The organism is Embleya sp. NPDC059237 (assembly GCF_042754105.1).
Taxonomy (GTDB): Bacteria; Actinomycetota; Actinomycetes; order Streptomycetales; family Streptomycetaceae; genus Embleya.
Genome location: NZ_JBHZAE010000001.1, coordinates 1,559,553 through 1,617,223 on the forward strand (window position 1 = coordinate 1,559,553; position 57,671 = coordinate 1,617,223).

Genomic DNA, 57,671 nt, shown 5'->3' on the forward strand with positions numbered 1-57,671 from the left:
CGCGTACTGGGCGACCAACCTGCGCGAGACCGTGCGCTTCGAGGAAGCGGTGCGCGGGCTGGCCGAATCCGGACACGGCGTGTTCGTCGAGGCGAGTCCACACCCCGTGCTGACCGCCGCAATCGAGGCCACGTTGGAGGAGACCGGTCCGGAACACGCCGTGGTGGTCGGCACGTTGCGCCGCGACCAGGGCGGCGCGCAGCGCCTGTACACCTCGCTTGCCGAAGCCTTCGTGCGGGGAGTCCAGGTGGACTGGACCACCGCCTTCGCCGAACACCAGCCCCGGCGTGTGGCGTTGCCCACCTACGCGTTCCAGCGTCGGCGGTACTGGCGCGAGACACTGAACCGCCCCGCCGCCGGTGCGTCGTCGTTGGGCCTGCGGTCGGTGCGGCATCCGTTGCTCGGGGCCTCGGTGGGCACCGGCGACGGGGACGATGTCCTGCTGACCGGACGGCTGTCGCTTCGTACACATCCGTGGCTGGCCGATCACGCGGTCCGCGACACGGTGTTGTTGCCCGCGTCGGCCTTCCTGGAGCTGGCCGTGCGCGCCGGTGACGAGGTCGGTCTCGGCATGGTGGACGAACTCGTGATCGAGGCGCCGCTGATCCTTGCCCATGAGGGCGACGACGCCGAAGTCGCCGACTCCGACGCCGGCGTGCACATCCAGGTCGCGGTGGGCTCGGTGGGCGAGGACGGGCGGCGGCGGTTCGCGATCTTCTCCCGGGACGAGGCGGCGGGGGACGGCGCGGAGTGGGCGCGACATGCCGGCGGCTTCCTCGCACCGGAGTCCGCCGAGGACGACGTCCTTCCGGATGTGGGAAGTTGGCCGCCCGCCGACGGGGTGTCGGTGCCGGTCGAGGACGCGTACGAGGTGCTGGCCGCGGCCGGGATCGACTACGGGCCGGTGTTCCAGGGGCTGCGGGCCGCGTGGCGGACCGGCGAGGCGTTGTTCGCCGAGGTCGGGGCGTCGGGGGAAGGGAAGGATCAGGCCGCGGAGTTCGGGTTGCATCCGGCGCTGTTGGATGCCGCGCTGCATGTGGCGGTGGTCGATGCGTTGCGGCGCGCCGAGGCGGCCGGCGAGGAGGTCGGGACGAGCCTGGCCTACGCGTGGAACGCGGTACGGCTGCATGCGGCCGGGGCCGCCCGGCTGCGGATTCGGCTCACCCCCGCCGGGCCGGACACGGTGGCGGTGGCGGCCTGGGACGAGACCGGCGCGCCGGTGCTTTCCGTCGGGTCGCTGACGTCGCGTCCGGTGCCCACCGGGCGGCTCGCGGACGGGACCGGTTCGCGTGCCCGGTCGGGCGACGCCGGTGCCGGGCGGCGCAAGCGGCGCGTGGCGCGTACCGCCCCGGCGGTTGCCGAATCGGGCCTCGGTCGGCGGCTCGCGGCGGCCGGCGCGGGGGAGCGGGACGAGATCCTGGTGGACCTGGTCCGCACCGAATTGGGCGTGGTCCTCGGCCATGCCGCCGACGAATCGGTGGACGCGGAACAGGCGTTCCTGGAGGTCGGCCTGGACTCGCTGACCGCCGTCGAACTGCGCAACCGGCTCGCCACGGCGACGGGCCTGCGGTTGCCGGCGACGGTGACCATCGCGCATCCGACCCCACGAGCCCTCGCCCGGCATCTGGGCACCGCGCTCACGGAGCAGGGCACGTCGCGCGACGAACAGCCGAGTTCGACGCCGACGGGGTCCGACCGGGTCAAGGGCGCGCTCGCATCGTTCTACGTGCAACTGTGCGCGGCCGAGAAGTACACCACGGCCGCCGAGGTGATCATGGCCTCGGCGGGGCTGCGGCCCTCCTTCGCGGAGTCCGAACGGGATCGGCACGTCAAGCCGGTGTTGCGGTTGGCGACCGGTGTGGCCGGGCCGAAGATCGTCTGCTTCCCGTCGCTCAGCGCGATCTCCGGACCGCACGAATACGCCCGGTTCGGGCAGGTGTTCCAGGGCGAGCGGGACGTGTTCGTGATCCAGACGCCGGGGTTCGTGGCCGACGAGTCATTGCCGGATCACGCGGACGCGCTGCTGCGGATGCACGTGGAGACCGTACGCGCCGCGGTGGGGGACGAGCCGTTCGTCGTCGTCGGCCGCTCGATGGGCGGATGCATCGCGCACGAGGTGACCCGACGTCTGGAGGCCGAGGGGGTGTACCCGGTCGGGCTCGGCCTGGTCGACACCTTCCCGATCGACACCGCCCTGGTGCCGGGCATGGACTGGTGGCTGCCCGCGATGATCGAGGGGATGCTCGGGCGCGTCGCCCAGTACGACATGACACTCGACGACACCAACCTCAGCACGATGGGGCTCTACCAGAGGTTGTTCGCGGACTGGAAGCCTCGGCCGATCGCCACCCCGACGCTGGTCGCGCAGGCGGATACGCCGGTGGCGGGCACCGTGATCGACCCCGAGGGCCGGTGGGACTGGCGGGCGTACTGGCCGCTGCCGCACGACCTGATCGAGATCACCGGCGACCACTTCACCGTCCTGGAGGACCACGCCGACCTGACCGCGGCGACCATCGTCGACTGGGCCGCCGGGTTGGCCGGATGAGCCCGCCCCCATCACCCCCACTGCCACCGCCACTGCGATACGACATCACTTCGAGGCTGGGACATTCATGACGAAGGTATTGACCCCGGTGGACCTCGCCGAGATCCACCGCACGCTCGCGCTGTTCGCGCACGTCTTCGACAACGGTGACGTGGACGGACTCGACCTCGTGTTCACCGAGGACGTCGTGGTCGAGATCGGCACCGGGCCCAAGCGAGCCTTCCACGGCATCGCCGAGTTTGCCGAATACACCCGGAGCAAGAGCGCGGCGACGCCCGACCACCACACGGTCAACACGACCGTCGAGATGGACGAGCACGGCCAGGTCCAGACGCGCAGCCGCTACATCGGGATCAACCCGGCCGGTCGGATCACCGGCGGCGAATTCCTGGACATCCTCCGGAAGACCCCCGCCGGCTGGCGGATCGCCTATCGGCTGAGCCTGCCGCGCGCCCCCCGCGAGGCCGGGGCGGGCGTGAGCAGGGTCGGCTTCCCGCTCGCGGTCCGGCTCGCCGAGGTGGTCGCGCCGTGACCGGCGGCCCCGCGCTGAGCGCGGCGGACGTCGCGGAGATCCACGACACCCTCGCGCAGTTCGCGCATGTCTTCGACAACGACGAAGTCGGGGACCTGCACCGGGTGTTCACGGACAACGCGGTGATCGAGAACACGATCGGCGCCGGCTACACCATCGAAGGCATCGCCTCGGCACGGCAGTTCACCGGCCGACGCAGTCCGGACACCCCCGACCACCAGACGCTCGACACCGTGCTCCTGGTGGACGCGGGCGGTACGGTCCGGGCCCGCAGCCGCTACATCGCGACACTGATCGACGGCGAGGTACACGGCGGCGACTACTACGACATCCTCGAACACACGCCACGCGGCTGGCGGATCCGGTATCGGGTCTCGGTACCGAGGCATCCGATCCTGGACGCCGTGGAGCTGCCGGCGGAATTCGCCGAGGCGTGGCGGCCCACGGCGGAGAATCTGGTGCGGTTCACCCGGAGCTGACGGCGATACCGACGCCGACGGGCGGACCGGGGCGGGGCCGACGGCGGCCCCGCCCCGAGCGCATCAGTCGCCGTGCCGCACCACGATCGCCGTCACCGCGATGCCCAGATCCACCTGCCACCGTCCCGCGAACCCGTCCAGCGGTCGATCCTCGATCAGCAGCCGGGCGTCGAACGTGCCCGCCGGGTCGAATTCGAGTTCGGCCTCGGCGAAGTCCAACCAGCGCGAGGTGAGCGGGAACCACGCCTTGTAGACGGACTCCTTGGCGCTGAACAGGAGCCGGTCCCACGCGATCTCCGGCCGATCGGCGGCCAGTGCGCGCAGGTGTTTACGCTCGGTCTCGGACGTGACCACCTCGAGGACGCCGTCGGGCAGCGGCCCCGCCGGCTCCGCGTCGATGCCCAGGGTCAGCACCGCGCCGGCATCCGCGACCACCGCGGCCCGATACCCGTCGCAGTGCGTCATGCTGCCGACCACACCGGTCGGCCAACCGGGCGCACCGCGCAGCCCCGGCAACAACGGCGCGGCCGGCACGCCCATTCGGGCCAACGCACGCCGCGCGCACCGTCGGACGGTGGTGAACTCGCGGCGCCGCTTGTCCACGGCGTTCGCGAGCAGCGCCTCCTCGGCCGGGTACAGCGGCGGCCCGTCGGGGTCGTCGAAGCACTCCTCGGCGAACACCCCGGGCGGCAGGATGCGGTCGATCATCGTCATCGGGCACCCGCCGATTGCCCCGAACGGCCGGCTCCGGCGGTCCCGGCGACCTCGGCCGGCAGGATCCGGCGCGGAATCGGCCTGCGCAGCCCGTTCTTGCGCTCGCGCGGATAGCCGAGCGAGACCTCCTCGAACCGCACCCCGTCGTACCAGGTGGTGCGCGGGATGTGCAGGTGGCCGTACACCACGGCGGCGGTCGGGAAACGCCGATGCCAGTCGGCGGTCAGGTCGGTGCCGCACCACTGGGCGAACTCCGGGTACCACAGCACGTCCGTGGGCTGCCGGACCAGCGGGAAGTGGTTGACCATCAGGAACGGCGCCGCCGGATCGGCCGCCGCCACGAGCCGGTCCTCGGTGTACGCCACCCGAGCCCGGCACCAGTCGCCGCGGGTCGGATACGGATCCGGGTGCAGCATGAACTCGTCGCTGCACACCACACCGGCCTCGTACGCGGCGTCCAACGCCTGCTGCTGCGTCGACGCGCCCGGCGGCCACCACGTGTAGTCGTAGAGCACGAACATCGGTGCCACGGTGACGGTTTCGCCCGGGCCGTCCCAGACCGGGAACGGGTCCTCGGGGGTCAGCACCCCCAACTCCCCGCACATCGCCACGAGATGCCGGTAGCGCTCCTCGCCGCGCAGTTGCACCGGGTCGTCGTTGGTGGACCACAACTCGTGGTTGCCCGGCACCCAGATCACCCGGGCGAAGCGCTCGGCGAGCAGGCGCAGGGTCGAGGCGGTCTCCTCGACGTGCTCGGCCACGTCGCCTCCGACCAGGATCCAGTCCTCGTCGTGCCCCGGCCGGATGCCCTCGACGAGTCTGCGGTTGGACGGAATGGCGGAATGCAGGTCGCTGACGGCGTACAGGGCGCGCTCGGGCGAACGGGCAGTGCTCATCGATCGACCATAGGCGGATCCGGGCCGCCGAGGGAAGGCCGACGCGGCCGCGCGGGGGGTCTGCGCAAGCCCGGCGCAAGGCGGCGTAGGGGTTGGTCAGGGGTACGCCATACGCCCGTCATATGTCACCGTCGTGAGAGAGCAGGACCGGACGCCACAGGCAGCGCCACAGAGAGGGAAGAGCCGTTGCGGTACGAGATTCTCGGCCCCGTGCGGATCGTCGACGGCGCAACGCCGCGCACGATCGCGGCGCCCAAGCCGGAAACGCTCCTCTCCGCCCTGCTCGCGCGGCGGGACCAACTGCTGACGGTCGACCAGATCGTCGCGGAGATCTGGACCGACGCCGGGCCGCAGCGGGCGAAGTCGACGGTGCACGTGTACGTTTCCCGGCTGCGGGCGATGCTCGGCGCGCCGGGACCGGCCCGCACCGGCCCATTGGCCACCTGCGCCGGCGGCTACGTGCTGCACACCGGTCCGGACCGCCTCGACGCCGACACCTTCCACCGCCTGGTCGAACGTGGTCGCGCGGGCGCGCGGGCCGGGCGGTACCACGAGGCGGCCGAGGTGTACACGAGCGCGCTCGACCTGTGGCGCGGACCGGCCTACGCGGGGGTGAGCCTCGGGCCGATCGTTCGGGCACACGCCGCGCGGTTGGAGGCGTCCCGGCTGGAGTGCCTGGAGTTGCTGGTGGAGGCGAACCTCGCGCTCGGCCGGCACCGGGAGACGGTGGCCCGGCTGTACGCGCTGACCGGTGAGTATCCGCTGCACGAGAACTTCGCCCGGCACCTGATGGTCGCGCTGTACCACTGCGGCCGGCGCGGCGACGCGCTCGCGGTGTACCGCGACACCCGCACCGCGCTGCGCGAACTGCTGGGCCTGGAACCGTCCCGGGCGCTGCGTGAGATCCAGCACGCGGTGCTCACCGGGGCCGAACCACTGGGCGCGCGCAAGGACTCGATGGCAGGCTGACGGTCACGCAGCACGATCATTCGGTGACGATCAGAAGGGCCCTGCCATGAGTACCGCCTCCTCCGTATCGGACACCTGGATCCGCCGGTTCCATCCGGCCGCCGATCGGGTGCCACGCCTGGTCGCGCTGCCGCACGCGGGCGGCTCGGCGAGTTTCTGGTTCCCGCTGTCGGCGGCGCTCAAGGAGCGCGTCGAGGTGCTGGGCGTGCAGTACCCGGGGCGTCAGGACCGGCGCGCCGAACCGCTCATCGAAGACATCGAGACCCTGGCCGAGCGCATCACCGAGGCCCTGGATCCCTGGCTGGACGAGCAACTTCCGCTGATCCTGTTCGGGCACAGCATGGGCGCGGTCCTCGGCTTCGAGGTGGCCCGGCGGTTGCGGATCCCGCCCGCCGCGCTGATCGCCTCCGGGCGCCGGGCCCCGGACCGACAGCGTGACGAGCGGGTGCACCTGCTCGACGACGCGGGGCTCGCCGCCGAACTGCGCTCGATGAGTGGCACGGACGCGAGCCTGCTGGCCAACGACGAGGTGCTGCGGATGGTGCTGCCCGCGCTGCGGGCCGACTACCGCGCGATCGAGACGTACCGGTGCACCCCCGGCGCGCCGCTGGAGTGCCCGATCACCGTGCTGATCGGCGACCGGGATCCGAAGGTCACCCTGGATGAGGCCACGGCCTGGCGCGACCACACGAACGGCACGTTCGCGCTGCACACCTTCACCGGTGGCCACTTCTATCTGACCGACCACCAGGCCGCGGTCACCGCGCGCATCGCGGACGCGATCGACGCGGCGACCGGACGGGGATAGCGGGGTCCGAGGGGCGCGACCGTCGGGCGCTCGCTCGAATGGGTTCCGCGCGGGCCCGGGTTCGAGGGGCGTCGGGCGGTCCGGAACGCGCGGGTCGGCGGGTGACCGGCCGGATGTATCGGCCATTCGGGTGTATCGGGGCGCGGCGGCTCGGCCGGCGGCGGTGTCGGGGCCCGTCGATGATCGAGGCATGGCCGGTCACGATCATGTTCATGCCGTGTTGCCCGAGATTCCGCCGATGCTGGCCACCGCGGCGCCGCTGCCCGGGGAGGAGTACCAGTTCGACTGGGGCTTCGAGGTCAAGTGGGACGGGGCCCGTACGGTGGCGTACTGCGCGGGGGACAGGGGGCTGCGCCTGCTGGCGCGCGACGGGGCGGACGTGACCCGGGTGTACCCGGAACTGGCCGGCCTGGGCGAGCAGCACGGACAGCGCCAGGCCGTTTTGGACGGCGAGATCGTGGTCCTGGACGACCGGGGGCGCCCCGACCACGCGCAGCTGCGCCGGCGCATGGGTGTGGTCAACCCGCGCAAGGTGGCCCGGCTGACCATCGACGCGCCGGTGCACCTGATGTTGTTCGACCTGATGTATCTGGACGGCCGGCCGTTGCTGCACACGCCGTACCGCGAACGGCGGATGTTGCTGGCCGGCCTCGACTTGGCGGGCCCGCGCTGGTCCACTCCGGAATGGATCGAGGGCGACGCGCGGCGCGCCTGGGCGACCAGCCTGCACCAGGGCCACGAGGGCGTCGTCGCCAAGCGGCTGGCCTCCGAATACCAACCCGGACAACGCTCCCCGGACTGGATCAAGGCCAAGCACGTGGAGACCCACGACGTGGTCATCGGCGGCTGGATCGAGGGCCGGGGCGAGCTGCGGGGCCTGCCGGGGGCGTTGCTGGTCGGCGTCGCCGCACCCGACGGCCTGCGCTACGTCGGCACGGTCGAGGACGGCCCGACCCTGGCCGAGCGCGGCGAACTGGGCGAATACCTGGGCGCGCTGGCGCGCGCGGACTCGCCGTTCGCGGGGATGGTGGACGTGCCCGGCGCCCAGTGGGTCGACCCCCGCTTGGTCGCCGAGGTCACCGCCTGGGGCTGGACACCGGAGGGCCGCCTGCGCCACCCCACGTGGCAACGCCTGCGCCCGGACCTGCCGGGCAGGTAGCGGACCCCCTCACGAGGGGCGCACACGGGGACGATGACGCACCGGCGCACGCCGACTACCGTCCGCTGCCCCACGGATGGCATCCTGACCGACATGGACGAGCAGAACGCCGACCCACGCCGGCCCCGGCACATCATCGGCGTCGGCGGGACCCACCACGCCACACCGGCCGAGATTCGAGCGGAGCTTCCCGCCGAACTCCGCGAGGAGTTCGAGGCCGAGTACGGCAAGGCCCTCGACGCCGCCCGCGACGGTGACCTCATCCCGCTTGCCGAAATGCTCGGGCCCTGGCAGGCCGAGGTTCGCATGCGCCGCAGCCCCGACTGGCCGGAGACCGAGGAAACCATCCGACGGCTCAACGCCGGCCTGCCCGTGGACACGGTGCCCGCTCACACGGACGAATGGGAGAGCCCCCCATGAGCTACACCGTCGAGTCCACCTACACCGTGCAGCGGTGGCTGAAGGGCGCGCCCTCGCATGCGATCGGTGCCTACAACGACATGGTCTCCCGACTCGCCTCCGACCCATGGCGAGTAGGCTCGCCGACCAGGTCCGCGAACATGCGCGAGTACGCGTTCTGCGTGGAGGGCACCGCGACTTTCGTCATTGAGGATCGATGCGTGACGGTCACGATCGTGCAGATCAGCTGATCGTTCGGCTGGCCCGTACGCGCCGCCGGCGGTCCGCGGACCGACCCGCCGGCTACTTTTCCGGGTGGGTGAAGCCGCGGGCGATGACCATGCGTTGGATCTGGTTGGTGCCCTCGAAGATCTGCATGATCTTCGCTTCGCGCATGTAGCGCTCGACCGGGAACTCCCGTGTGTAGCCCGCGCCGCCGAAGACCTGGACCGCGTCCGTGGTGACCTTCATTGCCGCGTCGGTGGCGATCAGCTTGGCCACGCTGGCCTGGCGGCTGTACGGGCGACCCAGATCGCGGCGGCGGGCCGCGTCGAGGTAGGTCGCGCGGGCCGAGTCGACGGCGGCGGCCATGTCGGCCAGGAGGAAGCCCAGGCCCTGGTGGTCGACGATGCGGCGGCCGAACGTGGTGCGCTCGTTGGCGTATTCGACCGCGGCGTCCAGGGCGGCCTGAGCCAGACCCGTCGCGCAGGCCGCGATGCCCAGCCGGCCCGAGTCCAGGGCGCTGAGCGCGATCGCCAGCCCCTGACCCTCCGCGCCGATCAGCCGATCCCGGTCCAGGACCGCGCCGTCCCAGAACGCGCTGGTCGTCGGGACCGCGTTCAGGCCCATCTTCGCCTCGGGCCGACCGAAGGCCAGCCCCTCCGCCTCGCCCGGCGCCAGGAAGCACGAGATGCCCCGGCCGCCCTCGCCGGTACGCGCGAACAGGGCGTAGAAGTCGGCCTTTCCGCCGTGCGTGATCCACGCCTTGGTGCCGGTGATCCGGTATCCGTCGGCGATCGGCCGCGCCTTGCACACGATCGCGGCCGCGTCGGAGCCCGCGTGCGGCTCGGACAGGCTGTAGCCGCCGACCAGGCGGCCCTCCAGCATGTCGGGCAACCAGCGCTCCCGCTGCGCGGCCGAGCCGTAGGTGGCCACCGGGAAGCAGGCCAGCGTATGCACGCTCGTGGCCACCGCGACCGCCGCCCAGCGCGCGGCCAACTCCTCCAGCACCTGGAGGTAGACCTCGTACGGCTGACCGCCGCCGCCCTCCTCCTCCGGGTAGGGCAGCCCGAGCAGGCCGACCTCGCCCAGGACGGCGAACAACCCTTCCGGGTACGACTCCTCGCGCTCGTGCCGGGCGGCCACGGGCGCCAGTTCGCGGTCGGCGACGGTACGGGTGAGGTCGAGCAGATCCTCGGCGTCCCGGGTGGGCAGGAGGCGGTCGACGGTCACGGCTGCTCCGGAGGTCGGGGAGGTCGGGGGTGGGGGATGGAGCGGGGGCGGGCCGCGGTCAGTTCGCCGGGACCAGCGGCGGGCCGGCCGGGGCGGCGACCGAGGCGGGCGCGGTGAGTTCGGCCAGGGCGGCGCGCGCGGCGGCGCGATACTCGGCGACCCGGGCGAGCTTGATGTCCTCGTAGCCCCGGATCGTCTCGGGCAGCGCCACCAGGGCGATCACCGCGTCGACGTTGTCGGCGGTCAGCTCGCGCAGCGCCGTCCGGACCAACGTACGGTATTCGGCGACCAGTTCGCGCTCGACCCGACGCACCTCGGCGTAGCCGAACACATCCCAGCGGGTGCCGCGCAGGCCGCGCGCCGCGCGCAGTGCCTTGAAGGCCGGCACCGCCGTGCGCCGCAGCCGGATCTTGCGCTTCATCCCGAGGTAGCGCAGCACCGGCGGGTGCAGCAGCACCGAGACCGCCGCGTCTGGGCCGAACTCGGCGTCGCGCCGGGCCTGTTCGACCGGGTCGAGGTGCAGGCGGGCCACCTCGTACTCGTCCTTGTAGGCCATCAGGTGGTGCAGCGCCCTCGCATAGGCCACCGCGACCCGCTCGCCGCCCTCGGCCCCCGCGCGTTCGACGGCCAGGGTCCGGATCGTGCGCACGTCGTCGGCGTAGCGGTGGGCGTAGGCCGCGTCCTGGTACCCCGTCAGATTGGCGATCCGGGTGCCGAGCACCTCGCGCAGCGCCGCTTCGCCGCCGGAGCGGTCGGCCAGGGCCACCGAGGCCGCGTCCACCGGGACCACCGCGAGCGGCGGCGCGGCGACCGCGGCGGCCAGTACCGCGGCCGGGTCCACGGCCAGCGCCCGACCCCACCGGAACGCCGCCAGGTTCTTGTCCACCGCCGCGCCGTTGAGCGTGATCGCCTGCTCGATCGCCGCCGCGCTCAGCGGCAGGCAACCGTGCTGGAACGCGGCGCCGACCAGGATCATGTTGGCCGGCATGTGGTCGGCGAACAGCGCCTCGGACAACCCGAGCGCGTCCACGAACAGGTTGTCGGCCCGCCGGGTCGCGGTGTCGATCCGCTCCAGCGTCTCGGTCGGCGAACCGGGCAGCGCGATCTGGTTGGTGACCATCGCGGCGGTGGGCACGATCGCGGTGTTGACCACGGCGACGGTGCGCTCCGGGTCGGCGGTGGCCAGGTTGCTCTCCGCCGCCGCGCCGAGCAGGTCGAAGCCGATCAGCACGTCGGCGCCGGAGCGCGAGGCGCGCAGCGCGCCGTTGATCGGCCGGGTGGAAAGGCGCAGGTCGGACACCACCGGTCCGCCCTTCTGGGCCAGGCCGGTCTGCTCCAGGCCGGCCGCGTAGAGCCCGTCCATGTGCGCGGCCATCTGCAGGATCGAGGAGACGGTGACCACGCCGGTGCCGCCGATGCCGGGCATCCGCACCAGCAGGTCGTCCGCGCCGAACCGGCGCTCGGGCAGGGCGGGTTCGAGCGGCAGGTCGGGTATGGCCCGGGCCTTGCGGGTGCCCGGCTCGACCAGCAGGAAGGACGGGCAGTCGCCGTTCAGGCAGCTGAAGTCGGAGTTGCACGAACCCTGGTGGATGTGCGTCTTGCGGCCGAACTCGGTGTCCACGGGCTGCACCGACAGGCACGACGACTTGTCGCCGCAGTCGCCGCAACCCTCACACACGCGCTCGTTGATCACGACCTTCTCGGCCGGGGTCGGCAACTGCCCACGCTTGCGCAGTCGACGCTCCTCGGCCGCGCACCGATCGTCGTGGATCAGCACGGTGACCCCGTCGAGCGCGGACAACTCGCGCTCCACGTCCTGGAGTTCGTCGCGGTGCCTAACGCTCGCGATCGGGTCGAGCCGAACTCCCCGGTAGCCGCGCGGGTCGTCGGTGGTGACCACCACGCGGCGCACCCCCTCGACCGCGAGCAGTCGGGTCAACGCCGGTACGTCCAACCGGCCCTCGGCCTTTTGGCCACCCGTCATCGCGACCGCGTCGTTGTACAGCAACTTGTAGGTCATCTTGGTGCCGGCCGCGACGGTGGCGCGGATGGCCAGCGAGCCCGAGTGGTGGAAGGTGCCGTCGCCGAGGTTCTGCACGAAGTGCTTGTCGTCGGTGAACGGCGCCAGGCCGATCCACTGCGCGCCCTCGCCGCCCATCTGGGTCAGCCCGAGCTGGTGCCCGCGGCCCTTGCCGTCGAGCGCGATCATCACGTGGCAGCCGATGCCGACGCCGACCAGGGTGTCGTCGGCGGTGCGGGTGGAGGCGTTGTGCGGACAGCCGGAACAGAAGTACGGGGTGCGCGAGGCCAGCATCGGCAGCGCGATCCGGGCGCGGCGCTTGGGGGCGAGCGTGGCGAGGTAGGCGCCGGCGGACTCGGGCAGCCGGTCCGCGCCGAGCCGGGCGGCGATCGCGCGGGCCACGTCGTCGGCGCCGAGCGTGCCGCGCGCGGTGAGCAGCGGGCGGCCGGTGTCGTCGCGCCGACCGACGATGCGGGGCGCGTTCGGGCGCCGGTACAGCGCCTCCTTGAGCCGGGCCTCCAGGAACGGCACCTTGTCCTCGACCACCAGGACCTCGTCCAGGCCGTCGGTCAGCTCGGCGAGTTCCGCGTCGTCCAGCGGGAACGGCATGCCGATGCGGATCAGCCGGATGTCCGGGGCCGCGTCGTCGGTCAGACCGAGGTCGGTCAGCGCGCGGCGGACCACCGAGAACGACACGCCGGCGGCGAGGATGCCCAGCCGGGCGTCGGGGGTGTCGTGCACGACCTTGTTCAGGCCGTGCTCGCGGGCGTACGCGCGGGCCAGGTCGAGCCGGCGGGTGATCAGGTCGTGCTCGGCGTCGAGCGCGGCCGGACCGACCAGGGTCGGCAGCGTGCCGCGCTTGGTCGCGGCCGGGACCGGGATGTCCTTGCCCCACCCGGACACGTCCACCGTGGTCGACGCGTCGGCGATGTCGGCGACGATCTTCAGGCCGGTCCACAGGCCGCAGGCGCGCGACATGGCCACCGCGTGCAGCCCGAACTCGACGATCTCGCCGACCGTGCCGGGGGCGAGCAGCGGCATCGACAGGCTTTCCATCATCGGCTCGCACGAGCTGGGCACCGTCGACGACTTGCTGCCCGGGTCGTCGCCGATCCACGCGACGGCACCGCCGAGGGGTGCGGTGCCGGCCATCGTGGCGTGCCGAATCGCGTCGGCGGCGCGGTCCAGGCCCGGGTTCTTGCCGTACCAAAAGCCGGTCACCCCGGCGTACCGGGCGCCCGGCGTCTGGTCCACCAGCTGGGTCCCGGCCACGGCGGTCGCGGCCAGCTCCTCGTTGAGTCCGGCCTGGAACACCACCCCGGCCGGGTCCAGGAACCGCTTGGCGCGCCCCATCTCCAGGTCGACACCGCCCAGCGGCGAGCCCTGATAGCCGCTGACGAAGACCCGGGTGTCCAGTCCGCGCTCGGTGTCGAGGCGACGCTGTTCCAGGGTCAGGCGGATGAGCGCCTGTACGCCCGAGATCAGCACGCGGCCCTGGCCGGCGGCGTACTTGTCGTCCAACGAAACCGACGGAGAAGCCTGATCTGCGCGCACGGGAGCCTCCGTCGAAACCGGATGGTGGGGTGGGGTGCGGTAAGCACACCAACGGCTCGCCCTCGACGCAAGTACCTTGCGGGATTTACCTTGAAAGACGCAAAGATATTGCTGTCGAGGTGTTCTGGGGCGCAGTGCTTTGCGTGTGAAGCACGTCACCGGAGGGGTGGTCCGGGCCGGGCGCCCGACGGCCGATGGGGTGACGGGCTCCGTTCGGCGGACGCGGGGTCGGGGTAGCCCATGACCGCGACGCCGATGGTCGGCGGGCGAAGGGCGGCGGCGGGATGGGCGATCCGGTGGTGCGCGAGCTGCACGAACTCGACGAGTTCCGGGAGGTCGAGCGGCTGTACGACGAGATCTGGCCGCACGTCGCGGGGCAGGGCCGGGTGCTGACCGTCGAGCTGATGCGGGCGCTGGACCATGCCGGCAACTACGTGGCCGGGGCGTATCGGGGCGGCCGGCTCGTCGGCGCGTCCGTGGCCTTCTTCGGCGCGCCGATCGGCGAGACGCTGCACTCGCATGCGACCGGGGCCGTGGCCGGGAGCGGGGTGGGCTTCGCGCTCAAGCGGCACCAGCGGGAATGGGCGCTCGCGCGCGGGCTGAGCCGGATCACCTGGACGTTCGACCCGCTGGTTCGCCGGAACGCCTACTTCAACCTGGTCAAACTGGGTGCGCGGCCGGAGGAGTACCTGCCGAACTTCTACGGCGACGACATGGTGGACACGGTCAACAGCGGGGATCGCAGCGACCGGGTGCTGGCCGTGTGGCGGTTGCACGACGCTCGAGTGCGGGCGGCCGTGGGGGACGCGGCGGTGTCGGATGCGGTGGTGCGGGCCGAGCCGGCCCTGGTGGAGCGCGACGGCCGGCCGGTGTTGCTGCGGACCGACGCCGAGGTGGTACGGGTCGCGGTGCCCGCCGACATCGAGGCGATGCGCCGGACCGACCCTGAGGCGGCCGGGGCCTGGCGGTCGGCGCTGCGCGAGGTACTGGGCGGGCTGCTCGACGCCGGGGCGCGGGTGGTCGACTTCGACCGGGAGGCCGGCTACCTGGTGGCGCGCCGGGGGTGACGACGCGCGTCCGGGGCGACCTGGGGCCGCCCCGGACGGTGTCGCGTACCGGTTCTCGTGCCGGCTCTCGTGCCGGTTCTAGTGCGCGCGCACGCCCACCACGGCCTGGAGCGCGGGCAGGTAGCCCTGGCTCTGGCCGGAAGTCGTGGGGTGGTACGACTCGTCGATCGGGAGGGTGACGCCGTTGACCCAGGCGTTGGACGCACAGACCCCGTGTCCGGCGAACCGCGAGCGTACGTCGGCGAAATCGGCGTTGGCGGCGCTCGCGCGCTGGTGGGTGACCTCGTCCAGGGTGTCGGCGGCCTGGTTGATCACGGTGCGTTTGGCCTGGCTCAAGCCCAGGAAGCACGAACCGAGTTCGAACAGGCGCGGGTAACCGAGCACGACGAGGCGGGCGTTGGGGGCCTTGGCCCGGATCTGGGCGTAGGTGGCGTCGAGATCGCCGGGCAGGGTGGTGGTTGCGTACGTCTTGGCCTTGTTCACGGCGGCGGCGCACTCGCTGTCCGAACTGAGCACGCAGGTGGTGATGGTGCTGACGAATCCGGCGTCGTTGCCGCCGACGCTGATGGTCACCAACTGCGTGGCGCTGTTCAGGACGGACAGTTGGCCGGAGCGTACGTCGGCGGTCTTGGCACCGGAACAGGCGGCGAACGCGAAGGTGCCGCCCGGGTGGGCCTGATTCCACAGGGCGGGGTAGGACTTGGCGCTGCGCTTGCACGAGCCGCTGTCGGGAAGGTAGGAGCCGGTACCGACTCCGGAACTGTACGAGTCGCCCAGGGCGGCGTAGTTCGTGGCGTAGCTCGCCGCGGGCGCGGCCTGGGCGCTCGGTGCGACGACGCCGATGGCGGCCGCGGCCACGGCGGCGGCCACCGCGGCGATGGTGCGAGGCATGGGAAGCACGGGCGGGTCTCCTCGGAAGACGTGGGGACGCCGCGTCCCACGTTGGGATGCCCGAGCCGGAACGGCCTTGCCTCGTCCGCCTCTACCGCAGTCGTCACCCTTGACACTCGGCTTTGCGCACACATAGTCCCGCCCCGATCTCCCCCGTGCCTAGGCGGATTTCGGCCGGTTGACACGTGTAGAACAGGCCCCGGAAAACCGATGCCGCGGCCAGTCAGTGGGCCGCCGCGGGTATTCCGGTGTCAGCTCGGGGTGAACGGGGTGGCGGCGGCGATGTGGGTGAGCTTGGCGGGGTTGCGGACGAAGTAGATGCCGGTGACGAGCCCCTTCTCGACCCGGATCGTCATCACGCTGTCGATCTCGCCGTCGACGCGCAGGAGCAGCGCCGGATCGCCGTTGACGGTGGTGGGCTCGCCGGTGAGCGCGCCCTCCTTGTCGCCGAGGCCGACGAGGAGGAGGCGGACCACCTTCTCGACGCCCGTGACGGGTCGCAGCGCGGCGCTTCGTACGCCGCCGCCGTCGCTGATCAGGACGACGTCGGGGGCGAGTACGTCGAGCACACCCTGCAGGTCGCCGGTCTCGACGGCGTGTTGGAACGACGCGAGCGCGGCCCGGGCCTGGCGCGGGGAGACCACTTCGCGGGGACGCCGGGCGTCGACGTGCTTGCGGGAGCGGTGGGCGATCTGGCGGACCGCGGCCGGGGTCTTGCCGACCGCCTCCGCGATCTCGTCGTAGCCGACGTCGAAGACCTCGCGCAGGACGAACACGGCCCGCTCGGTCGGCGAGAGGGTTTCCAGGACGAGCATCACGGCCATGGACAGGCTCTCGGCCAGTTCGGCGTGCTCGGCGACGTCCGGCGAGGTGAGCAGCGGCTCGGGCAGCCAGGGGCCGACGTAGGTCTCCTTGCTGCGGCGCAGGGCCCGCAGCCGGTCGAGCGCGCGCCGGGTCGTGACGCGCACGAGGAACGCGCGCCGGTCGCGGACCTGGGCCAGGTCGACCTCGGCCCAGCGCAGCCAGGTCTCCTGCAGGACGTCCTCGGCGTCGGCCGCCGAGCCGAGGATCTCGTAGGCAACCGTGAAGAGCAGGTTGCGGTGGGCGACGAACGCCTCGGTCGCCGGGTCCGCGGCATGGTCGCGCATTCTCGAATCCTTCCATTGCGGTCATATCCCGGGAGGGCCGGGGCATGGACGGGGGAGCGGGCGGCGTGTGGGCCGCCCGCTCGGGGAGTCGCTACGACACGTGCGCGGGCCGGCTCGCGTCCGCGGCGGCCCGGACACGCTGCTGCCGTGCGTCGTCCCTGGCCTTCAGCACGCGGGCGCCGGGCTTGTGCGCCTCGTCGGCGAGTTGCTTGATGGTGTGCGAGACGACGAACTCCTTCAGCCGCGCGCCCGCGCGACCGCCGACGTGGAACCGGATGGCGGTGTCGTCCTTGCGCGCGAACTGGAAGATGCCGGCACCGCGGCCGAGGCTGACGCACAGCCCGGCGAAGGCGACGCCGACGGCCTCCGGCCGCTCGCCCTCGATGCGACGCAGTACGGTGTCGGCGGCGTGTGGGCCGAGTTGTACGGCGGACTGGCAGCCCATCCGGTAGGCGAGGCCCGAGGGCGAGGCCGCGTCGCCGGCCGCGACGATGCGGTCGTCGTCGATGCTGGTCAGGGTCTCGTCGGTGCGGAGGCGACCCGTTTCGTCGGTGCTCAGGCCGCTGCGGGCGGCCAGGTCGGGGACGCCGAAGCCGGCGGCCCAGATGGTCACGTGGCCGCGCACCTCGCGGCCGTCGGCGAGGTGTACGGCGTCGGCCGTCACGGACGCAGCCTTGGTGTCGGGGCCTTCGAGGACGGTCACGCCGAGGGCCGCCAGCCGCTTGGCGACGAAGCGGCGGCCGTTCGGGTGGAGGTAGGGGCCGAGTCGCCCACCGCAGACGAGGGTGACGGCACGGCCCGTCTCGGCGAGTTCGGCCGCGGTCTCGATGCCGGTGGCGCCGCCGCCGACGACCGTCAACGCCGCGTCGGCGGGTGCCGCGGCCACCGCCTCGCGCAGCCGCTCGGCCTCCTCCAGCGTGGCGATCGGGTAGGCGTACCGGTCCGCGCCGGGCACCTTCGGCACGCCGCTCCGGCTGCCCACGGCGTAGATCAGGTGGTCGTACGCGACCGTACCGCCGCCGGCCGGGGCCACGGTGCGCGCCTCCCGGTCGATCGCGGTCGCGGAATCGACCACGAGTTCGACGCGCGCGCTCAGCACGTCCCGGTAGTCGACGACCGCGTCGTCCGACCCCGCCACCAACTGGTGCAGCCGCAGTCGCTCGACGAAGGTCGCGCGAGGGTTGATCAGGGTCACGGCCACGTCCTCGCGGCGGGTCAGCCGGTTGGCCGCGAGAACTCCGGCGTATCCGCCGCCGATCACGATGACTGCCGTGCGCCCACCGGTGTGCTGTGTCATGGTCCCTGCTCCGTTCGCTCGGGTTACGCACACAAGGCGTCGCCCGAACCGAACTTGTGACACGGTGTGGCCCGGATCACATCGACCAGGCCCGCGTCAGTCGTCGGCCGCTCGTGCGCGGTGGCGGGCGAGTTCGGCTTGCCACGTCGCGAGGGTGTCGGCCAACGGTTGCAGGGTGCCGTTGGCGTTGGCCTCGGCCAGGGCGTCCTGATACGCCTCCTCGAAGTCCATGCGCAGGTCGTCGGGGAGTTCGGCGCGGAGTTCGGCGGGAGTCGGGTGGGTCGGGCCGCCGATGTGGATGGTGCGGTGGGGTGTCCGGTCGTTCATGGGGACAGGGTGGCGCATGGCGGGGGCGTCGGCGATTCAGTCGGCGTCCGCAGCGTCTGCGGCGTCCGCGCCGTTCGGGGCCTCCGGGGCCTCCGGGGCACCCAGGGCTTCCGCGGCTTCCGGGGCGTCCGGGTCGAGGGCGGCGAGGCGGCGGGCTCGGGCGGTCAGGGCCTCGTAGCCGGCGCGGTCCTTGCAGGTGACGGCCATGCGTTGGATCTCGGTGAGGGTGTCGGCGGCTGCGGCGAGATGGACAGCGAAGTCGTCGTAGCGGTGGGCGTCCCAGGCCGCGGCGGCGGCCTTCAGGCCCTGGCTGACCGCGCGTTCGTAGTCGGCGCGGAGATCGTCGTCGACGACGGCGAGGGCCTGATCGGTGATCCGCGCGTTCAGGCCGGTACCGGTCACGACGAGGTGGATGTCGGGTGCACGATCCATCCCCCCAGCGTGGCACCGCGACACCCCACCCCGACACCCGGCGCGCGGAGCAGGACACACCCCACTTCCGCGCGCTCCCACGACCGGAGTGCGCTACGCGGACGGCCGGACAGGTGCGCGAGGGGAACATCGGCACGGGCCGTGGACCCGTCCACGGCCCACACCGCGACCGCCGACCCGGCCGCGTGGCCTCGGATCTGCCCGAATTCGGGCAGATTCTTGCCGTAGGGGCGGCATGGGGCCAGGATCGGGGGGTGGCTGACGGCGAATTGGTGGAGCGCATCGTGGCGACGACCGGCCTCGCACCCGGCGAGGTGGCGCGGATCGTCGACGACGTGCTGGCCTGGTATCGCGAACCGGTCGAGGACTATGTGCGGCGCCGGCACCGCCATCACAAGGTCTACGGTCGGCGCAACGCGCAGATCTATCGCCTGATCGCCGACGAACTGGGCGAACGCCTCGTCGCGCCACCGGAGTTGACCGAACGTCAACTGCGCCGCGTGATCTACGGCTGAACCGACCGGGCGCGACGGTCGCGACCGCGACCGCCGTCGCGTCGCCCGCAGGCCCCGTGCACACCATCCACCCCCGACCGCCCCGCCGGTCGGTCCGTCGACCTGCCGAGGAGCGCAGCAGTATGTGTGGAATTGTCGGATACATCGGCGCCCAGCAGGCCGCCCCCATCCTGCTCGAAGGCCTGGGACGACTGGAGTACCGCGGCTATGACTCGGCCGGCATCGCCGTGCTCGGCGCGCGTGGCACGGTCAAGGTGGTCCGCCGGGTGGGCCGCGTACACGCGCTCGCCGCCGCCGTGCCGGCCAAAACCGCCGGGCGGGTCGGCATCGGGCACACCCGCTGGGCCACCCACGGCGCGCCCTCGGAGGCGAACGCCCACCCGCAGCCGTCCGCCGACGGCCGGATCCAGGTCGTCCACAACGGCATCATCGACAACGCGGCCGAACTGCGCGCCCGCCTCGCGGCCGAGGGCATCGACCTTGCCTCGGACACCGACACCGAGGTCCTGGCCCACCTGATCGCCGGCGCGACGCGGACGCAGGACACCCTGGAAACCGCCGTCCTGGCCGCGCTCGCGCAGGTGACCGGGACGTACGCGATCGCCGTCGTGGACACCGCGACGCCGGACCGGATCGTGGTGGCCCGCAACGGCTCGCCGCTCGTGATCGGGGTCGGCGAGCGCGAGATGTTCGTGGCCAGCGACGTGTCCGCCCTGGTCCGGCACACCAGTTCGGTCGTACATCTGGAAGACGGCGAACTGGCCAGTGTGACCGCCACCGGCTTCCGGACCTTCACCCGCGAGCGGGACGATGTCGCCAAGACGCCCACCACGGTCGAACTCACCGTCGAGGAACTCGAACTCGCGGGCCACGACCACTTCATGCACAAGGAGATTCACGAACAGCCCTCCTCCGTCGAGCGCATGCTCGGCGGCCGGCTCGACGACCGGTTCGGCTCGGCCCGCCTCGACGGCCTGCGGATGGAGCTGCGCGAGTTGCGCGGCTTCCGCCGGGTCAAGGTGCTCGGCTGCGGATCGGCGTACTACGTGGGCCAGTTGGGCGCGACGCTGATCGAGGACCTGGCCCGGGTGCCCGCCGACGCCGAGCCCGCCTCGGAGTTCCGCTACCGCAATCCGGTGATCGAGCCGGACACGCTGTACGTCGCGGTCAGCCAGTCCGGCGAGACCGCCGACACGCTCTTCGCGGTCCGCGAGATCCAGCGCAAGGGCGGCCGGGTGGTCGGGTTGGTCAACGTGGTCGGCTCGTCGATCGCGCGCCAGTGCGACGGGGGGATCTATCTGCATGCCGGGCCCGAGGTCTCGGTCGCCTCGACCAAGGCACTGACCCACATGGCGGTCGGCTTCGCGCTGCTCGCGCTCGCCCTCGGTCGAGTACACGACCTCTCGCACGCGGACGGCGCGCGGATCCTGGCCGGCCTCCAGGCACTGCCCGGCCAGATCGCCGAGATCCTGGCGGACGAGGAGACCATCGCCCAGGCGGGCCGACGGCTCGCGGACGCGCGCAGCCTGTTCTTCATCGGCCGGGTCCGGGGGTATCCGGTGGCGCGCGAGGCGGCGCAGAAGTTCAAGGAGATCACCTACCGGCACGCCGAGGCGTACCCCAGCAGCGAACTCAAGCACGGGCCGCTCGCGCTGATCGACGCCGATCTGCCGACCGTGGCCGTCATCCCGGACGACGACCTGGTCGAACGCAACCTCGCCGCAGCGCACGAGATCCGCGCGCGCGGCGGTCGGCTGACCGTGATCACCCACCCGGGGGTGGACCTCGGCGACCTGGAGGCCGACCGGATCACCGTGCCGCGCAACGAGCGCGAACTCGACCCGATCCTGCTCACCATCCCCACCCAGCTGCTCGCGTACCACGCGGCGCGAGCCCTCGGCGAGGACATCGACCGCCCCCGCAACCTGGCCAAGTCGGTCACGGTCGAATAGCTCGGCGTCGGCGCCGCTCGGCTCACCCGAAAGGTCCAAGCGCGGTGGTACGAGCCCCCGAGTGGGGGACTCTCGCGACCATGCCCCGCCAATCCCGCCGCTCCCGCCAACCCCGCCCACCTCGGCACCCCGGTGTCCCGGCCTCGGCCCGGACGCCGCCCGCCGGGGTGGGCGTTTGTGTGCCCGGTACCCGTCGACACCCGTTTCCCGCAGCGGTGTCGCCGAAGGAAATATATCGCGCAACATTGACTGTCGTCATAATTGATAGATACTGGCTCCGCGACTCCCGCTGACACCAGGATGAGGTGCGCGCACATGGAGCTGTCCCGTTCCGCTCACGTCGACACGTTCTGTCGTGATCGATTGCCACCTGCCGAACAGTGGCCCGAACTGCTCTTCGAACTACCGGAATTGCGCTACCCGACCCGGCTGAACTGCGCCCGGGTCCTGCTCGACGACACCATCGATCGGCTCGGTGCCGAGCGACGGTGTCTAGTCACCCTGGACGAGCAGTGGAGCTACGGCGACCTGCGAACCAGGGCCAATCAGGTCGCCCGGGTGCTGACCGAGGACCTCGGCCTGGTGCCGGGCAACCGGGTGCTGCTGCGCGGTCCGAACAACCCGTGGCTGGTCGCCTGCTGGTTCGGCGTGCTCAAGGCGGGCGGTGTCGCGGTGACCACGATGCCGCTGCTCCGGGCGCACGAGTTGACCACGCTGTGCGAGATCGGCCGACCCACGATCGCGCTGTGCGACCACCGCTTCATGGACGAACCGACCGCCGCGGCCGTCCCCGGCCTGACCACCGTGGCCTACGGCGGCGACGCGGCCGACGACCTGACCCGGCGCTGCGCGACCAAGAGCGCCGACTTCGAGGCCGTGGACACCGCCGCCGACGACGTGGCGCTGATCGCGTTCACCTCCGGTACCACCGGTCGGCCCAAGGCCACCATGCACTTCCACCGTGACGTGTTGGCCAACTCCGACACCTTCTCCCGGCACATCCTCAAGCCCACCCCGGACGACCTGTTCGCGGGCACCCCGCCGCTCGGCTTCACCTTCGGTCTCGGCGGCCTGGTGGTCTTCCCCCTGCACGTCGGCGCGGCCACCCTGCTGCTCGAACACGCCACACCCGAGCGGCTGGCCCGGATCGTCGCCGACCGCGGCGTCACGGTGCTGTTCACCGCGCCGACCGCGTACCGGGCGGTCATGGCCGCGGGCCATGCCGATCTCCTCCGGGGCCTGCGCCGCTGCGTGTCGGCGGGCGAGACGCTGCCCGCGGAGACCTGGCACGACCTGCACGAGGCCACCGGCATCGAGCTGATCGACGGCATCGGCGCGACCGAGCTGCTGCACGTGTTCGTCTCCGCCGCCGACGAGGACATCCGGCCCGGCGCGACGGGGCGGGCCGTACCCGGCTTCGAGGCAGTCGTCCTGGACGCCGACGGCAAGCCGGTCCCCGACGGCACACCGGGACAGCTCGCGGTCAAGGGCCCGACCGGGTGCCGCTACCTGGACGACCCGCGCCAGCTCGACTACGTGCGCGACGGTTGGAACATCACCGGCGACACCTATATCCGGGACTCCGACGGCTACCTCTGGTACCAGGCGCGCAGCGACGACATGATCATCTCCTCCGGCTACAACATCGCCGGCCCCGAGGTCGAAGTGGCCCTGGCCGCACACCCCGACGTCGCCGAGTGCGGCGTGGTCGGCGCGCCGGATCCCCGCCGCGGGTTGATCGTCAAGGCGTACGTCGTGCTGCGCCAAGGGGTTGCGGCCGACGCCAACACCGCCGAGCGCATCCAGTCCTACGTCAAGAACACGATCGCGCCGTACAAGTACCCGCGCGCCGTCGAGTTCGTGGCCGCCCTGCCCCGAACCGGCAACGGCAAACTGCGCCGCGCCGAACTGCGCGCCTGGGCCGCCAACACCGGCGAACCGGCCCCGAACTCCCTTGCCCCGGAAGCCTCGTGAAAGGCGCGACGATGCCCCAAGACAGCCCGCTCGGCTCGACCGGCCCGATCCGGACCGACGTGAGCGACCCCACCGACCCGGCCGTCGACGACCCCACCGACCTGCCCTCGGTCCTGGTCGAGCGCCGCGTCGAGTGGCAGGACACCGACGCGGCCGGCCACTACCACCACTCGGCCGTACAGCGCTGGGTCGAGGCGACCGAGGCGGTGCTGCTGCGCCGACTGGGCGTGGGCGACCTGTTCGGCCGGATCCCCCGGGTGCACTTCGAGGCGGACTACCTCGAACGCCTGTGGTTCGGCGAGGCCGCGTACATCCTGTTGCGGATCGACCGGGTGGGTACCAGTTCGCTGCACTACTCGTTCGAGGTGCGGGGCGAGCACGGCGTGGCCGCCACCGGCCGGCTGTCCGTCGTGCACTGCCCGCCGGACCAAAAGGGCGCGTCGCCGTGGCCCGACGCGGTCAGGACCGCGCTGTCCCGGGGCGGCGCGCAGCGCCCGGAGTCCTACACCTGACCCGCGCGCCGCGAGGCCGGGCGGATCGAACCCTCGACCCGACCCCTCGGATATCGCGTGATGTTGACGACCGTGGAATTTATTACATACGCTCGGATAGGCCGGGAACATTGGAGGACGCTGTGCGCATAGCAGTCATCGGCGGCGGGCCGGGCGGGTTGTACTTCGCCGCCCTCGCCAAGCAGCTCTCGCCGGCGTCGGAGATCACCCTGTGGGAGCGCAACGCACCCGACGACGTGTTCGGCTTCGGCGTGGTGTTCTCCGACGAGACCCTGGACGGCATCGCCCAGGCCGACCCGGAGATCTTCGCCGCGATGTCCGAGGGCTTCGCCCGCTGGACCGACGTCGACGTGCGCTACGGCGGACGCACCCTCACCTCCGGCGGACACGGGTTCGCCGCGCTGGGCCGGGAGCGGCTGTTGCGCATCCTGCAGGAGCGCTGCGCGGCGCTCGGCATCGACCTGCGCTACCGCACCGAGGCCCCGCCCGTGGACGAACTGGCCCGCACACACGACCTGGTGGTCGCCTCCGACGGGGTGCGCTCCCACGTGCGCGAGCGCTACGCCGACGTGTTCCGGCCCGATCTGGACGAGCGCGGCTGCCGCTACATGTGGCTGGGTACGGACAAGGTCTTCGACGCGTTCACCTTCATCGTCGACAAGCACGACTTCGGCGTGGTGCAGGTGCACGCGTATCCGTTCGACGACCGGCGCAGCACGTTCATCGTGGAGCTGGCCGAAGACGCCTGGCGGCGCGGCGGGTTCGCCGAGTTCGCCGGTCGCGAGCTGCCGCGCGGGGCCAGCGACGAGGCGGGCATCGCACGCTGCGAGGCGCTGCTGGCCGAACACCTGGACGGACACCGGCTGATCCCGAACAACTCGCGGTGGATCCGGTTCACCACGGTGCGCAACGCCACCTGGCACCACGAGAACGTGGTCCTGCTCGGCGACGCCGCGCACACCGCGCACTTCTCCATCGGCTCGGGCACCAAGCTCGCCATGGAGGACGCCCTCGCGCTGGCCGCGTGCCTGAACGAACACGCCGACATCCCGGCCGCGCTCACCGCCTACGAGGCCGAGCGCAAGCCGGTGGTGGCCTCCACGCAGCGGGCCGCGCAGGCCAGCCTGGAATGGTTCGAGAACATCGACCGGGCGGTCGGCCAGGCACCCGAGCAGTTCGCCTTCAACCTGCTCACCCGCAGCCGCCGGGTCACCCACGCCAACCTGTCCGAGCGCGACCCGGCGTTCGTGGCGCAGGTGGACGCGGCGTTCACCGCCGGGCGGGCGGATCGGGTGGACGCGGCGCCGATGTTCCAGCCCTTCCGGCTCGGCGCGGTCCGGCTGCGCAACCGCGTGGTGGTGCCGCCGATGGCCACCTACGCGGCCGTCGACGGCTTCCCCGGCCCGTTCGAGGCCGCCCACCTGGGCGCGCTCGCGCTCGGCGGGGCAAGCCTGGTCTTCGCCGGGATGACCGCCGTCCTGCCCAACGGCCGGGCCACCGCCGCCTGTCCGGGCCTGTGGTCCGATGCGCAGGAGAAGGCCTGGCGCGAGGTGGTCACCCGGGTGCGCGAACAGGCTCCGAACGGGCCCCTGTTGGGTATCCAGCTCACCCACGCCGGACGCCGCGCGGCCGGTTCGGTGCCGGACGCCGACGGCACATGGGCGCCGCCGGGCCCGGACGTCCGGCCGGCCGTGGCCGCGTCGGCGATTCCCTGGGACGCCGAGGGCGACTTCCGCCCGCGCGAGGCGGACCGGGCCGATCTGGACACGATCACCGCCGCATTCGCCGCCGCCGCCGCACGCGCGGACCGGGCGGGCTTCGACGCACTGGAACTCCAGTACGGGCACGGCCATCTGCTCTCCGGCTTCCTGTCCCCGCTGACGAACCTGCGCGAGGACGAATACGGCGGCTCGCTCGCCGGCCGACTGCGCTTCCCGATCGAGGTGTTGTCCGCCGTGCGGGCGGTGTGGCCGAGCAACAAGCCGCTGGTGGTGCGGATCTCGGCGAGCGACTGGGCCGAGGGCGGCACCACCGAGGACGAGGCGGTCCGGATCGCCCGGGCGCTCGCGGCGGCCGGCGCGGACGCCATCGACGTGTCCTCGGGCGAGGTCGTGCCCCACGAGCGACCCGCCTACGGACGCGGCTACCAGACGCCGTTCGCCGACCTGATCCGCAACGCCACCGGCGTGCCCACCATCGCGGTCGGCGCGATCTCCACCTACGACGACGTCAACTCGATCCTGCTCGCGGGCCGGGCGGACCTGTGCGCGGTGGGCCGCGCGCACCTGTACGACCCGCTGTGGACGCTGCACGCCGCCGCCGAACAGGGCTACACCGGACCTGGCGCGCCCTGGCCGAGCGCCTGGCGGCCGGGCAGTCGCAAGCCGCCCGGCGCGGGTAGTGATCGGGTCCCGCCGCGGCTGCACCTGTCGCGCGCGCAGGTCGAGACCGTGCCGCGGCGGTGGCGACCGGAGACCGACCCCCGCCTGCTCGCCGCACCCGGCCGGGGGTGACCCGACACCCCGACCTCGTATCCGCCGACCGAACAGCGCACCACGAGGAGCCCGCCATGACAGGTCCCACCCCACCGATCGTGCTCACCGGCGCACAACGCGACAACCCGCCCCGGTTCAAGGCCGCCGCCGTCCAGGCCGCGCCGGTCTACCTGGACGCCGCCGCCACCGTGGCCAAGGCGGTCGCGCTGATCCGCGAGGCCGCCGGCAACGGCGCCGAACTGATCGTCTTCCCCGAGGTGTTCGTCCCCGGATACCCGTACTGGAACTGGACGATGAACCCGGTCCAGGGCTCGCCCTGGTACGAACGCCTGTACCGGTCCTCGGTGGACGTGCCGGGCCCGCACGTGGAAACGCTGCGCGCGGCGGCCCGGGCGGCCGGCGCGGTGGTGGTGATCGGCGTCAACGAGCGCGGCCCGCACAGCATGGGCGTGCTCTACAACACCATGCTGACCATCGACGCCGACGGCGAACTGATCGGGGTGCACCGCAAGTTGGTGCCCACCTGGGCGGAGAAGCTGACCTGGACCGGCGGCGACGGCAGCTCGCTGCGCGTGCACCCGACCGGGATCGGCCCGCTCGGCGTGCTCGCGTGCGGCGAGAACACCAACACGCTGGCCCGCTTCACCCTGCTCGCCCAGGGCGAACTCGTGCACGCCGCGAGCTACATCGCGCTGCCCGTGGCGCCCGCCGACTACGACATGGCCGACGCGATTGCGGTCCGCACCGCCGCGCACAGCTTCGAGGGCAAGGTCTTCTCGGTGGTCGCCTGCTCGACCATCTCGCCCGAGATCGTCGACGCCATCGCCGGCGGCGACGACGAGGTGCGCAAGCAGCTGGGCCGCGAACGCAGCGCCTATTCGGGCGTGTTCGGCCCGGACGGGCGCCCCATCGGCGAGCCGCTGATCGACGACGAGGGCATCGTCTACGCCGACATCGACCTCGCCAGGTGCATCCAGCCCAAGCAGATGCACGACATCGTCGGCCACTACAACCGCTTCGACGTCTTCGCGCTGAACGTGGACAACCGGCCCCGGTCCCCGATCACGTTCACCCACGACCCCACCGCCGCGCCGCCCCTCGCCCCCGCCGCCACCCCCGTACCCGAGGAGGAGACATGACCACTCAGGACGACAACATGCTGGGCCGGGCCCGAGTCACCGACACCCCGGAACTGAGCGCCTACTACGCCGAGTTGGCCGAACGCGAGGCCGGCGCGCTGTGGACCGTGGCGAACGAGATCGAACCCTGGTACCCGCAGCCCAAGTCGGTGCCCACCCTGTGGCGCTACGCCGAACTGCGCCCGCTGGTCCGCAAGGCGCTCGACCTGGTCAAGGCCGACGACGCCGGACGCCGGGTGGTCATGCTGGTCAACCCCGGCCGCCGGGACATCAGCGCCGCCGCGGGCCTGCTGTACACCGGCCTGCAGATCATGGGCCCCGGCGAGTCGATGACCGCACACCGCCACCAGGCCGCCGCGCTGCGGTTCGTCCTGGAGGGCACCGGCGCCTGGACGATCGTCGACGGCGAGAAACTGCGGGTCGGCGCCCGCGACTTCGCGATCACCCCGAACGGGACCTGGCACGAACACGGCAACGAGTCCGACGACACGCCGGTGATCTGGCAGGACGGCCTGGACATCCCGCTGGTCAACGCGCTCGACGCGGGCTTCTACGAGGTCCACCCGGACGTCTACCAGGTGCCCGGCAAGGTGGTGAACTCCTCCGTCCTGACCTATGGCGGCAACCTCGTGCCGTACGGCGTCGAACGGTGGACCCGGCCCTACTCGCCGCTGCTCGCCTGGCCGTGGGAACCCACCTACCAGGCGCTGCTCGACCTGGCCAAGGCGAGTGAGGGATCGCCGTACGACGGCCTGATCATGGAGTACACCAACCCCGCGACCGGCGGCTCGGTGATGCCCACGATGAGCGCGCACATCCAACTTCTGCGCGCCGGCCAGGCGACGAAGGCACACCGGCACACCGGCTCGGTCGTCTACACCGCGGCCAAGGGCCACGGCGTCTCGATCGTGGCCGGGCAGCGGTTCGAATGGCACGAGGGCGACGTGTTCGCGGTGCCCGCGTGGGCCTGGCACGAGCACGCCAACCTCGACCAGGGCGAGGACGCGGTGTTGTTCTCGTTCAACGACTTCCCCGTGATGCGCTCGCTGGGCTTCTTCCGCGAAGAGGCCTACGTCGACAACGACGGCCACCAGCCGACGCCGGCCGGCTGAGCCGGTTCATCCCGCAAACCCACCACCCGAGGCGCCGCGACCGCGCCGCCCGGACGCAAGACAGTGAGGACACCCCATGCGCCTGGTCACCTACACCGTCGGCGACTCGTCGCCCCGCCTGGGCGCCGAGGACGGCGCGCACGTGACGGACCTGGCCGCCCTGGCCGCCGCCGCGGGCGTCGAACTCCCCGGCGACCTGCTGTCGTTCGTCCGGGCGGGCGCCGACGCGCTCGACACCGCGCGCGAACTGCTCGCCGGCGCGCCCGCCGACCGCCCGGCCGGCACCGTGCACGCCGGCGGCGAGGTGCGGCTGCTCGCGCCGCTGCGCCCCGGGAAGATCATCGGCATCGGACTCAACTACGTCGAACACGTGGCCGAGTCCAGTCGCACCCTCGACACCGCGAAGGAACTCCCGGACCGTCCGGTGCTGTTCGGCAAGCCCGCCACCGCGGTCACCGGCCCCGGCGCGCCGATCCTGCACAACGCGGACCTGACCGCACAGCTCGACTGGGAATGCGAACTCGCCGTGGTGATCGGCCGAACCGCCTACAAGGTGAGCGAAGCCGACGCGTGGGACCACGTATTCGGCTACAGCATCATGAACGACATCAGCGCCCGGGACCAGCGCCGCTCCGGGCAGTGGTTCTTCTCCAAGGGTCAGGACTCCTACGCCCCGTTCGGCCCGGCCGTGGTCACCGCCGACGAGATCCCCGACGCACAGAACCTCGACCTGTCGCTGCGGGTCAACGGCGACGTCAAGCAGAAGTCCAACACCCGGCACATGTTGTTCGACATCCCCCGGCTGATCGCCGACATCTCGTCCGGGATGACCCTGGAGCCCGGCGACGTGATCTCCACCGGCTCGCCGTCCGGGGTCGGCGCGGCCCAGGTCCCGCCGCAATACCTGCGGCCGGGCGACGTGGTCGAGGCGACCGTCGAGCGCATCGGCACGCTGACCAACCCGGTGATCGACGCCCGCTGACCCGAACCCGCCCCGCCCGCTCGCTCTTTTCGGCACCGGCATCCCCGGCACCGGCATTCCCGGCATCAGCATTCCCGGCACCAGCAGGAGGCCCCTCCCGTGCGTCAACACCCCTACCGCGTCGGCCAGATCGTGCCGAGTTCCAATGTCACGATGGAAACCGAGGTGCCCGCGATCCTGCGGGCCCGCGAGACGGTCGCCCCGGAGCGCTTCACGTTCCACTCCAGCCGGATGCGGATGACCCACGTCACCCCCGAGCAACTGGCCGCGATGGACGCCGATTCCGACCGGTGCGCCGTCGAACTGTCCGACGCGCGGGTGGACGTGCTCGGCTACGCGTGTCTGGTGGCGATCATGAGCATGGGACTCGGCTACCACCGGGTCTCCGAGGAACGCCTGCACGGGCGCACCGTCGAGAACGGCGCGCCCGCGCCCGTGGTCACCAGCGCCGGCGCCCTCGTGCACGGGCTGCACACCATCGGCGCGCGCAAGGTCGCGCTGGTCGCGCCGTACATGCTGCCGCTGACCCGCACGGTGGTGGAGTACCTCGGGCACGAGGGGATCGAGGTGCTCGATTTCGAGGCGTTGGAGATCCCGGACAACCTCGACGTGGCCGCGCACGACCCGCTGCGCCTGCCCGACATCGCGGACCGACTCGAACACGCCGACGCGGACGCGGTGGTGTTGTCGGCGTGCGTACAGATGCCGTCGCTCGCCGCGATCGAGGACGCCGAACAGCGGCTGGGCAAGCCGGTCGTCTCGGCGGCGGTGTGCACGGTGCACCAGATGCTCCGCGCACTCGACCTGCCGGCCTTCGCGCCGGGCGCCGGACACCTGCTGTCGGGGGCCTTCGCCGACGCGCCCCTGGGGGCGGGCAGCGCGGCGGCGGGGGCCTGACCCGCGAGCCTTCCGCGGACCCTCCGCGCCCCGGCCCCGCGGTGTGCGGATCCGGGGCGCAGAGGGCATATCCATGGGGATTCACGCGCCGCACGTAGCGGGCGGTATTGCGGCGATTCGTGCGTATTCCACCACAGTGGAATACTGGCACGCCGTTCCCCATGGAAGGAGGCCCCGGATGGGCTTCGGCCCCGACTCCTGGGCCGCGCTCGGCCGGGCCGTCACCGGGCGCGACCTCGCCGTCACGACATCGACCCCGGGGTCGGCCCCCGGCCGGTGGACATTCCTCGGCATCACCCGGGCCGACCTCGTGATCTGCCTGGTGGCGGCGGCCGTGGACACCTTCGGGTTCCTCATCACCATGCCCTCCGCCGGACCGGGGGAGCGGGTCGTCGGCACGCTGTTCATGCTCGCGTCGGCCGCGAGTCTGCTCGCGCGCCGCCGGTCGCCGATCGGCGTGTTGTCGTTCGTACTCACGTTGGTGGTGGTGCTCAACGTGCTCCTGGCGGTGCCGCAACGTTTCGGTATCGCGCTGGCCGTCGCGTTGTACACGGTCGGCCTGGCCGGTCGGACCCGGACGGTGGTGCTCGCGGCCTTGGCCACGCTGGCGGCCACGGCGTCGGGATATCAACGCGCGTCGGAGTCCTTCCTGTGGCTGTTCAGCGGCGACCTCGTGGCGGTCCTCCTCGTGCTCGGGGTCAGCGCCGCGGTACGGCACTGGCAGGGGCAGGTCGAGGTCAACCGCGCGCTGCTGGCAGAGCGGGCGCTGTCCGACGAGCGCCGCCGGATCGCCCGCGAACTGCACGACATCGTGGCGCACCACATCACCACGATGCACCTGATGTCCGGCGGTGCCCGGGCCAGCCTGGACCGCGACCCGGAGGCGGCCCGCGCCGCGCTGCTCACCCTGGAGGCGTCCGGCCGGGTCGCGCTCGGCGAGATGCGGCAGTTGCTCGGTGTACTGCGCAGCGACCACGACCCGGACCAGGCGGCCTCGGTGGCCCCGCAGCCCGGCGTGGACGACCTGGCCCGGCTGATCGCCGAATCCTGCCTGGCCGGGCTGCCCACCGAGCTGCGCGTGCTGGGCGCGCCGCGCACGCTGCCGCTGCCGGTGGGGCTGGCGGTGTACCGGATCACCCAGGAGGCGCTGACCAACGCCCGCAAGCACGCGGGGGACGGGGCGACGGCGACGGTGCGGCTGGAATACCTGCCGGGGGCGGTCGCCGTGGAGATCCGCGACGACGGGGGCGGCGAGGTGGTCGTCGGCGACCATGCGATGACCGGTGGTGGGCACGGGCTGGTCGGGATGCGTGAGCGGGTGGCGGTGCACGGCGGGTCGTTCGAGGCGGGGCGGGTGGCCGACGGCGGATTCCGGGTCGCGGCAATGTTGCCGCTGGCGGGGGAGGAGCCGGAGCCGGCGCCCGCGCCGACGCAGCCGGCGGGTGCCGGCCCCACGTCCGAGCCTGAGCGGCTGGCCCGGCTCAGTCCGGCCGAGGTGGCGCTGCTGCGCCTGTTCGCGACCGGCAAGGCCGACGGCGAGATCGCCGCGGCGATTCGGGTGGAGCCGGCCGGTCTGGAGCGACGGGAGGCGGACCTGCTGACCAAGCTCGACGTGCGGGACCGGGCCCAGGCGGTGGTCGTGGCGTACGAATCCGGCCTGGTCCGGGCGGGGCAGGGCGACCGCGACCGCTGATTGTGCGTTCGCACGAACACCGGCGCTCGGGTTCGTTGTCGTGGCCATCAGCAGCGGGGCGCCGTCCGCGTAGCGTGCCCGTACGCCTCCGGACTCCCGTGAAAGAAGGCCTCATGACCGGAACCGTCGTCGACACCGCGCACTGGAACGCCCGCCTCGCCGAGCTGATCGCCGAATACGACGTGCCGGGTGCGAGCCTCGCGTTCTGGCACGGCGGCGAGGTGCACAGCTTCGCCGCCGGTGTGCTCAACCAGGACACCGGTACGCCCGTCTCGATCGACTCGCTGTTCCAGATCGGCTCGGTGAGCAAAGTCTGGACCGCCACCCAGCTGATGCTCCTCGCCGAGCAGGGCCGGCTCACCCTGGACACCCCGGTCGTCGACCTGCTCCCCGAGTTCAAGGTCGCCGACGCCGAGGTGACGAAGTCGGTGACGGTGCGGCAGCTGCTGACGCACACTTCCGGCATAGACGGCGACCTGTTCCTGGACACCGGGCGCGGCGACGACTGTCTGGAGAAGTACGTCGCGGCCTGCGCGGACCTGACCCAGAACCACCCGATCGGGGAGAGCTTCTCCTACTGCAACACAGGCTTCGTGATCGCCGGCCGGATCGTCGAGCGGCTGACCGGCAAGACCTGGGACGCGGCGCTGCGCGAGCAGATCTGCGAGCCCCTGGGCCTGACCCACACCTGGACGCTGCCCGAGGACGTGCTGCGCTTCGGCGCGGCGACGGGGCACGTGGAGGACGGCAAGCCGACCTCCGTATGGGGCCTGCCGCGGGCGATGGGGCCGGCCGGCCTGATCTGCGCGCGGGCGAGCGACGTGGTCGCCTTCGGCCGGGCGCACCTGGGTACCGAGCTGCTGGCCGAGCCGACGGGGATGACCGAGCCGCAGGTGGACCTGCCGAACCCGTACACGCTGGCGCCGCAGTGGGGGATCGGGTGGATCCTCGACGAGTGGTCCGGCCACCGGGTGATCATGCACGCGGGCAACACCATCGGCCAGTCGGCGATGTTGTGGGTGGTACCCGACACCGGCACCGTGGTGTGCCTGTTGGCCAACGGCGGCGAGACCTCGGCACTGCAACGCGCGCTCGGCGGCGAGCTGTTCGCCACGCTGGCCGGCATCACCATGTCGCCGCAGCTGGGCCCGCCGCAGACCCCGGTCGAGGTGGACGTCGAGCAGTACGCCGGCATCTACGAGCGGGTGGGCAACCGCACCACCATCTCGGTCCGGGACGGTCGGCTGCACATGCTCATCCAGACCACCGGCGAGCTGGCCGACATCTCGCCGGACATGGAATTGACGCTCACCCCGGTCGACGAGACCACGTTCGTCGGGCAGCGCGAGGGCGCCACGTTGTGGGACAACGTGGTCTTCTACCGTCTCGCCGACGGCAGCCAGTACCTGCACATGGGCGTGCGCGCCACCCCCAGGACGTCCTGACCCCATTCCACCGCGCGGGTTCGCCACCCCGACCCCGCGCGGTGCCCGGTGGTGGGCCGGCCGGTGCGGGTTTACGGTCGAACGAGTGGGTCCGTTCCGTACGGCCCGCACCGCAGGCGGGCGTCGCCTCGACGCCTCGACGCCTCGGCCGGCAAGCCCCTCGCCTCGCAGGACACACCATGGCGCATCCGAACGCGACACCCTCGCAGACCGCCGCCGCACCGAAGCGAAGCGGCGGCAACGGCGCGGCGCTCGCGGTGATCGCCTCCTGCCAGTTGATGGTGGTCCTGGACATCACCATCGTGAACATCGCCCTGCCGCACATCCAGCGGTCGTTGGACTTCTCCACCACCGGCCTGTCCTGGGTGCTCAACGCTTACACGCTGACCTTCGGCGGGCTGCTGCTGCTCGGCGGGCGCGCGGGCGACATCCTGGGCAGGCGCAGGGTGTTCATCTTCGGCGTGTTGTTGTTCGCGGTCGCCTCGTTGCTCGGCGGACTCGCGCAAAGCGCCCCGGAGTTGCTCGCCGCCCGCGCGCTCCAGGGCGTCGGCGGCGCCATCGCCTCGCCCACCGCGCTCGCCCTGATCACCACCACGTTTCCCGAAGGCCCGGCCCGCAACCGGGCGTTCGGGGTGTTCGCGGCGGTCTCCGCCGGTGGTGGCGCGATCGGGCTGCTCGCGGGCGGGGTCCTGGTCGAGTGGCTGAACTGGCGGTGGGTGTTCTTCGTCAACGTGCCGATCGGGGTGCTGCTGGCGCTGGCCACGCCGCGCTACATTCGGGAATCCGAGCGCCATCCGGGGCACTTCGACCTGCTCGGCGCGCTCACCTCCACGCTGGGCATCAGCTCGCTCGTCTACGGCTTCATCCGGGCCGCGCAGGAGGGGTGGCGCGACGCGTTCACCCTGGGCGCGTTCGCGGCGGCCGTGGTGTTGCTCGCGCTCTTCATCTCGATCGAGCGCAACTCGCGGCAGCCGATCACCCCGCTGAAGATGTTCGCCGACCGTAACCGGGCCGGTACGTACGGCATCATGTTGTGCCTGGCGGCCGCGATCTTCGGGATGTTCTTCTTCCTGACCCTGTGGGTCCAGGACGTGCTGGGCTTCAGCCCGCTCCGGACCGGGCTCGCGTTCCTGCCGATCAGCGCGGTGATCGCGGTCGGCGCGGGATTCGCCTCGCAGCTGCTGCCGCGCTACGGACCCAAGCCGTTCATGGTCGTCGGCGCGCTGCTCGCGGCGGCGGGGCTGGGCTGGCTCACCCGGACCGATGTGCACAGCACCTACCTGGGCAGCATCCTCGGGCCGACGCTGGTGTTCGGCGTGGGCATGGGCATGCAGTTCGTGTCCCTGACGCTGATGGCGGTCTCCGGTGTGCGGGCCCGCGACTCGGGCGCGGCCTCCGGGCTGCTCAACGCGATGCAGCAGGTGGGCGGTTCGCTCGGGTTGTCGATCCTGGTCACCGTGTTCGGCACGGCCAACCGCAACGAGGCCAAGGACCAGGTCCCGGCCTTCCTCGCCCAGGCCACCCCGGCGCAGCGGGCCGAGTTCGACCGCACCGGTGTGCTGCCCGCGCCGTGGAGCGACCAGGTGCTCACGAGCGGCGTCTCCGCGGCCTTCATCGTGGCCGCGATCTTCGCGGTGGTCGCCGCGGTGATCGCCCTGTTCGTCATCCAGGTCCGCGCCTCCGACCTGGAACGCCTCCAGGGCTCCGGCCAACCCCCTCCCGGCTGACCGACGACGTATTCGCCCGACCGGCCGCGCACCGGCCCGCCGCTGCGCGACAATGCGTACACGGCGTATCACTCGCGTAGCGGCAACGACGACGGGGGCCCGATGGAAGCCGAACTGATGACGCTGGCAGCATCCGGAGCAACCACGATGGTGGGCCTGATGGTCTCCGAATCCTGGACCCAGGCCCGCAACCGCCTGACCGCCTTCTTCACCAGAACCGGCTCCGAACCATCCACCACGGAACACGAACTCGACGCCGCTCAGGGCGAGTTGACCACGGCCCGCGCAGAGGGCAACGACATCGTGGCGGCCGACATCGAAGCCGAATGGCGAACCCGCCTGCGCCGAGCCCTCCAGGCCGACCCGACAGCGGCAGCCGACCTACAAGCCCTACTCGACGAACTGACCCCACTCACCGGGACACCCACCACCACCCAGGTGACCAACACCATCACCGGCGGCACCCAACACGGCCCGGTCCTCCAGGGCCACAACTTCTCCGGCGTAACTTTCCACGCGCAAACCCCACCCCCCTCCGAAAACCCCCCACCACCCCAACCCTGACCAACCGGCCCCCGGGCCGGTGTCCCGCCCGGCGTTCCATCGGTCGATCAGAATCCCGTGCAGCGGCTTGTGCCACGCCCCTGGTCCGTGTTGCGCGGGGTTCAGCGGACCCCATCGACGCGTGTCCACACGCGCAATCGTCGGCGTAGGCGAGACTCGCCCGGCTACACCCATGAGCCGCTACGGCAGGCGTCGCTCCGAAGGCACCGAGGTACTTGCCGCTTCGAGGGGGAACCGGCTTATCCTCGGGTCGCTCATCCGACCTGGGAAGTCTCGGCCCGGTTGGTCACATGGTTGGTCACACCATGGGGCGGAAAGCAGAAAAACCCCTGATCAACAGGGGTCTCTCGTGGTGTCCGAGGGGGGACTTGAACCCCCAAGCCCTTTCGGGCACTAGCACCTCAAGCTAGCGCGTCTGCCAATTCCGCCACCCGGACCGGGTGGTCGCCCTGTGGTTTGCGCGGCGACGTGGAGAACCATATCAAAGATCCGCAGGGGGGCCGGACCGGGGCGGATGTGGGGCTGACCTGGGGCTTGGGGGGTGGGCGGGTGGGGTGGGCTCAGGGGTGGGTGGGCGGGTTCGCCAGGGTGCGCCAGGGGCCGTTCGGGGGATGGCGTGCGGCACAATGGTTGGCGATGTCGAGTGACGACGAGGTCGTGAGTCGAAGGCCCTTCACCTACCTGACCGCGCAGCAGCACAGTGCGTTGTATCGGGCGATCATGGGGGTCTTCGTCGAGGCCAAGCAGCGGTTCCTGGTGCACCTGCGACCCGAGGACGTGCAGGCCGCGCTCGTGGATCGGGTGGAGCTTTCGGCGGTGGCCGCGGCGCTGGACAGTCTTGCCGGGTGGGGGAATCTGCGGGCGGACGCCGATACCGGGCGGGTGACGTCCGTGGAGGACTTCTATCGGCATCGGTACCTGTATCAGCTCACGCGCGAGGGTGAGGCGGTCGAGGAGGCGCTGAGCGCGTACGACGCGGCGCTCGGACGGCGTGGGGCGCTCCAGGCGGTGGCGCTGGCGGACATCGCGACGCAGTTGCGGGCGCTGATCGGGTTCGGTGCGGCGGAGCGGCTCGACGAGGGCAAGGTTCACCTCGCGCTGATCACCCTGACGCACCGGTTCAACGACCTCGCGGACAACGCGCGGGCCTTCATGGGGTCGCTCCAGCGCACGATCGACCTGCACGACGCCGATGTCGAGGTGTTCCTGGCCTACAAGGATCGCCTGATCGACTACCTGGAGCGCTTCATCGCCGATCTGGTCACGCGTGGTGCGCAGATCGCCGGCCTGCTGGACGAGTTGGGCGACCCGCGCCGGGACGACGGGCCGCTGCGGCGACTCCTGGTCGGTGCCGCCGAGCGCGAGGCGGGGGACGCCGCGCCGGATCCGACCGTCGTGGACGCGGAACCGGAGGGTGCGGAGGCCGCCGCGCGCCTCGCGCTGTACGAGACGTGGGTCCGGCGCTGGCTCGGCCTGCGGGCGTGGTTCATCGCCGAAGGCGGGCACGAGTCGCAGGCACGACTGTTGCGCAGTCGTGCGCGCAGCGCGGTGCCGCAGTTGCTCACCGTGGTCGGCGTCCTCAACGAGCGCCGCGCGGGCCGTTCCGATCGGTCGGCCGACTTTCGGGCCCTCGCGCTCTGGTTCGCCCAGGCTCCCGACGACGCGGCCCGGCATCGACTGTGGCGCTCGGCCTTCGGATTGCACGCCGCCCGGCACCTGACGGTGGACGCGCAGACCCTGGCGGCCCGGGAACAGGATCCGCCCGCCGCCGGCACCCCGTGGCACGATGCCCCGCCGATCCACATCAGTCCGCAGTTGCGCAAGACCGGATCGTACGAGCGGCGCGGCAAGCCCAACCGCGTCGCGGACCGATCCGACGCACGCCGATTTCTCGCCGAACACGCGCACCGCGAACGCGTGCAACTCGCGGCGGCGCGGACCCTGCTCGCCACCCACGGGGTGACCCGGCTCGGTCGGCTGCCCGAACTGGATCCCGTCACCTTCGGCCTGTTCCTGCACCTCCTCGGTGACGCGCTCGCGCTCTGGCGCCCCGAGACCACACATGTGGTCGCCACCGGCCACGACGGCTCGATGGAGATCCACCTCACCCTGCCCGACGACGACGCGCGGGCCGAAGTACACACCACCGTCGGGGTGTTCAGCGGCCCCGACTTCCTGATCGAGATCATCGACCTCGGCGAGCCCGGCGAGCGCGGCGACCTCGGCACGGTCGGCGAACCCGGTATGACCGACCCCGATACGGAAGAGATCGGCGCATGAGCAGGCCACCCGGAACGACCGCGCTGGGATCGGCTCTCGACGAGGACCGCCGGGTCAAGCGGCGCCGGGCCGCACGAGCCCTGCTGCGCACACCCCTGCTGCGTGCTCGGGGCGATGGCGGCGAGGAGTTCCGGCTCGTGCAGCAGTTCGCCGCCGAGCTGCGGCCCTGGTTCGAACGCAATACCGGCTGGCGGCTGTACGTGGACGCCGAGGTGGCGCGCCTGTACAAAGTCCCCGCCGATTCCCGCTCGGCCACCCATCCGGCGCGCGATCCACGCACGAAACTGCCCTTCGGGGCCCGCAGGTACGTGCTCGTGTGCCTCGCGCTGGCCGCGTTGGAGCGATCGGATCACCAGATCGCACTCGGGCGGTTGGCCGGACAGATCGTGATCGGCGCCGCCGATCCGGCGCTGGGCGCGGCCGGTGTGGAGTTCACGCTGGAAAATCGCGAGGAACGCGCCGACCTCGTGGCCGTCGTCCGGCTGCTGATTCGCCTCGGCGTGCTGACCCTGGTGGCCGGTGATGAGGAGGCGTATCTCAAAGCCACGGGGGACGCGTTGTACGACGTCGAACGCCGCGTGTTGGCCGGGCTGCTCAGCTCCCGGCAAGGCCCCTCCACGATTTTCGCCACCGCCTTCGAGGACCGACTCGCGGCGCTCGCCGACGACTCCGTGCTCGACAACGACGACCTGCGCAACCAACGTATCCGCCATCACCTCACCCGTACGCTCCTGGACGACCCGGTCCTGTACTACGCGGACCTGCCCGACGCCGAACTCGCCTATCTCCAAAAGCAGCGTCCGCACATCACCGGCGCCATCACGGAGTTGACCGGCCTCGTCGCCGAAGTACGCGCCGAGGGCATCGCCATGGTCGACCCCGACGACGAACTGACCGACGTCAAGATGCCCGACACCGGCACCGACGGGCACGTGACCCTACTGCTCGCCGAACGCCTGGCCGCCGGAGCCGGTGCCGGTACCGGTGCCAATGCCGGAGCCGACACCGACACCGCGGCCGACACCGCATCCGCCCGGATCGTCACCCTCGCCCAACTCCACACACTGGTAAGAGAGTTCGCCCGTGAACACGGCGGCTACTGGCGCAAGGCCGCGACCGAACCGGGCGCGGAGCACGAACTGGTCGAACAGGCCGTGGGCCGATTGACCGCCCTCGGACTGCTCGCCCGAACCCACGACCACGAGGGCGCACCCGCCGTCGTCGCGCTGCCGGCCCTCGCCCGCTACGCCGTCGGCGAGACCGTCCTCCTCGAACCAGGAGCCAGGGCACCCGGCCCGCGTACCCGGCGAACCGCACCGAAGGGCAGCCGCCGATGAGCCCGATCCTGCCGCACCCCACCCGCGAGCGATGGCAACCGCTGCGCACCGGCCTGGTGGACCTGTTCCACTACGACGTCGAGGAGTTCCACTTCCGTGACGGACGGCTGCTGCTGCGCGGAAACAACGGCACCGGCAAGTCCAAGGTGCTCGCCCTGACCCTGCCGTTCCTGGTCGACGGCGACCTGTCCGCGCATCGGGTCGAACCCGACGGTGATCCCCGCAAGCGGATGGAATGGAATCTGCTCCTGGGCGGCGAGCACCCGCACAGCGAACGGCTCGGCTACACCTGGATCGAATTCGGCAGGCGCGCCGACGACGGCACCGTCGAATTCCGCACCCTCGGCTGCGGGCTCAAGGCGGTGGCGGGCCGAGGGGTGGTCCGGCACTGGTACTTCGTGACCACACAACGCGTCGGCGAGGACCTGTCGTTGATCGACGGCACCCGCACCGCGCTGACCAGGGACCGCCTCACCGAGGCACTGGCCGGCCACGGGCTGGTCCACGACCAGGCGGCCGGCTACCGCCGGGCCGTGGACGACGCGCTGTTCGGCCTCGGGGAACAGCGCTACGCCGCGCTGGTGGACCTGCTCATCCAACTGCGCCAACCGCAACTGTCCAAGCGGCCCAGCGAGAAGGCCCTGTCCAAGGCACTCACCGAAGCCCTCGCGCCGATGGACCAGGCGGTGGTCGCCGACGTCGCCGAGGCGTTCCGCAGTCTCGACGAGGACCAGGCCCGGCTCGCCGCGATGGCCGAGACCGAACAGGCGGCGACCACGTTTTTGACGCACTATCAGCGCTACGCCAAGGTCGCCTCGCGTCGGCGGGCCCGCGCACCGCGCAGCGAACACGCCCGCCACGACGCGCTGCGCGCCGAATTCACCCGGGCCGGCGACGAGGAGGCCGCAGCCGAACTACGGGTGGCGGCGGCCGAGGAACTGATCTCCGAGTGCACCGCCGAGGCCGCCCGGCTCCAGGCCAAGGACGAGGCACTGCGCGCGGGACCGGAGATGCGCAGCGCCCGCGAACTCGACCGGGCCGCCGAAGCCGCGCGTGCCGCCCGGGCGGACGCGACCCAGGCCGAGGAGGACGCGCGGCGCGCGAGCGAGGACGAACGGCGCGCGAGCGAGCGCGCGGACGGCGCCGGCGCGCGACTGACCGTCGCCGTCCGCGAAGTCGCCGCCGTGCGCCGCGAGGCCGCCGACGCGGCGGCGCAGGCGATACTGACCGCCGCACACGCCGAACACGTGGCCGCCGCGCCAGCCGACGAACCCCGGGTGCGTCGGGCCGCCGACGATCTGGTGGACCGCCGCCGGCGCACCGTCGAACTCCTGGCCGGGCTGCATCGCGACGCCGAGCGGCTCGCCGGCGTCCGCACCGTCGCCCGGCAGCGACTGGCCGACATCGAGGCCGAACTCGCGGCCCAGGCCGAGGAGCACGAGCGCTGCGCCGACGTGACGCGGGCCGCGAAGCGGTCCTTCGTCGCGGCCGTGCAGGCGTACCTGGCCGAGTGCGCCGAACTGCGACCGGCGGATCCGCTCGGCCTGCTGGACGAACTCACGGTGTGGGCGGACACGTTGGCCGGTCCCGACCCGGTCCGTGTGGCCACCGACGCGGCGGCGCGCGAGCGACACGCCGTGCTCGCGGCGCAGGCCGCCGCCGTGGCCGGCGAACTGCGCGACGTCGACGGGCAGGCCGGGCGGCTCCGGGCCGAACTGGCCGACCTGCGCGCGGGCGGGACCCGGCCGCCGCGCCCGCCGTACACCCGCGACGACACCACGCGCACGGCGCGCCCGGGCGCCCCCCTGTGGCGCCTCGTCGACTTCACCGACGCGGTGCCCGACGGCGCGGACCGGGCCGGCCTCGAGGCGGCCCTCGAGGCATCCGGCCTCCTCGACGCGTGGGTGGATCCGGACGGTACGGCCACCTCGGTGGGCACCGGCGAGCTGCTGGTCCGACCCGGGCCGCCCGTTGCCGGACCCACCCTCGGCGATGTGCTGAGCCCGGCCGTGGACCGTGCCGACGAGCGGGCCGCCGCGGTACCCGACGCGATGGTGGGCCGCCTGCTGGCCGCCATCGGCTGGGGGCCGGACAGCGCCGCGGCCACCCGGGTCGCCGCGGACGGCACCTTCACCCTCGGCGTGCTGACCGGCCGCTGGACCAAGCCGAACGCCGAATACCTGGGTGCGGGCGCACGCGAGCGCGCGCGGCGGGCCAGGATCGAGGCCGTCGCCGCCGAACTGGCCGAACTCGACGTCCGGCGCGCGGACATCGTGGACCGAACCGCCGCGGTGACCACGCGTCAGCGCCGACTCGACGACGAACTGGCGGGCCGACCGGGCGACGAGGCGTTGCGCCGGGCCCACGCACAGGTTGCCGCCGCCGGCACCCGACTGGCCGCCCTCGACACCCGCCGCGCCGAACAGGAGCGGCACGTGGTGGCCGCGGCGACCCGCGCCGACGAGGCCGCCGACGAGGCCCGCCGCGCCGCCGTCGACACCGGCCTGCCCACCGCCCCGGAGGAACTCGCCTCGGTATCCGCCGGCCTGGCCCGGTATCGCGAGGTATTGGCCGCGCTGTGGCCCGCGTTGCGCGAGCACACCGCCGCTTCGGCCGCCGCCGCGAGCGAACGTGTGGAGGCCGAACGGGTCGCCGTACACGCGGGCGACCTGCGCGAACGCGCCGCGGTGGCAGAGCGTCGGGCCCTCGCCGCCGAGAGCGGCCACGAAACCCTCGCCGCCACCGTCGGCGCGGCCGTCGCCGAACTCCAACGCGAACTGACCGCGACCCGCCTGGCCCTGCGAGGGTGCGAGGACGCGACCCGACGCGCCCACCGCGAGCACACCGACGCGGTCAAGGCCGGCGGCGTCGCCCAGGGCCGTCGGGAACAACTGGAGCGCGACGTGGCCGAGTCCGCGCGCACCCGGGACGAAGCGGTGGCCGCGCTGCGCCGGTTCGCGAGCACCGGCCTGCTCACCGTGGCGTTGCCGGAACTGGAGGTGCCCGCACCGGACTCCGCGTGGGCCGCCGACCCGTCGGTGCGCTTCGCGCGCCGGATCGAGCGCGAGTTGGAGCAGATCGAGGACTCGGACCAGGCATGGGAGCGGGTGCAGCGGCGGGTCGCCGAGGAGTTGAAGAACCTCCAGGACGCCCTCGGCCGGCACGGCCACACCGCCTCCGGACACATGCTGGAGGACGGCGTCGTCGTCGACGTCCTCTTCCAGGGTCGCACCTCGACCGTGGCCGGGCTCGCCACCTCGCTGGCCGCCGAGGTGGAGGCGCGGCGGCGGCTGCTCTCGGCCCGGGAGCGAGAGATCCTGGAGAACCACCTGATCTCCGAAGTGGCCGGCACCCTCCAGGAGTTGATCGGCGCGGCGGAGCGCCGGGTGGCCGTGATGAACGGCGAACTGGCGGCCCGCCCGACCAGCACCGGGATGAAACTGCGGCTGGTGTGGCGCCCGGCCAAGGAGGCGCCGACCGGCCTGGCCGCCGCCCGCGCCCGGCTGCTGCGCCAGACCGCGGATGCCTGGACGGCCGAGGACCGCGCGGCGGTCGGCGAGTTCCTCCAGGCCGAGATCGCGCGGGTGCGCAGCCGGGACGCCGGCGGTACCTGGGTCGAACAGCTGACCACGGCCCTCGACTACCGTTCGTGGCACGAGTTCGGCATCGAGCGGCATCAGCACGGCCAGTGGAGCACCGCGACCGGCCCGGCCTCCGGCGGCGAACGGGTGCTCGCCGCCTCGGTCCCGCTGTTCGCGGCGGCGTCCTCGCACTACGCCTCTGCGGCCAACCCGTATGCGCCCCGATTGGTCACGCTGGACGAGGCGTTCGCGGGGGTGGACGACGACTCGCGGGCCAAATGTCTGGGCCTGCTCGCGGCCTTCGACCTGGACGTGGTCATGACCAGCGAACGCGAATGGGGTTGCTATCCCGAGGTGCCGGGTCTGGCCATCGCCCAGTTGTCCCGCGTGGACGACATCGCGGCGGTGCTGGTGACGCGCTGGGAATGGAACGGCGAACACCGGTTCCGCGCCGTCGATCCCGAGCCGATGGGATTGTCCGCGACGGTGCCCGCGCCGCGGCCCGGCGGCTCGGACGGCGCCACCCAGGACGAGCTGTGGACGTGAGCGGAACACACCTGGAGCGTCTGCTCGGCGGGCCGGACCTCGCCTGGCTGGTGGACCGGGCGCGCCACCGCCTCGAACACGCCCGTGATCTCGACGGATCGGTCACCCTCAAGATGCCTACCGCCGGACAACGGGCCGCGGTGGAACGGTTGTTGGGTCGACCGGCGCGTTCCGGTGGGTCGTTGTCGGTCGCGCTGCCGGCGGTCGATCGAATCCTGCGCGCATCGGGCGCATGCCCTGCGGGTCTCGCGGCGGCCGTCGAGATCCTGGCCGGCCCGGTGGTGCCGCGCCACGAGGTCGCCTCGGCGGAGCGCGGCGCCTGGGCGCACGCCTTCGGGCCGCTGGACGAACTGGTGGGCCGTCGACCCGAGTTGGCGCTCTGGGCGGCGGACATCCGGGCGTCCGGGTTGGTGCGGCGCGTGTGTGGCGGGCCCGAGGCGGCCCACCGCACGTTGACGGATGTCGCCGCGGTACTCGGCGAGTTGCCGGTCGAGGGCGAGCCGATCGGTGTCTTCGCGGCCCGGGTCCGTGCCGACGCGCACGCGCTCGACGAGGACCGTCCGTTGACCACTTTGGTGTTCGGGGCGGCGCGAGTCCTCGGCGGGATTCCGGCCGGCAGCGGCGCCGAGTGGCGGCGGGCGGTCTGGGCGGCGGTCGGGCTGCTCAAGGACGATCTGTCCAGCACGGTGCTCACCCTCGGGCTGCCCGGCGACGCCGCCTCGCCCACCGGGCGGGCGCTCGCCATCCTGAGCGCGGCCGGACAGCCGGCGGTGTTGACCTTGCGTCAGCTCGCCGGTGATCCGCCCGCGGCGTTGCCCGCGACGGCCGCGGTGTTCGTGTGTGAGAACCCGGCCGTGGTCGCGGCGGCGGCGCACGGGATCGGCGCCGATTGCCCACCGCTGGTGTGCGTATCGGGTCAGCCCGGAACGGCCGCGGTGCGGTTGTTGGCGGCGCTGACGGCCGATGGCGCGGTGGCGCGGGCGCATGGCGATTTCGACTGGGGTGGTCTGCGGATCGTGTCCGGTCTGGCCGGACGCGTCCGGGTCGAGCCGTGGCGATACCGGGCGTCGGACTACCTCACGGCCGTCGGCGCGCGGCCCGGTACCCCGCTGACGGGCACGCCGACGACCGCGGCCTGGGACCCCGAACTGGCCGACGCGATGCGGGAAATGGGCCGTCGGGTCGAGGAGGAGGCCGTGCTGGACGATCTGCTCGCCGACCTTCGGGCGACGGGGCGAACGGGTTTGCCGAGCTGATCGGCGACCGCGTACGCCGGGGTGGTCGGTGCCGGCCGGGTCGGGACCGCGCCGCCCGACCCCTCGGGCTACGCGCCGGCGAGCAGATCGGCTTCCTCCCGCGCCGACAGGCCGTGTGAGAGAGGGGGTTCGCCGCGTTGTCGGTCCCAGGCGCGGACGTCGGCCACCGTGACCGGGAGGGGGGTGGCGGGCATGCCGGCGGCTCTGGCCCGGGCGGCACTGCGTTGGCGGGTGGGCCATTGGGCTTGTGGCGTGACCAAGGGGAAGTGGGCCGGGGCCGCGTCGATGGGGATCGGGACGAGTTCGATGTCGGTGCCGGCCGCCTCGGCGCAGGTTTCGATCAGGGTGCCCAGCGTGGTGGGTTCGGCCGGGCCGACCGCGTGGAAGGCGCCCGGACGGTTGTCGGTCAGCAGGCGGGTGACCAGGTGGGCCAGGTCGCGGGAGTCGACCACCTGTACCGGCTGGTCGGGGTCGCCCGGGACGGCCACTCGGCCGCCGCGGGCGGCTCGGCGGACCCAGTAGGTGAAGGTTTCCTGGACGTCGTGGGGGCCGACGACCTTGCCGGGGCGCACGATCGTGGCGCGGTCGCCGTACCGGGCCAGGACGTCGTCCTCGCAGGCGACCTTGCACGGGCCGTATGTGTCGTTGTCGAGCTCCTCGGTGTCGCGCCGGGGCGGCCGGCGCGGGGTGTCCTCGTCCGAGCCGGGGCCGACGCCGGTTTGGACGTATACGGCGTGGCTGGAGACGAACAGGTAGCGGCCGACCCGGTCGCCGAGTGCGTCCATCGCCTGGTTCACATGGCGCGGGACGTAGCCGCTGACGTCGACCACCGCGTCCCATTCGCCGTCGCGCAGCGCCGCGTAGTCGCCGGTGTCGCGGTCGCCGATCAGCCGGGGCAGGTCCGGGAACAGGTGCGATCCCGTTCGTCCCCGCCCGAAAACGGTCACGTCGGCGCCTTCGCGCAGTGCGTCCTCGACGATCGCCCGACCCACGAACGCGGTGCCGCCCAATACAAGAATGCGCATGGTCGGCGACGGTATCGGCTCGGGCGACGTCGTGTGCCGAATATTCGAGTGTCAACTGTGGTTGACATGCGATGCGCGTCAACGTACGTTGACAGACATGACCGAAGCAACCGACCTCGCCAGTAGGGCGGGGGACCGTGATCCGCGCGTGGGCCTGCGGGCCGTGGCCGCGCTGCGGCGGCTGCTCGAACAGCTCGAGGCCGTGCAGGTGCGCAGCGCGCGTGTGCAGGGCTGGTCGTGGCAGGAGATCGCCGCCGAGTTGGGAGTAAGCCGTCAGGCAGTGCACAAGAAGCACGGGAGGAACTGATGTTCGAGAGGTTCACCGGCGACGCCCGCGCCGTCGTGCGTGGCGCGGGCGAACACGCGCGACGGGCCGAGGCCGGCGAGGTGGGGGAGGAGCACATGCTCGCGGCGTTGCTGGACGGGCAGGGTACGCCGGCGGCCGTCGCGCTGGCGACGATCGGATTCGTCGCCCATCGCGACGAGGTGATGGAGGCGCTGGCCCGGGCGCGCCGGCGCGGTGGGGTGTCGTCCGCCGACCAGGCCGCGCTCGCCGACCTCGGGATCGACGTGGACGAGATCGTGGCCAGGGTCGAACAGGTGCACGGTGAGGGCGCGTTGGCGATGGGGCCGCGACGCCGGCGGGTGTGGCCGTTCGGCGGTCGCTCGGCACCCGGGCCGTTCACGGAGGGGGCCAAGCGGGTGCTGGAGAAGTCGCTGCGGGAGGCGCTGGAGCGCGGGGACAAGCACATCGGCGACGAGCACATCCTGCTCGCGCTCACGTCCGGCCCGGGCGTGGTGGCCGACCTGCTCGCCGAATACGGGGTGACCCGCGTGTCGGTACTTCGGGCGCTGGTGCCGCCGGCGGCCCAGGCGGGTTGACGCCCGACGCGCCCGTACGCGATGCGGGGTACCCGCGCGCGGGCCGGGATGGGCGAGACGCGTGCGCGCCGGGCAGGCCCGAAGGCCCACCCGGCGCGCGCGCACGATCAGCCGAACAACCGCGCCTACTCGACCAGTCCGGCCCGCCGCAGCGCGTCCGCGATGGCGCCGCCACCGGCGGCGGGCGGCTGCGACCCACGGCTCTGCTTCGGCGGCGCGCCTCGGCGCCCCTGGCCACCGCCGCCCCCACCGCCGCCCTGCCCCTGCCGGGAGCCGCCCTGACCCTGGCCCTGCCGCGAACCCCCCTGACCCTGCCGCGAACCCCCCTGGCGCCCGTCCCCGGACGACCGCCCGTCGCGCCCCCCGCGCTCGGGCGCCTCGTCCTCCAGTCGCAGCGTCAACGAGATGCGCTTGCGCGGGATGTCCACGTCGAGCACCTTGACCCGCACCACGTCCCCCGACTTGACCACGTCGTGCGGGTCGCTCACGAACGTCTTCGACATCGCCGACACGTGCACCAGGCCGTCCTGGTGCACGCCGACGTCCACGAACGCGCCGAACGCGGCCACGTTCGTGACCACGCCCTCCAGGAGCATCCCGGGCCGCAGGTCGGACAACTTCTCGACGCCCTCCTTGAAGGTGGCCGTCTTGAACGCCGGCCGCGGGTCGCGCCCCGGCTTCTCCAACTCGCGCAGGATGTCGGTGACCGTCGGCAGCCCGAACTTCTCGTCGGTGAACGCCTTCGGGTCCAGCGCGCGCAACTTCGGCGCCGCGCCGATCAGGGTGCGGACGTCGCCACCGGCCGCCGCCACGATCCGGCGTACCACCGGATAGGCCTCGGGGTGCACGGAGGAGGCGTCCAGCGGGTCGTCGCCGGCCGGGATCCGCAGGAAGCCGGCCGCCTGCTCGAACGCCTTCGGGCCGAGCCGCGCCACGTTCTTCAGGTCGCGCCGGGTCTTGAACGGCCCGTTCGCGTCCCGGTGTTGCACGATGTTCTCGGCCAGCGTCGCGCCGATCCCGGATACCCGGGTGAGCAGCGGCGCCGAGGCGGTGTTGACGTCCACGCCGACCGCGTTCACGCAGTCCTCGACCACCGCGTCGAGCGACCTCGACAACTTCAGCTCGGACAGGTCGTGTTGGTACTGGCCCACGCCGATCGACTTGGGGTCGATCTTGACCAACTCGGCCAGCGGGTCCTGGAGCCGCCGGGCGATCGACACCGCGCCGCGCAACGACACGTCCAGGTCCGGGAGTTCCTGCGAGGCGAAGGCCGAGGCGCTGTACACCGAGGCGCCGGCCTCGGAGACCATCACCTTGGTCAGGCCCAACTCGGGGTGCTTGGCGATCAGTTCGGCGGCCAGCTTGTCGGTCTCGCGCGAGGCGGTGCCGTTGCCGATCGCGATCAGGTCCACCCGGTGGGCGGCGGCAAGGCGCGCGAGCGTGGCGATCGACTCGTCCCAGCGGCGGCGCGGCTCGTGCGGATAGATCGTCTCGGTCGCCACCACCTTGCCGGTGTCGTCGGTCACCGCGACCTTGACCCCGGTACGCAGGCCCGGGTCGAGGCCCATCGTGGCGCGGGTGCCGGCCGGTGCGGCCAGCAGCAGGTCGCGCAGGTTGGCGGCGAACACCCGGACCGCCTCGTCCTCGGCCTCCTGGCGCAGCCGACCGCGCAGGTCGATGCCCAGGTGCACCAGGATCCGGGTGCGCCACGCCCAGCGCACGGTGTCCGCGAGCCACTTGTCGGCGGGGCGGTCGCGGTTGGTGATCCCGAAGGTGTGCGCGATCGCCCGCTCGTACTCGGTCGGACCGTCACCCTCCTCGGCCGCGTCCGCGGTGGGGGCCAGCGTCAGATCGAGGACGTCCTCCTTCTCGCCCCGGAACATCGCCAGGATCCGGTGCGACGGCAGCCGGGTGAACGGCTCGGCGAAGTCGAAGTAGTCGGCGAACTTGGCGCCCGCCTCCTCCTTGCCCTCGCGCACCTTGGCCACCACGCGCCCGCGCGTCCACATCTTCTCGCGCAGCGCGCCGATCAGGTCGGCGTCCTCGGCGAACCGCTCGACCAGGATCGCGCGGGCACCGTCCAACGCCGCCTGCGCGTCGGCGACACCCTTGTCCGGGTCGACGAACGCCCCGGCCGCGGCGACCGGATCACGCGACGGGTCGCCCAGCAACCCGAGCGCCAGCGGTTCGAGGCCGGCCTCGCGGGCGATCTGCGCCTTGGTCCGGCGCTTGGTCTTGTACGGGAGGTAGATGTCCTCGAGGCGGGCCTTCGAATCGGCCGCCATGATCTGCGCCCGCAGCGCGTCGTCCAACTTGCCCTGCGCCTCGATCGCGGCGAGCACGGCTACCCGACGCTCGGCCAACTCCCGCAGGTAGCGCAGCCGTTCCTCGAGCGTACGCAACTGCGTGTCGTCGAGGGTCCCGGTCACCTCCTTGCGGTAGCGGGCGATGAACGGCACGGTCGCACCCCCGTCGAGCAACTCGACGGCCGCCCTGACCTGCCCCTCCCGAACCCCGAGCTCCTCGGCGATCAGCCGATGCACATCCTCCTGCGCACCCTGCTCCGAACCCTGCTGCCCAGACACCGACATCGTCACGTCCCGATCCACATCATCACCAACCATCCCCCGCCATTCTCCCGTCCCACCCACCCCGCTGTCGCGCAGCCCCACCGGGAAGGCGAGGTCGTCCTCACGCACGCGCGTGCGATCGACTACCGTCTGCATCGCCTCTCGGTCATGCCGAGTCATGCGACCTCCACGTGACGTGGCCCCGTGACGCGGTCGTGGTGTCTCCGGTCGACGGCGGTGCGCCTGTCCTCGGAAGCGGTCCGGGCGAGCGATGACGGGACCATCCGGTTTCGGGGCATTTCCGGCGCGGCTCGGCCGGTCGCGACCGGTTCGGGCACAAGCGATCCGATGCCCGGGGGCGAGAGCGATTTTCCCCCGTATCGAGCCGCCTCTCCGACGTACGGCGGTGCACAGCCCGAGGATCACTCCCCGCGTTCCGGCCGCTGATCCCGGCCACTGATCGCCGGCTGCGCCGAGTGGTCGCGGAAGGCGGGGACTCGGCTGGGGCGGGGGCGGTTTTGGGCTTCGAGCAAGGGGAGGGTGCGCATGGGGACCACCTCCGACAGGGCGATGACGCTCGTGGTGCGGACCACCTCGGGGATGCGGTTGATGTCGATCAGGATTTGTTGCAGGTCCTGATTCGACGTGGCGGCGATGCGGCAGTGCACGTCGCCGATGCCGGTGGTGCCGTACGCCTCCAGCACCTGGGGGACCGCGGCCAGCGCGGTGGCCACGCCCGACAGGCCGCCCTGGGCGATCTCCAGTGTGACGAAGGCCAGGACCGGGTATCCGGCGGCGACCAGATCCACCTCGGGGCCGTAGCCGGTGATCACTCCGGCCGCCTCCATCCGGTCCAGCCGGGCCTGGACGGTGGCGCGGGAGACCCCGATCAACCGGGACAGCTCCAGCATGCCGGCGCGCGGATGTTGCCGGCCCGCCCGAATGAGACGTACGTCCAACTCGTCCAGTGTGATGCGCGAATCCTGAAGATCGTCTCGCATATGGCTCTCTCACCTAAGCAATCTGTATAGCTCCTGGCCGAGATGTTGTCAGATGTTGCCAGCGGAAGTGTACTTCCGGCATCCGTTCCTTCCCGAGGGGATCGCCCGTCATGAGCACCTTCAACACCCTGGAAGACACCGACGTCCTCGTCGGCGCCGTCGAGCACGACCCGGCGGGCGACCCCTTCCCCGTCATCGCGATGGACCACGTCCGGTTCTTCGTGGGCAACGCCAAACAGGCCGCGCACTACTACTCCACCGCGTTCGGGATGACCTGCGTCGCCTACCGCGGTCCCGAGACCGGCTCTCGCGACGCCGCCGAGTACGTCCTCGTCTCCGGCAAGGCCCGCTTCGTGATCACCGGCGAGGTACACGCCGGCACCGAGATCGGCGCCGCCACCCACGCCCACGGCGACGGCGTCGCCGACCTGGCCATCGAGGTCCCGGACGTGGACAAGGCGATCGCCTATGCCCGCGAGCACGGCGCCACCGTCCTGGTCGAGCCGCACGACGACAGCGACGAGCACGGCACCGTGCGCAGCGCGGTCCTGGCCACCTACGGCCAGACCCGGCACACGCTGGTGGACCGCTCCGCCTACAAGGGCCCGTTCCTGCCCGGCTTCGTCGCCGCCGAGCCGCTGTTCCGCGGCAAGCCCGCCGCGCACCCCAAGCGCTACTTCCAGGCCATCGACCACTGCGTGGGCAACGTCGAGCTGGGCAAGATGGACGAGTGGGTGTCCTTCTATAACCGCGTCATGGGCTTCACCAACATGAAGGAGTTCATCGGCGACGACATCGCCACCGAATACTCCGCGCTCATGTCCAAGGTCGTCACCAGCGGCAACCACCGGGTGAAGTTCCCGCTCAACGAGCCCGCGATCAGCCGCAAGAAGTCGCAGATCGACGAATACCTCGAGTTCTACGGCGGCCCCGGCGTACAGCACATCGCGCTCGCCACCAACGACATCGTGGCCTCGGTGCGCGCGATGAGCGAGATGGGCGTCGAGTTCCTGTCCACCCCGGACAGCTACTACGACACCCTGGGGGAGTGGGCGGGCGAGACCCGGGTACCGGTCGAGACGCTGCGCGAACTCAAGATCCTGGTCGACCGCGACGAGGACGGCTACCTGCTCCAGATCTTCACCAAGCCCGTCCAGGACCGGCCCACCGTGTTCTTCGAGCTGATCGAGCGGCACGGTTCGCTCGGCTTCGGCAAGGGGAACTTCAAGGCGCTGTTCGAGGCGATCGAGCGCGAGCAGGAGCGCCGCGGCAACCTCTAGGCCGCGACGCGTCCGCCCGGCCGGCACGGCCGGGCGGACCGATACACGGGCGGGGACGGCGGCGCCGCGCACAGGGCGCGGGGAGCGGACGGAGGAGTCGGGCAGTCATGGCGTACTACCGCAGCGTGGGCGAGGTGCCGCCCAAGCGGCACACCCAGCACCGCCGCCCGGACGGCGGCTTGTACTACGAGGAGCTGATGGGCGAGGAGGGCTTCACGTCCGACTCCTCGCTGCTCTACCACCGCGCGATCCCCTCGGCCATCGCCGACGCGACCGTGTGGGAGGTCCCGGACCAGACGGTCACCGCCAACCACCCGCTCAAGCCCCGCCACCTCAAGCTGCACGACCTGTTCGCGGACAACGAGTGGAAGGCCGTCGACGCGGTCACCGGCCGCCGGCTCGTACTCGGCAACGCCGACGTGCGGATCTCCTACGTGGTCGCCGGCAGCACCTCCCCGCTGTACCGCAACGCGCTCGGCGACGAGTGCGTCTACGTCGAGTCGGGCTCGGGGACGGTGGAGACCGTCTTCGGCGCGCTGACCGTCGGCCCCGGCGACTACGTGATCCTGCCGCGCGCCACCACCCACCGGTGGGTGCCGAGCGGCGACGAGCCGCTGCGCGCGTACTGCATCGAGGCCAACTCGCACATCGCGCCCGCCAAGCGCTACCTCTCCCGGTTCGGCCAGCTCCTGGAGCACGCGCCGTTCTGCGAACGCGACCTGTGCGGGCCCGTACAGCCGCTCCTGGCCGAGGGCACCGACGTCGAGGTACTGGTCAAGCACCGCGGCCTGGGCGGCGAGATCGCCGGCACCCGCTACGTGTACCCCACGCACCCGTTCGACGTGGTGGGCTGGGACGGGTGCCTGTACCCGTACGTGTTCAACATCTCCGACTTCGAGCCGATCACCGGCCGGATCCACCAACCGCCGCCCGCGCACCAGGTGTTCGAGGGCCAGGGGTTCGTGATCTGCAACTTCGTGCCGCGCAAGGTGGACTACCACCCGCTGTCGATCCCGGTGCCGTACTACCACTCCAACGTGGACTCGGACGAGGTCATGTTCTACTGCGGGGGCAACTACGAGGCCCGCAAGGGCTCCGGGATCGGCCAGGGGTCGATCTCGCTGCACCCGGGCGGACACGCACACGGACCGCAGCCCGGCGCCTACGAGCGCAGCATCGGCATCGAGTTCTTCGACGAACTGGCGGTCATGGTGGACACGTTCCGGCCCCTGGGCGTCGGCGAGGGGGGCCTCGCGAGCGAGGACCCGGCCTACGCGTGGACCTGGGCCGGAAAGGCGCCGCGGACATGAGCACGGGCACGAACACGGACGCCGCAGGGCCCGAAGTGCCGCTGTTCGCGGGGTTGTGGGACGACGCGGCGCTGTTCCCGCCCGGAAACGCCCCGATGGCCGAGGCGGTACCCGCACACCGCGTCTACCGCACCGAATGGTTCGCCGACTTCGTCCGGCACTTCCTGGTCGGCGTCGCGCACCTGCCCGACCTGATCGCGCTCGCCGATCCCGAGGCGCCGCTGCGCGTGGTGCTCGTGGCGCCCGGCGGGCCGGCCACGGTGGGGCCCGCGGTACGCACCATCCTGGACACCCCCGGGTTGCTCCTGGAGGGCATCGAGGTCGCCGGCGACGGCGAGATCGGCAAGGCGGTCGCAGCGCTGCACGAACACCTGCCGGAGATGACGGCGGGCTACGTCGAGGTCCTCAAAGGCGCGGGCCTCGACGCAGACCTGGACAATCTCGCCGGCACGTACGGGCGGCCCAAGTTCCGCACCGGCGGCACCGCCGCGCACGCGTTCCCGAACGAGGCCGAACTGGCCGCGTTCGTACACGCGTGCCGAGTCCGCGAAATGCCGTTCAAGGTCACGGCCGGGCTGCACAACGCCGTGCGGCACACCGACCCGACCACGGGTTTCGAGCACCACGGTTACCTCAACCTGATGCTCGCCACCCACCACGCCGTCGCCGGCGCCGAACCGGACGCGCTCGCGGACCTGCTGGCCATCCGCGACAGCGCCGAACTCACCCGCATGGCGCACGGTCTCACCGTGCCCGAGCGCACCCGCCTGCGCGGCTACCTGACCTCGTACGGAACCTGTAGCGTCGCCGAGCCGCTCCAGGACGCGCTCACGCTCGGCCTGCTCGGCCAACCCCCGCACACGCGCTAGCCCGCACCACCGCGACCGATCCCACGAGGAGCCGCACCTCATGCCCAGCACCTGGGTCCCGCTGCCGACCGACTCGGGCTACGGCATCGACAACCTGCCCTACGGCGTGTTCACCACCGACCACGAGCCGCACCGGCCGCGCGTCGGGGTGGCCATCGGCGACTTCGTGCTCGACGCCGGTGCCGCCGCGCACGCGGTCGGCGCGAGCGCCGAGGTGTCGGCCGTGCTGGACGCGCCGAGCCTGACCGCGCTGATGGCCGCCGGGCGAGCGACCTGGCGCGGCGTACGGGCCGCGATCACCACCTGGCTGACCGACCCGAGCCTGCGGGCGAGCGTCGAACCGCACCTGATTTCGCGCCGGGACGTGGTGCTGCGGCTGCCCTTCGAGCCGGCCGACTACGTGGACTTCTACGCCTCCGAACACCACGCGAGCAACCTCGGCCGGATCTTCCGACCCGGCACCGAGCCGCTGAGCCCGAACTGGAAGCACCTGCCGATCGGCTACCACGGCCGCGCGGGCACCGTCGTGGTCTCGCACACCCCGATCGTGCGCCCCAGCGGACAGCGCAAGGCGCCGACCGACGCGGTGCCGTCCTTCGGGCCCACCCGGCGCCTCGACATCGAGGCCGAGGTCGGCTTCGTCGTCGGCGCGGGCTCCGAGCTGGGCACCCCGGTCGGCCTCGGCGACTTCGCCGACCACGTGTTCGGCGTGTGCCTGCTCAACGACTGGTCCGCACGCGACATCCAGGCGTGGGAGTACGTCCCGCTGGGCCCGTTCCTGGGCAAGTCGTTCGCCACCTCGGTGTCGCCGTGGATCGTGCCGCTCGAAGCACTCGACGCCGCGCGCGTGGCACCCCCCGCGCGCGACGTCGAGCCACTGCCCTACCTGGACGACCGCGCCGCCGAGCCGTGGGGGCTCGACCTGAGCATGGAGGTCCGGCTCAACGGACACGTGATCTCCCGGCCGCCGTTCGCGTCGATGTACTGGACCGCCGCGCAGCAACTGGCGCACATGACCGTCAACGGCGCCTCGCTGCGCCCGGGCGACCTGTTCGCCTCCGGCACGGTCAGCGGGCCCGAGGTCGGTGAGCGCGGCGCGCTGATCGAGATCACCTGGAACGGCGAGAACCCCCTCAAGCTCCCGGACGGATCGAGCCGGACCTATCTGGAGGACGGCGACGAGGTCACGATCACCGCCACCGCCCCCGGCCCGAACGGCACGCGGCTCGGATTCGGTGAGGTCAGCGGCCGGATCTTGGCGGCGCGCTGACTTGATGCCGGCTCCCGCAGCTTGCGGGAGCCGGCATATCGTCGGGACGGCAAGGGCAGCGATACCGGGCAGCAGAGGGATCCCATGTCGTCGTTCGTACATTCGTCCTGGAGCAAAACCGCCGTTTCGCCCGTCATGGTGGGCCTGACCGGGGCCTTCGTGGTGGCCTCTGCCGTGGTCAGCGTCATGTACGGCTTCATCGGCTCGGGCATCGGGCTCCTGGGCGGAGCGGTGTTGTGCGCGTTCCTGTCGGTAGTGCGGGTGCACGCCGACCAACGCGGGCTGACCGTCGAGTTCGGGTTGCTGCCGTGGCCGCGCAAGCGGGTACCGCTGAGCGAGATCCGCAGGGCCGGACACCGCGAGGTCCGGGCGCTGCGCGAGTTCGGCGGCTGGGGATACCGGATCAAGTCGAGGGCGACCGGGGTCGTGCAGCGCTCCGGCGAGGCCCTGACGCTCACCCTCGTCTCCGGACGCGAGTTCGTGGTCACCGTGTCCGACGCGCCCCAGGGTGCCGCGGTCCTGAACGGCCTGCTGGGCAACCGGGTCTGAGCGAGGCGGCCCCCCGGGTCCACGAAGAGTCCCGGGGTTGCGGCGCGGGCCCGGAAGGGCCGTGGCCCCGCCTACCGCCGCAGACCCCTGTCCACCGCGTCACGGCCGCCCTGTCGGCCCGGGTGGCGAGTTCACACACCGGGCGGCGGAGTTCGGGCGGCCGTAGCGTCGGCCGACGAGGTCGTGGACCCCGCCGAGCCACTTCTCGGCGAGGATCCACGACTTCGGCTCGTCGTGTTCCCGTCTGGCGAGCCGATCGCTCAGGGGGTCGGGCTCACCCGGCGTGGATCGCCCGGTGTTGCCCGCTCTTGTCGTAGTACCCGGGGCCGGCTACCAGGGCGGTGCGGAAGTACAGGCCCTCGCCGACCACGCCGTTGTTGTTGCCGTGTCCGGGCACGAACGGCTGCCACAGGGCCACCAGCAGTTCCGGGGCCACCAGCGACGCGCCTTCGGTCTCCACCCGGACGGGTGTCAGTTCGCCGAGCAGTCGGGTGACGTCGACGGCCGGTGTGCCGAAGACGTCGATACCCAGACACAGCACAGTGTCGGCGAAATCGTCCTCGGACCGGTGTACCTCGATCGCCTCGACCAGTCCGTCCTTGTCGCTCACCACATGAATCGAGAGGTCCGCACCGAAGTGGGCGAACCCACGAGTGCGCCCCGACAGATCTCCTCCGAGTTCGCGCAGAGCGGTCTCTGCCTCGTCCATGGACATGCCGATCTTGATCGGCCCTACGCCGTACGGCGGATCCAACTCAAGCTGCACGTGATCTCCCTCGCCTCGAACAACCGAGTATGACGCACCGTCATCGGGCCTCCTCGCACCCGGTTGCCGGTTCGACCCGAGAGGGTGCCCCGGTGCCCGCACACGGAGCGCACCACTCCCGCCGACGTCGATCCCGGCATCGTCTTTATACCCATTCGGGTCAACGGGGAGACCGCCGGCCCATCCCGGAACGGGTCAGCGCGGGGTGCCGAAGACCTGGGTCCAGGACGTGCCGTAGGTGCCGCCGGTGACATATCCGACACCGATTTCGGTGAACTCCGCGGTGAGGATGTTCTTGCGATGCCCGGGGCTGTCCATCCACCCCTGCACCACCTCGGCCGGGCTGCGCTGGCCGCAGGCGATGTTCTCCCCTATCCGGCTGTACAGGTAACCCGCCGCGATCGCCCGGTCCCACGGCTCGCGGCCGTCCGGATCGGTGTGCGAGAAGAACGCCCGGGTGATCATGTCCGCGCTGAACGCCTGAGCGCACGAGGTCAGTTGCGGCTGCGGCGCGAGCGGACGCAGACCGTGTCGGGCCCGCTCGACGTTGGTCAGCTCGACCACGCCGCGCTGGAACTCGGAAAGGCCGGACGGGGTTTGCGTCTCCTCCTCGACGTCGACCCCGAAGTCCCGGGCGATGCCCGCGAGGCCGTCCGCGTAGCCCTGACCGAGCGCGCGCACCTTCCACTGCGCGCCGCGCCGATAGATCTCGGCGAGCAACAACACCGTCTCGGTGCGTGGTCGCGGCGGGGTGAACCGCGCGAGCAGCGTGCCGCTCGCACCGGTGAGCGTCATCGCCGGCGGCGGCAGCTCGCCGAGGGTGTGCGTGGTGTCGGCCGGACTGACCACCACGGTTACCCGCGTCGCGCCCGCCCGCAGGCCGGTGGGATCCACGGTGACGGTGTCGCCGCCGAGCCGTACCCCGGGCGCGGACACCTGGTTGAAGAAGACGAAGTCGGCGTCGCCGGACACCCGTCGGTCCTCACCCGTGATCAGCGCGGAGATGTCGAACGGCCCGGGCACCCGTACCCGCACGACGCCGACCGGCAAGGATTGGTTCGCGCCCGGCGGCAGTTCGCTCATGGCTGCTGATTCTAACGATGGATCATGGGCGGTTGGCGGGCCACGGTCGATACCGGGTCCACGACCGCGTCGAGCCGCGGACCGACCCGGAGGCGGTGCCCCGCCCCGACGCCGGATCAGACCTCGGTGACCCGGCCGTCGGCGACCCGCAACCGGCGGGTGGTGCGGACCGCGTCCAGCATCCGGCGGTCGTGGGTGACCAGGAGCAGGGTGCCGGCGTACGACTCCAACGCCGACTCCAACTGCTCGATCGCGGGCAGGTCCAGGTGGTTCGTCGGCTCGTCCAGGACCAGCAGGTTGACCCCCTCGGCCTGGAGCAGCGCCAACGCCGCCCGGGTGCGCTCACCCGGGGACAACGTCGCGGCCG

Annotated in this window: 47 protein-coding genes, 1 tRNA gene and 2 pseudogenes (2 of these 50 cut by a window edge); 34 read left to right on the forward strand and 16 right to left on the reverse strand. The window is 72.0% G+C overall.

Going from position 1 to position 57,671, the window contains the following annotated elements; all coding sequences use genetic code 11:
* From ACFXKZ_RS06650 to ACFXKZ_RS06665, 4 genes and pseudogenes are all read left to right on the forward strand, one after another.
* Nucleotides 1-1,264: pseudogene (locus ACFXKZ_RS06650) on the forward strand (acyltransferase domain-containing protein) (its annotated part extends 11,070 nt beyond the left edge of the window); the annotation flags it as partial.
* Between the two features lie 171 nt (nt 1,265-1,435).
* Nucleotides 1,436-2,548, forward strand: a pseudogene (locus ACFXKZ_RS06655) (thioesterase domain-containing protein); the annotation flags it as partial.
* A 67-nt stretch (nt 2,549-2,615) separates the two neighbouring features.
* The gene (locus ACFXKZ_RS06660) at nt 2,616-3,080 is read left to right on the forward strand and encodes a nuclear transport factor 2 family protein (RefSeq protein WP_379997073.1); all 465 of its coding nucleotides are present in this window, start codon (nt 2,616-2,618) and stop codon (nt 3,078-3,080) included.
* The gene (locus tag ACFXKZ_RS06665) at nt 3,077-3,559 is read left to right on the forward strand and encodes a nuclear transport factor 2 family protein (protein WP_379997075.1); all 483 of its coding nucleotides are present in this window, start codon (nt 3,077-3,079) and stop codon (nt 3,557-3,559) included. Before ACFXKZ_RS06660 ends, ACFXKZ_RS06665 begins: the two co-directional genes overlap by 4 nt.
* A 63-nt stretch (nt 3,560-3,622) precedes the next feature.
* Here the strand turns inward: ACFXKZ_RS06665 and ACFXKZ_RS06670 are convergent, their stop codons facing one another.
* Both ACFXKZ_RS06670 and ACFXKZ_RS06675 read right to left on the reverse strand, forming a co-directional pair.
* A complete protein-coding gene (locus tag ACFXKZ_RS06670; protein WP_379997330.1) occupies nt 3,623-4,267 on the reverse strand; it encodes a 4'-phosphopantetheinyl transferase in 645 nt (214 codons plus the stop codon).
* Nucleotides 4,268-4,269: 2 nt separating this feature from the next.
* On the reverse strand, nt 4,270-5,169 hold the full coding sequence (locus ACFXKZ_RS06675; RefSeq protein ID WP_379997077.1) for a metallophosphoesterase family protein: 900 nt from the start codon (nt 5,167-5,169) through the stop codon (nt 4,270-4,272).
* A 186-nt stretch (nt 5,170-5,355) separates the two neighbouring features.
* On the opposite strand from ACFXKZ_RS06675, the gene ACFXKZ_RS06680 reads away from it, so the two are divergent.
* From ACFXKZ_RS06680 to ACFXKZ_RS06700, 5 genes are all read left to right on the forward strand, one after another.
* Complete coding sequence (locus tag ACFXKZ_RS06680) at nt 5,356-6,138, forward strand: BTAD domain-containing putative transcriptional regulator (protein ID WP_379997079.1); 783 nt, start codon at nt 5,356-5,358, stop codon at nt 6,136-6,138.
* 46 nt (nt 6,139-6,184) lie between these two features.
* Nucleotides 6,185-6,946 (forward strand): thioesterase II family protein, encoded by a 762-nt coding sequence (locus ACFXKZ_RS06685; RefSeq protein WP_379997081.1) that lies wholly within the window; start codon nt 6,185-6,187, stop codon nt 6,944-6,946.
* Nucleotides 6,947-7,136: 190 nt separating this feature from the next.
* Entirely contained in the window at nt 7,137-8,105 is a 969-nt protein-coding gene (ligD, locus tag ACFXKZ_RS06690) for a non-homologous end-joining DNA ligase (RefSeq protein ID WP_379997083.1), read from the forward strand.
* A gap of 93 nt (nt 8,106-8,198) precedes the next feature.
* On the forward strand, nt 8,199-8,525 hold the full coding sequence (locus ACFXKZ_RS06695) for a DUF6247 family protein (RefSeq protein ID WP_379997085.1): 327 nt from the start codon (nt 8,199-8,201) through the stop codon (nt 8,523-8,525).
* Nucleotides 8,522-8,755 carry a hypothetical protein gene (locus ACFXKZ_RS06700; protein WP_379997087.1) on the forward strand — a complete coding sequence of 78 codons (234 nt, stop codon included), beginning with the start codon at nt 8,522-8,524 and terminating at the stop codon, nt 8,753-8,755. Before ACFXKZ_RS06695 ends, ACFXKZ_RS06700 begins: the two co-directional genes overlap by 4 nt.
* Nucleotides 8,756-8,807: 52 nt before the next feature.
* Here ACFXKZ_RS06700 and ACFXKZ_RS06705 read toward each other — a convergent pair whose 3' ends face one another.
* Both ACFXKZ_RS06705 and ACFXKZ_RS06710 read right to left on the reverse strand, forming a co-directional pair.
* Entirely contained in the window at nt 8,808-9,956 is a 1,149-nt protein-coding gene (locus tag ACFXKZ_RS06705) for an acyl-CoA dehydrogenase family protein (protein ID WP_379997089.1), read from the reverse strand.
* Between the two features lie 58 nt (nt 9,957-10,014).
* Complete coding sequence (locus tag ACFXKZ_RS06710) at nt 10,015-13,530, reverse strand: indolepyruvate ferredoxin oxidoreductase family protein (RefSeq protein WP_379997091.1); 3,516 nt, start codon at nt 13,528-13,530, stop codon at nt 10,015-10,017.
* Between the two features lie 284 nt (nt 13,531-13,814).
* Between ACFXKZ_RS06710 and ACFXKZ_RS06715 the strand changes: the two genes are divergently transcribed.
* Nucleotides 13,815-14,597, forward strand: a complete 783-nt coding sequence (locus ACFXKZ_RS06715; RefSeq protein ID WP_379997093.1) for a GNAT family N-acetyltransferase — start codon at nt 13,815-13,817, stop codon at nt 14,595-14,597.
* 78 nt (nt 14,598-14,675) lie between these two features.
* Here ACFXKZ_RS06715 and ACFXKZ_RS06720 read toward each other — a convergent pair whose 3' ends face one another.
* The 5 genes from ACFXKZ_RS06720 to ACFXKZ_RS06740 form a co-directional block, all read right to left on the reverse strand.
* On the reverse strand, nt 14,676-15,488 hold the full coding sequence (locus ACFXKZ_RS06720) for an SGNH/GDSL hydrolase family protein (RefSeq protein ID WP_379997332.1): 813 nt from the start codon (nt 15,486-15,488) through the stop codon (nt 14,676-14,678).
* Between the two features lie 251 nt (nt 15,489-15,739).
* Nucleotides 15,740-16,636, reverse strand: coding sequence for an RNA polymerase sigma-70 factor (locus tag ACFXKZ_RS06725; protein ID WP_379997095.1), 897 nt, complete (start codon nt 16,634-16,636; stop codon nt 15,740-15,742).
* Between the two features lie 91 nt (nt 16,637-16,727).
* Nucleotides 16,728-17,933, reverse strand: a complete 1,206-nt coding sequence (locus tag ACFXKZ_RS06730) for an NAD(P)/FAD-dependent oxidoreductase (RefSeq protein ID WP_379997097.1) — start codon at nt 17,931-17,933, stop codon at nt 16,728-16,730.
* Between the two features lie 96 nt (nt 17,934-18,029).
* The gene (locus ACFXKZ_RS06735; RefSeq protein WP_379997099.1) at nt 18,030-18,260 is read right to left on the reverse strand and encodes a DUF6247 family protein; all 231 of its coding nucleotides are present in this window, start codon (nt 18,258-18,260) and stop codon (nt 18,030-18,032) included.
* 36 nt (nt 18,261-18,296) lie between these two features.
* Nucleotides 18,297-18,692 (reverse strand): hypothetical protein, encoded by a 396-nt coding sequence (locus ACFXKZ_RS06740; RefSeq protein WP_379997101.1) that lies wholly within the window; start codon nt 18,690-18,692, stop codon nt 18,297-18,299.
* Nucleotides 18,693-18,946: 254 nt separating this feature from the next.
* Here ACFXKZ_RS06740 and ACFXKZ_RS06745 point away from each other — a divergent pair, with 254 nt between their 5' ends.
* The 13 genes from ACFXKZ_RS06745 to ACFXKZ_RS06805 all read left to right on the forward strand — a co-directional run bounded on the left by ACFXKZ_RS06745 (nt 18,947) and on the right by ACFXKZ_RS06805 (nt 35,699).
* Entirely contained in the window at nt 18,947-19,207 is a 261-nt protein-coding gene (locus tag ACFXKZ_RS06745; RefSeq protein WP_379997103.1) for a hypothetical protein, read from the forward strand.
* Nucleotides 19,208-19,329: 122 nt separating this feature from the next.
* On the forward strand, nt 19,330-21,159 hold the full coding sequence (gene glmS / locus ACFXKZ_RS06750; RefSeq protein WP_379997105.1) for a glutamine--fructose-6-phosphate transaminase (isomerizing): 1,830 nt from the start codon (nt 19,330-19,332) through the stop codon (nt 21,157-21,159).
* A gap of 315 nt (nt 21,160-21,474) precedes the next feature.
* Nucleotides 21,475-23,133 (forward strand): AMP-binding protein, encoded by a 1,659-nt coding sequence (locus ACFXKZ_RS06755; protein ID WP_379997107.1) that lies wholly within the window; start codon nt 21,475-21,477, stop codon nt 23,131-23,133.
* Nucleotides 23,134-23,144: 11 nt separating this feature from the next.
* Entirely contained in the window at nt 23,145-23,645 is a 501-nt protein-coding gene (locus ACFXKZ_RS06760) for an acyl-CoA thioesterase (protein ID WP_379997109.1), read from the forward strand.
* 122 nt (nt 23,646-23,767) lie between these two features.
* Nucleotides 23,768-26,158, forward strand: a complete 2,391-nt coding sequence (locus ACFXKZ_RS06765) for an FAD-dependent monooxygenase (protein ID WP_379997111.1) — start codon at nt 23,768-23,770, stop codon at nt 26,156-26,158.
* A 56-nt stretch (nt 26,159-26,214) separates the two neighbouring features.
* Nucleotides 26,215-27,279 carry a carbon-nitrogen hydrolase family protein gene (locus ACFXKZ_RS06770; protein WP_379997113.1) on the forward strand — a complete coding sequence of 355 codons (1,065 nt, stop codon included), beginning with the start codon at nt 26,215-26,217 and terminating at the stop codon, nt 27,277-27,279.
* Nucleotides 27,276-28,391, forward strand: coding sequence for a cupin domain-containing protein (locus tag ACFXKZ_RS06775; RefSeq protein WP_379997115.1), 1,116 nt, complete (start codon nt 27,276-27,278; stop codon nt 28,389-28,391). Before ACFXKZ_RS06770 ends, ACFXKZ_RS06775 begins: the two co-directional genes overlap by 4 nt.
* Nucleotides 28,392-28,467: 76 nt before the next feature.
* Nucleotides 28,468-29,373, forward strand: coding sequence for a fumarylacetoacetate hydrolase family protein (locus tag ACFXKZ_RS06780; RefSeq protein ID WP_379997117.1), 906 nt, complete (start codon nt 28,468-28,470; stop codon nt 29,371-29,373).
* 99 nt (nt 29,374-29,472) lie between these two features.
* Nucleotides 29,473-30,270: an Asp/Glu racemase gene (locus ACFXKZ_RS06785; RefSeq protein WP_379997119.1), complete on the forward strand. Its 798-nt coding sequence runs from the start codon at nt 29,473-29,475 to the stop codon at nt 30,268-30,270.
* Nucleotides 30,271-30,448: 178 nt separating this feature from the next.
* Entirely contained in the window at nt 30,449-31,963 is a 1,515-nt protein-coding gene (locus tag ACFXKZ_RS06790; protein ID WP_379997121.1) for a histidine kinase, read from the forward strand.
* A gap of 113 nt (nt 31,964-32,076) precedes the next feature.
* Nucleotides 32,077-33,408: a serine hydrolase domain-containing protein gene (locus ACFXKZ_RS06795; protein WP_379997123.1), complete on the forward strand. Its 1,332-nt coding sequence runs from the start codon at nt 32,077-32,079 to the stop codon at nt 33,406-33,408.
* A 179-nt stretch (nt 33,409-33,587) separates the two neighbouring features.
* A complete protein-coding gene (locus ACFXKZ_RS06800; protein ID WP_379997125.1) occupies nt 33,588-35,135 on the forward strand; it encodes an MFS transporter in 1,548 nt (515 codons plus the stop codon).
* Nucleotides 35,136-35,252: 117 nt separating this feature from the next.
* Nucleotides 35,253-35,699, forward strand: coding sequence for a hypothetical protein (locus ACFXKZ_RS06805; protein ID WP_379997127.1), 447 nt, complete (start codon nt 35,253-35,255; stop codon nt 35,697-35,699).
* Nucleotides 35,700-36,049: 350 nt separating this feature from the next.
* On the opposite strand, the gene ACFXKZ_RS06810 is transcribed toward ACFXKZ_RS06805, so the two are convergent.
* Nucleotides 36,050-36,136, reverse strand: a tRNA-Leu gene (locus tag ACFXKZ_RS06810).
* A 199-nt stretch (nt 36,137-36,335) separates the two neighbouring features.
* On the opposite strand from ACFXKZ_RS06810, the gene ACFXKZ_RS06815 reads away from it, so the two are divergent.
* From ACFXKZ_RS06815 to ACFXKZ_RS06830, 4 genes are read left to right on the forward strand one after another with little or no spacing between them, the layout of a single operon-like run.
* The gene (locus ACFXKZ_RS06815; protein ID WP_379997129.1) at nt 36,336-37,979 is read left to right on the forward strand and encodes a TIGR02677 family protein; all 1,644 of its coding nucleotides are present in this window, start codon (nt 36,336-36,338) and stop codon (nt 37,977-37,979) included.
* Nucleotides 37,976-39,316, forward strand: coding sequence for a TIGR02678 family protein (locus ACFXKZ_RS06820; RefSeq protein WP_379997131.1), 1,341 nt, complete (start codon nt 37,976-37,978; stop codon nt 39,314-39,316). Before ACFXKZ_RS06815 ends, ACFXKZ_RS06820 begins: the two co-directional genes overlap by 4 nt.
* Nucleotides 39,313-43,443 (forward strand): TIGR02680 family protein, encoded by a 4,131-nt coding sequence (locus ACFXKZ_RS06825; RefSeq protein ID WP_379997133.1) that lies wholly within the window; start codon nt 39,313-39,315, stop codon nt 43,441-43,443. Before ACFXKZ_RS06820 ends, ACFXKZ_RS06825 begins: the two co-directional genes overlap by 4 nt.
* A complete protein-coding gene (locus ACFXKZ_RS06830; RefSeq protein WP_379997135.1) occupies nt 43,440-44,699 on the forward strand; it encodes a TIGR02679 family protein in 1,260 nt (419 codons plus the stop codon). Before ACFXKZ_RS06825 ends, ACFXKZ_RS06830 begins: the two co-directional genes overlap by 4 nt.
* A gap of 68 nt (nt 44,700-44,767) precedes the next feature.
* Here the strand turns inward: ACFXKZ_RS06830 and ACFXKZ_RS06835 are convergent, their stop codons facing one another.
* The gene (locus ACFXKZ_RS06835) at nt 44,768-45,724 is read right to left on the reverse strand and encodes an NAD-dependent epimerase/dehydratase family protein (protein WP_379997137.1); all 957 of its coding nucleotides are present in this window, start codon (nt 45,722-45,724) and stop codon (nt 44,768-44,770) included.
* 97 nt (nt 45,725-45,821) lie between these two features.
* Here ACFXKZ_RS06835 and ACFXKZ_RS06840 point away from each other — a divergent pair, with 97 nt between their 5' ends.
* Complete coding sequence (locus ACFXKZ_RS06840) at nt 45,822-46,031, forward strand: helix-turn-helix domain-containing protein (RefSeq protein WP_026218136.1); 210 nt, start codon at nt 45,822-45,824, stop codon at nt 46,029-46,031.
* Nucleotides 46,031-46,606: a Clp protease N-terminal domain-containing protein gene (locus ACFXKZ_RS06845; protein ID WP_379997139.1), complete on the forward strand. Its 576-nt coding sequence runs from the start codon at nt 46,031-46,033 to the stop codon at nt 46,604-46,606. The genes ACFXKZ_RS06840 and ACFXKZ_RS06845 overlap by 1 nt, the downstream gene beginning before the upstream one ends.
* A gap of 125 nt (nt 46,607-46,731) precedes the next feature.
* Here ACFXKZ_RS06845 and ACFXKZ_RS06850 read toward each other — a convergent pair whose 3' ends face one another.
* Nucleotides 46,732-49,197, reverse strand: a complete 2,466-nt coding sequence (locus ACFXKZ_RS06850; RefSeq protein ID WP_379997141.1) for a Tex family protein — start codon at nt 49,195-49,197, stop codon at nt 46,732-46,734.
* 401 nt (nt 49,198-49,598) lie between these two features.
* The gene (locus ACFXKZ_RS06855) at nt 49,599-50,177 is read right to left on the reverse strand and encodes an Lrp/AsnC family transcriptional regulator (protein ID WP_379997143.1); all 579 of its coding nucleotides are present in this window, start codon (nt 50,175-50,177) and stop codon (nt 49,599-49,601) included.
* A 200-nt stretch (nt 50,178-50,377) separates the two neighbouring features.
* On the opposite strand from ACFXKZ_RS06855, the gene hppD reads away from it, so the two are divergent.
* The 5 genes from hppD to ACFXKZ_RS06880 all read left to right on the forward strand — a co-directional run bounded on the left by hppD (nt 50,378) and on the right by ACFXKZ_RS06880 (nt 55,455).
* Nucleotides 50,378-51,457, forward strand: a complete 1,080-nt coding sequence (gene hppD / locus ACFXKZ_RS06860) for a 4-hydroxyphenylpyruvate dioxygenase (RefSeq protein WP_379997334.1) — start codon at nt 50,378-50,380, stop codon at nt 51,455-51,457.
* A 107-nt stretch (nt 51,458-51,564) separates the two neighbouring features.
* Nucleotides 51,565-52,767 (forward strand): homogentisate 1,2-dioxygenase, encoded by a 1,203-nt coding sequence (locus ACFXKZ_RS06865; protein WP_379997145.1) that lies wholly within the window; start codon nt 51,565-51,567, stop codon nt 52,765-52,767.
* The gene (locus tag ACFXKZ_RS06870; RefSeq protein WP_379997147.1) at nt 52,764-53,636 is read left to right on the forward strand and encodes a hypothetical protein; all 873 of its coding nucleotides are present in this window, start codon (nt 52,764-52,766) and stop codon (nt 53,634-53,636) included. The genes ACFXKZ_RS06865 and ACFXKZ_RS06870 overlap by 4 nt, the downstream gene beginning before the upstream one ends.
* Before the next feature lie 40 nt (nt 53,637-53,676).
* Nucleotides 53,677-54,906, forward strand: a complete 1,230-nt coding sequence (gene fahA, locus ACFXKZ_RS06875) for a fumarylacetoacetase (RefSeq protein WP_379997149.1) — start codon at nt 53,677-53,679, stop codon at nt 54,904-54,906.
* An 84-nt stretch (nt 54,907-54,990) separates the two neighbouring features.
* Nucleotides 54,991-55,455 carry a hypothetical protein gene (locus ACFXKZ_RS06880; protein WP_379997151.1) on the forward strand — a complete coding sequence of 155 codons (465 nt, stop codon included), beginning with the start codon at nt 54,991-54,993 and terminating at the stop codon, nt 55,453-55,455.
* A 274-nt stretch (nt 55,456-55,729) separates the two neighbouring features.
* Here the strand turns inward: ACFXKZ_RS06880 and ACFXKZ_RS06885 are convergent, their stop codons facing one another.
* From ACFXKZ_RS06885 to ACFXKZ_RS06895, 3 genes are all read right to left on the reverse strand, one after another.
* Nucleotides 55,730-56,221: a hypothetical protein gene (locus tag ACFXKZ_RS06885; protein ID WP_143657831.1), complete on the reverse strand. Its 492-nt coding sequence runs from the start codon at nt 56,219-56,221 to the stop codon at nt 55,730-55,732.
* A 195-nt stretch (nt 56,222-56,416) separates the two neighbouring features.
* A complete protein-coding gene (locus ACFXKZ_RS06890; protein ID WP_379997153.1) occupies nt 56,417-57,304 on the reverse strand; it encodes a CAP domain-containing protein in 888 nt (295 codons plus the stop codon).
* Nucleotides 57,305-57,420: 116 nt separating this feature from the next.
* A protein-coding gene (locus tag ACFXKZ_RS06895) for an ABC-F family ATP-binding cassette domain-containing protein (RefSeq protein WP_379997155.1) crosses the window boundary here: on the reverse strand, nt 57,421-57,671 show its final stretch. Its footprint extends 1,387 nt past the window's final position; only the last 251 of its 1,638 coding nucleotides appear in the window; the start codon falls outside the window, past its right edge; it ends in the stop codon at nt 57,421-57,423.

Coding starts and splice junctions, on each gene's coding strand:
- ACFXKZ_RS06700 (WP_379997087.1), top strand. CDS start 8,522: ATGAGCTACACCGTCGAGTCCACCTACACCGTGCAGCGGTGGCTGAAG.
- ACFXKZ_RS06815 (WP_379997129.1), top strand. CDS start 36,336: ATGTCGAGTGACGACGAGGTCGTGAGTCGAAGGCCCTTCACCTACCTG.
- ACFXKZ_RS06840 (WP_026218136.1), top strand. CDS start 45,822: ATGACCGAAGCAACCGACCTCGCCAGTAGGGCGGGGGACCGTGATCCG.
- ACFXKZ_RS06670 (WP_379997330.1), bottom strand. CDS start 4,267: ATGATCGACCGCATCCTGCCGCCCGGGGTGTTCGCCGAGGAGTGCTTC.
- ACFXKZ_RS06890 (WP_379997153.1), bottom strand. CDS start 57,304: ATGAGCGAACTGCCGCCGGGCGCGAACCAATCCTTGCCGGTCGGCGTC.
- ACFXKZ_RS06760 (WP_379997109.1), top strand. CDS start 23,145: ATGCCCCAAGACAGCCCGCTCGGCTCGACCGGCCCGATCCGGACCGAC.
- hppD (WP_379997334.1), top strand. CDS start 50,378: ATGGACCACGTCCGGTTCTTCGTGGGCAACGCCAAACAGGCCGCGCAC.
- ACFXKZ_RS06850 (WP_379997141.1), bottom strand. CDS start 49,197: ATGTCGGTGTCTGGGCAGCAGGGTTCGGAGCAGGGTGCGCAGGAGGAT.
- ACFXKZ_RS06685 (WP_379997081.1), top strand. CDS start 6,185: ATGAGTACCGCCTCCTCCGTATCGGACACCTGGATCCGCCGGTTCCAT.
- ACFXKZ_RS06755 (WP_379997107.1), top strand. CDS start 21,475: ATGGAGCTGTCCCGTTCCGCTCACGTCGACACGTTCTGTCGTGATCGA.
- ACFXKZ_RS06825 (WP_379997133.1), top strand. CDS start 39,313: ATGAGCCCGATCCTGCCGCACCCCACCCGCGAGCGATGGCAACCGCTG.
- ACFXKZ_RS06805 (WP_379997127.1), top strand. CDS start 35,253: ATGACGCTGGCAGCATCCGGAGCAACCACGATGGTGGGCCTGATGGTC.
- ACFXKZ_RS06880 (WP_379997151.1), top strand. CDS start 54,991: ATGTCGTCGTTCGTACATTCGTCCTGGAGCAAAACCGCCGTTTCGCCC.
- ligD (WP_379997083.1), top strand. CDS start 7,137: ATGGCCGGTCACGATCATGTTCATGCCGTGTTGCCCGAGATTCCGCCG.
- ACFXKZ_RS06775 (WP_379997115.1), top strand. CDS start 27,276: ATGACCACTCAGGACGACAACATGCTGGGCCGGGCCCGAGTCACCGAC.
- ACFXKZ_RS06740 (WP_379997101.1), bottom strand. CDS start 18,692: ATGGATCGTGCACCCGACATCCACCTCGTCGTGACCGGTACCGGCCTG.
- ACFXKZ_RS06660 (WP_379997073.1), top strand. CDS start 2,616: ATGACGAAGGTATTGACCCCGGTGGACCTCGCCGAGATCCACCGCACG.
- ACFXKZ_RS06675 (WP_379997077.1), bottom strand. CDS start 5,169: ATGAGCACTGCCCGTTCGCCCGAGCGCGCCCTGTACGCCGTCAGCGAC.
- ACFXKZ_RS06820 (WP_379997131.1), top strand. CDS start 37,976: ATGAGCAGGCCACCCGGAACGACCGCGCTGGGATCGGCTCTCGACGAG.
- ACFXKZ_RS06770 (WP_379997113.1), top strand. CDS start 26,215: ATGACAGGTCCCACCCCACCGATCGTGCTCACCGGCGCACAACGCGAC.
- ACFXKZ_RS06795 (WP_379997123.1), top strand. CDS start 32,077: ATGACCGGAACCGTCGTCGACACCGCGCACTGGAACGCCCGCCTCGCC.
- glmS (WP_379997105.1), top strand. CDS start 19,330: ATGTGTGGAATTGTCGGATACATCGGCGCCCAGCAGGCCGCCCCCATC.
- ACFXKZ_RS06845 (WP_379997139.1), top strand. CDS start 46,031: ATGTTCGAGAGGTTCACCGGCGACGCCCGCGCCGTCGTGCGTGGCGCG.
- fahA (WP_379997149.1), top strand. CDS start 53,677: ATGCCCAGCACCTGGGTCCCGCTGCCGACCGACTCGGGCTACGGCATC.
- ACFXKZ_RS06790 (WP_379997121.1), top strand. CDS start 30,449: ATGGGCTTCGGCCCCGACTCCTGGGCCGCGCTCGGCCGGGCCGTCACC.
- ACFXKZ_RS06870 (WP_379997147.1), top strand. CDS start 52,764: ATGAGCACGGGCACGAACACGGACGCCGCAGGGCCCGAAGTGCCGCTG.
- ACFXKZ_RS06780 (WP_379997117.1), top strand. CDS start 28,468: ATGCGCCTGGTCACCTACACCGTCGGCGACTCGTCGCCCCGCCTGGGC.
- ACFXKZ_RS06855 (WP_379997143.1), bottom strand. CDS start 50,177: ATGCGAGACGATCTTCAGGATTCGCGCATCACACTGGACGAGTTGGAC.
- ACFXKZ_RS06715 (WP_379997093.1), top strand. CDS start 13,815: ATGGGCGATCCGGTGGTGCGCGAGCTGCACGAACTCGACGAGTTCCGG.
- ACFXKZ_RS06725 (WP_379997095.1), bottom strand. CDS start 16,636: ATGCGCGACCATGCCGCGGACCCGGCGACCGAGGCGTTCGTCGCCCAC.
- ACFXKZ_RS06695 (WP_379997085.1), top strand. CDS start 8,199: ATGGACGAGCAGAACGCCGACCCACGCCGGCCCCGGCACATCATCGGC.
- ACFXKZ_RS06730 (WP_379997097.1), bottom strand. CDS start 17,933: ATGACACAGCACACCGGTGGGCGCACGGCAGTCATCGTGATCGGCGGC.
- ACFXKZ_RS06735 (WP_379997099.1), bottom strand. CDS start 18,260: ATGAACGACCGGACACCCCACCGCACCATCCACATCGGCGGCCCGACC.
- ACFXKZ_RS06835 (WP_379997137.1), bottom strand. CDS start 45,724: ATGCGCATTCTTGTATTGGGCGGCACCGCGTTCGTGGGTCGGGCGATC.
- ACFXKZ_RS06865 (WP_379997145.1), top strand. CDS start 51,565: ATGGCGTACTACCGCAGCGTGGGCGAGGTGCCGCCCAAGCGGCACACC.
- ACFXKZ_RS06800 (WP_379997125.1), top strand. CDS start 33,588: ATGGCGCATCCGAACGCGACACCCTCGCAGACCGCCGCCGCACCGAAG.
- ACFXKZ_RS06720 (WP_379997332.1), bottom strand. CDS start 15,488: ATGCCTCGCACCATCGCCGCGGTGGCCGCCGCCGTGGCCGCGGCCGCC.